The sequence below is a fragment of the Bradyrhizobium valentinum genome (assembly GCF_001440405.1).
In the GTDB taxonomy this organism is placed as follows: domain Bacteria; phylum Pseudomonadota; class Alphaproteobacteria; order Rhizobiales; family Xanthobacteraceae; genus Bradyrhizobium; species Bradyrhizobium valentinum.
The window spans coordinates 1-55774 of sequence record NZ_LLXX01000170.1; the positions used below are offsets into that span (position 1 = coordinate 1).

Here is a 55774-nt window from a genome sequence, read left to right on the forward strand (position 1 = left end):
GGGTGTTCGCAAACTCAGCTTACCCCTGACCACCTGCCACCCCATAGGATCTACGAATTCTCCCTCACGCGCACCAGCAGCGCGAGGCCTGCAACGAAGAACACCACCAGCATCGCCATGCCGGCCTTCTGGCTCGCGGTAACAGCGGTGACCGCGCCGATCAGCAGCGGGCCGATGAACGAGGTAACCTTTCCCGTCAGCGCGAACAATCCAAAATACTGGGCGATGCGATCTTTCGGCGCGAGACGGATCAGCAGCGTGCGCGACGCCGCCTGCAGCGGACCGCCGGCCGCGCCGATCAGGCACCCGAGCACGAGATAAGCGCGCTCGGCCGCGCCGGAGAACAGCGCGCCGCCCGGCACCGGCGGGTCGACCTTTACGAACAGGATCGAATCCTTGTCGACCAGCAAAATGGCACCGAGCGCAAACAGCAGGATCAGCAAGCTGCCGGCGATGACGCGCTTGGGCCCGAGTTTGTCGTCGAGCTTGCCGCCGAGCCACGCGCCGAATGTGCCGGCGATGGCCAGCAGAATTCCAAACGTGCCGATCTGGATCGTATGCCAGCCGAAAGTGCCGGCGGCGTAGATGCCGCCGAAGGCAAACAGCGACACCAGCCCGTCGGTGTAGATCATGTTGGCGAGCAGGAATGTCGCCACCGATTTCTGCTTCGGCAGTTCGCCGAGCGTGCGCTTGAGTCCGCTCAATCCTTCGTGCAGCGCCTCGCGGATCCGGCGCTTCGCCGGATAATCCGGCGTGAACAGGAACATCGGTGTCACGAAAATGATGAACCAGATGCCGGTCAGCGGCCCGGTGATACGATCGCCCTGATGGCTGACCGGGTCGAGGCCAAACAGCGGCGCCAGGCCGAACAGTGTGCGGCCGGTTTCGGGACTGGCGGCGAGGAAGCCGAGCACGAGGATGAGGCTCAGAATGCCGCCGATATAACCAGTGGCCCATCCGGTGCCGGACAATCGTCCGATCTTGTCCGGCGGCACCAGCGTCGGCATCATCGCATTGTTGAAGACGGTGGCGAATTCGACACCCACGCTTGCGATTGCATAGGCGAGCAACAGCGGCGGGATGACGCTCGGATCACCCGGCTTTCCGAACCACATCAGGCAGGCGCCGATCACCAGCAGCGTGCCGAAGCCGGCGATCCACGGTTTGCGGCGGCCGCTGGCGTCAGCGATCGCGCCCAGCACCGGCGACAGCAGCGCGATCATCAGACCAGCAGCCGCGGTGGCGAATCCCCACAGCGCCTGCCCGCTTGCCGGATCGGGCGCGACGAAGCCCGCGAAATAGGGCGCGAACACAAAAGTGGTGATCAGCGTGAAATAAGGCTGCGCCGCCCAATCGAAGAAGATCCAGCTCATGACAGCGGCGCGGCCCGGATATTGCTGCGGTATTTTGGCGTCAATTGCCTCGGAAGCGATCACCGCCATGCCGGATATTTCCTTCAAAAGTGTCGCGAGGCGTTTTGCCTGTCAGATCCGAACCCATATAGCATGCGTCACCGACGCTCGGGGGATGTTGCCGAGCGTCACACGCACTCCAACTGCGGCGGATTTTCGATGGCGGTCTTTTCAATCCGGTGGCGCCGAGTAGCTGCCACACTCGTACTTGCATTTGTCTGTGGGACGACGGCCTTTGCGCAGGAACGCCGCTTTTACTCGCCCCCCGATCTCTCCACCGTTCGAGCCATTGCCGCCGAGCATGGCATGGTGGTGGCGCAGGAAAGGCTCGCCGCGCAAGTCGGCGCCGATGTCCTGAGGCAGGGCGGCAACGCGGTCGACGCCGCGGTCGCGACCGGCTTTGCCCTTGCCGTCACCTACCCGCGTGCCGGAAACATCGGCGGCGGCGGCTTCATGGTGATTCATTCGGCCGGACGCAATGAAGCCGTCGCCATCGATTATCGCGAGACCGCGCCATCAGCGATCACGCGCGATATCTTTCTGGGACCGGACGGCAAACCCGATAGTGACAAGTCGCGCAGTTCCGCGCTTGGCATCGGCGTGCCCGGCACGGTGGCCGGATTGGCGCTGGCGCTGGAGAAATACGGCTCGGGCCGTTTCACGCTCGCGCAAATCCTCAAACCTTCAATCGAACTGGCGCGCGACGGCTTCGTGGTCGCCGACGACATGGCCGACACTCTGTCGGATATGTACCGGAGGATGGGACGCTGGCCGAATTCGGCGAAGGCGTTCACCCGCGGCGATGGCACGCCATTGAAAGAAGGCGACCGGCTGATCCAGGCCGATCTCGCGGCAACCTTGTCGGCAATTGCCGATCAGGGAGCGCGCGGATTTTATGAGGGGCCGGTCGCCGAACGGCTGGCAAAGGCCGTCCGCGATGCCGGCGGCCTCATGACGGCGGACGATCTCAGATCCTATCAGGCGATGATCCGCAGCCCGGTGCGCGGCACTTATCGCGGCTACGACATTGTGTCGATGCCGCTGCCCTCCTCCGGCGGCACGGTACTGCTGCAGTCGCTGAACATTCTCGAGGGGTTTCCGATGCCTGATATGAAGCAGGGCTCCGCGCCTTCGCTGCATGTCATGATCGAAGCCATGAAGCGCGCTTATGCAGATCGCGCGCGCTACCTCGGCGATCCCGCCTTCGTCAATGCGCCGGTCAATATCCTGACCACCAAGGATTACGCGGCGAAGCAACGCGCCAGCATCGACCTTGCACGCGCAACCCCGGCGGCCGATGTGTTGGCGGTGAATCCGCGCGAGGGCAGCAACACCACGCATTATTCGATCGTCGACGCCAGCGGCAATGCGGTGAGCAACACCTACACGCTGAATTTTCCCTATGGTGTCGGCCTGGTCGCCGAGGGGACGGGCGTGCTGCTCAACAACGAGCTCGACGACTTTACCGCCGCGCCCGGCGCATCGAACGCGTTTGGCCTCGTCGGTTTCGAAGCCAATCTGCCCGGCCCCGGTAAGCGGCCATTGTCGTCGATGTCGCCGACCATAGTGCTGAAAGACGGCAAGCCGGTGCTGGTCACGGGTTCGCCGGGCGGCAGCCGGATTATATCGGCGGTGCTGCAGATCGTGGTCAACGTGCTTGACTACAACATGGATGTCGCCGCCGCCGTGGCGGCCCCGCGGGTCCATCATCAATGGATGCCCGATGAAGTGCGCGTCGAACGTGGCTTTTCCGACGAGGTGTTGGCCGAGCTCAAGGCGAAAGGTCACAAGGTCATCGAGCCGCTCGGCCAGACCTCCGCAAATTCGATCTCCGTCACGCCGAACGGCCTGCGTGGCGCGCCCGATCCGCGCACAAGAGGCGCGGCTGCGGTGGGGCAATGAGGACAGGTACTCGTGAGGGACGCACCGGCGGATAGGTTCCCTCCCCCCTTGCGGGGGAGGGCTAGGGAGAGGGGTAGCCGCTTGCTCGACTGTCTGACGAACAGCATGGACAATGCTCTCAACCTCGTCGATCGTCTCGGAGGGTCGTTGATGCAGGATCGCGTTTTGGCTGCCGTTAGCGCTCGTGGCTTACCCCTCTCCCCAACCCTCCCCCGCAAGGGGGGAGGGAGCCCAATCAGTGTGCCTGCATAACTGGAGGCTCTCATCATGACATCTCTCAAAGACAAGACGCTGTTCATCTCGGGCGCCAGCCGCGGTATCGGTCTGGCGATTGCGCTACGTGCCGCGCGTGACGGCGCCAATGTCGCGATTGCGGCGAAGACCGCTGAGCCGCATCCGAAACTCAAGGGCACCATCTACACCGCGGCGGAAGAGATCCGCGCCGCCGGCGGCAAGGCGCTGCCGGTGCTGTGCGACATCCGCGACGAGGCGCAGGTGATCGCGGCGATCGAGCAGACCGTCGCCGAGTTCGGCGGCATCGATATCTGCGTCAACAATGCCAGCGCCATCAGCCTGACCAATTCGCAAGGAACCGACATGAAACGGTTCGACCTGATGATTGATATCAACACCCGCGGCACCTTCATGGTGTCGAAATATTGCATCCCGCATCTGAAGAAGGCGGCCAACCCGCACATATTGATGCTGTCGCCGCCGCTCGACATGAAGACAAAATGGTTCGAGCATTCCACCGCCTACACGATGGCGAAGTTCGGCATGAGCATGTGCGTGCTGGGCCTGTCGGGTGAACTGAAATCCGCTGGCGTCGCCGTCAACGCGCTGTGGCCGCGCACCACCATCGCGACCGCCGCGGTCGGTAACCTGCTCGGCGGCGAGGCCATGATCCGCGCCAGCCGCACGCCCGAGATCATGGGCGACGCTGCGCACGCGATCCTGACCAGGCCGGCGCGGGAATTCACCGGGCAGTTCTGCATCGACGACAAGGTGCTGTACGCCTCTGGCGTCAGGGACTTTGAGCACTACCGCGTTGATCGCTCGGTGCCATTGATGTCGGACTTCTTCGTCCCCGACGACGATGTGCCGCCGCCCGGCGTCACCGTGCAGGCGCTGCCCTCGGTTGGGGCGGCGCAGACGCCGCGATAGGCGCCTTGGGAGGAGCAGCCGTGAAGCGGTCAGCGCCCGACCACGTACGGCCCGCCCTTTTCCAGCGCGCGTGCATAGGCCGGGCGGGCATGAATGCGTTCGAGGAACGCCATCGCTTTGGGATGGCCTTGCTCCAGTCCGCCGCGCGCGGCGGCGGCTTCCAGCGGAAAGCTCATCTGGATGTCGGCGCCGGTGAATTCATTGCCAGCGAACCACTCGCTCTTGGCGAGTTCGCTCTCCCAGTAATCCATGTGCTGCCGGAGCTGCGGATTAACCAAGGTGGTCAAAGCCGTGTTGGAGACCTTGCGCACCAGCGGGCGCAGCAGGGCCGGCGCGCGCTTCGGCATCAGCGTGAACAACAGCTTCAGGAGCAGCGGCGACATCGCGGAACCTTCCGCATAGTGCAGCCAATAGGTGTAGCGCAGCCGCTCCGGCGTGTTCGGCGGCGGAATCAGGCGGCCGTTGCCATAGGTGCCGATGATGTATTCGCAGATCGCGCCGGACTCGGCGATGGTGTTGCCGTTGTCGATAATGACGGGCGATTTGCCGAGCGGGTGGATGGCGCGCAGCTCCTTAGGCGCCCGCATGTCCGGCTGGCGCTGGTAGCGGACGATCTCGTAGGGGACGCCGAGCTCTTCGAGCAGCCACAGCACACGCTGCGAGCGGGAATTGTTGAGATGATGCACCGTCAGCATGGCCGTCCCCTTCAATTGGCGCGCCGTTGGTGCCAGCCGGGCGGCGGAAAGTCGAGATGGCCTTAGCCGTCGCTATATATTTACCCGGGTGATATTGACGTCCCGTTTTATCCGGGTAAATATAGGCTGACGAAAAATCCAGAGTTTGCTCCAATGGTTGAACCTACCCGCCCCCAATTCACGGCCTTCATCGGCCCGCAACGCCTTGCCAGCGGCCCGCTCGCCGAGGTCGCAATTGCGGTCATGAATGCCTCGCGAAGACCCGCGGCGCCGCCGATCATCATATTTGCTGACGCCACCGGCCAGCCGATCGATCTCGATCTTCGCGGCACCGAGCGCGACGTCATTGCCCGTTTGCCGCAACCGGCCCCGCATCCGGAAGGCGCGATTGAACAGACCGCGGCGGCGGAGTCGCGCGGGCGCGGGCGTCCCAAGCTCGGCGTCGTCGCGCGCGAAGTGACACTGTTGCCGCGCCATTGGGAATGGCTTGGGACGCAGCCTGGCGGCGCATCGGTCGCGTTGCGAAAGCTGGTGGAAGAAGCGCGCCGGGCCAATGGCGATGCGGATCGCACCCGCGCGGCAAGGGATGCCGCCTATCGCTTCATGTCCGTGATGGCCGGCAATCTCTCCGGCTTCGAGGAAGCGTCGCGGGCGTTGTTCGCCGATGACCGGCGGCGATTCGTCGGGCTCGTCGCCGCCTGGCCCGACGATATCCGCGATCACGTTGTCAAGCTCGCCTTCAGCGATCGCGCCGAGCCATAGGCGCGGCGTTGCCGACCGATTCGGCGGCTGATATGACGCGGGGCTATATTCCACAATATTACGATCGTCATAATACCGTGGACGCGCCGCCTGCCTTGCGCCACAATGCGCCAAAACATCAGGGAGACTGCTGTGAGCACAAATCCGCAATTCCTGTTCGATTTCGGCAGCCCCAACGCGTTCCTCAGCCACGAAGCGATTCCGGCGATCGAAAAGCGCACCGGCGTGAAGTTCGAATATGTGCCGATCCTGCTCGGCGGCATCTTCAAGGCCACCAACAACAGGTCGCCCGCGGAAACGCTCGCCGGCATCAAGAACAAGCGCGAATTCTACGCACTGGAGACCGAGCGCTTCCTGAAACGCTTTGGGGTCAAGCCCTATGTCTGGAACCCGTTCTTCCCGGTAAACACGCTGAACCTGATGCGTGCGGCGGTGGCGGCCCAGCACGAAGGCGTGTTCGAGAAATATGTCGAGGCCGCGTTCCATCACATGTGGGTCGAGCCGAAGAAAATGGATGACCCCGAAGTCGCGGCAAGGGCGCTGGCCGCGTCCGGCCTCGACGCCGCCAGGCTGCTGGCGCGCTCGCAGGACGCCGACGTAAAGGCCAGGCTGATCGAGAACACCCAATCCGCCGTCGAGCGCGGCGCGTTCGGCTCGCCGACCTTCTTCGTCGGCAAGGAAATGTTTTTCGGCAAGGAGCAACTGCGCGAGGTCGAGGAAATGATCGCCGGGAAATAGCCGCCCGGGTTCGACTGTTTGGCGAGAAGTGGTAAAGAAGCGAATGGTGAATAGCGAGTGGTAGAATTGATATGTGAAGTCCCTATTCGCCATTCCCTGCTCGCCACTCGCCCATGCCAAGACCAACAACAAAGGAAGCTATCGCATGCGTATTCTCGTGGTTGGCGCCGGCGCCATCGGCGGCTATTTCGGCGGCAGGCTGCTTCAGGCTGGAAACGATGTGACGTTCCTGGTCCGGCCGAAGCGCGCTTCCGAACTCGCAAGCGCTGGTCTCGTCATCAAGAGTCCCGCCGGCGACGTGACGCTGAAGAGCCCGCCGACAGTGCAGGCCGACAAGCTTGCCGAGAAATTCGACGTCGTGCTGTTGAGCTGCAAGGCGTTCGACCTGGAAGACGCGATCAGGTCTTTTGCCCCCGCGGTCGGCCCACAAACTGCGATCATCCCGCTGCTCAACGGCATGCTGCACCTCAACGTGCTGGACCAGAAGTTCGGACCCGACCGCGTGCTCGGCGGTCTCTGCGCGATCGCGGTGACGCTCAATGACGCCCGCGAGGTGGTCCAGCTCGCGCCGATGCAGTCGCTTAATTTCGGCGAGCGCGACGGCTCCCTATCGGAGCGGGTGCGTGCGATTGCGCAAGTGTTCGACAGCGGCAAGTTCGGCGCCGCGGCCAGCGAACACATCATGCGGGACATGTGGGAGAAGTGGGTTTTCCTCGCCTCGCTGGCGGCATCGACCTGCCTGATGCGCACTTCGGTCGGCAACATCCTGGCGGTGGCTGGCGGCAAGGATTTTCTGCTCGGCATGCTCGATGAATGCAGCGCGATTGCAAAGGCGTCGGGTTATGAGCCGACCGGCCCGTTCTTCCAGCGCACCAGCGGCTTGTTGACGACCGAGGGCTCGCCGATGACCGCCTCGATGTTCCGCGACATCAAAGCGGCCCTGCCGGTCGAGGCCGACCATGTGGTCGGCGATCTCGTCGCGCGCGCCGACGCCGCCAAGATCCCGGTGCCGAAACTGCGCATCGCCTACACGCACCTCAAGGCGTATGAAAAGCAGCGCTCCGCGTAGTCAGCTAAAGCACTCTCCGTCGTCCCTGCGAACGCGGGGATCCATAACCACGGGCCGTAGTTGCTGAACGAAATCGAACGACGGGCACTTCCTTAAATTGCGCTTTCGCGGCGTATGGGTCCCTGCGCGTTCGCAGGGACGACGAAGGACGTCAGAGATACGCGAGAAAATGCGCGAGCGCTTCGATCTCTTCCTCGCTGAGGGGATAGGCGACATCCGCCATCGCGGCCATGGCGCCGCCGGATCGCATACCCGATTTGTACTCGCGTAGCGCCTTGACGAGATATTCCTCGCGCTGGCCAGCGATGCGGGCAACCCCCTTGGTGCCGGCGTAGCTATCGGTGTGGCATGAAGCACAGCGTCGCCCGGCGGCAGCTTGCGCGCCCTTTTTCGAAAGCTCGGGATTGTCATCGGGTTTGGGCGCTTTCGGCGGTTCAAGCGAAGCGAAATAGGCGCCGAGGTTGCGGATGTCCTCGTTATTGAGCTGCTCGACGATCGGCTGCATCTGCTCGTTCTTGCGGGTCCCGGCGCGAAAAAACACGAGCTGCCACTGAATGAACTGGTCGGGCTGCGCCGCCAGCGAGGGAATGTTCTCGATCTGCGAAATGCCGCCTTCGCCGTGGCACCCGACACACAGTTCGGCCTTGACCTTGCCGGCGGCAACATCGGCGGCGTGCGCGAATGGTCCGCAGATCGTGAAAGCCAGCAGCGCGCCAACCATTGCACTTCGCATTTCAATTACTCTCCGCCGCGGCCCAAACAGCAAAGGCCGCGGTCGCTCGGTCCCGAGCAGCCGCAGCCTCTGCCAATTCACGCTCTACTTCTTGCTGTAGCTGATGCGATAGATCGCTCCTGCCCAGTCGTCGGCCACGAGGATCGAACCGTCCTTGTCCAGGATGATATCGTTCGGACGGCCGAGATAGCCCTGGTCGCCTTCGAGCCAGCCGGAGGCGAAGATTTCCTGCTTGGCGTTCTTGCCGTCGGCATCGACGATGACGCGCTTGATCCGGGCGCCCTGGTATTTATGCCGATTCCAGGAGCCGTGCTCAGCGATCAGGATGTTGTTCTTGTACTCAGGCGGGAATTGATTGCCGGTATAGAACTTCATACCCAGCGGCGCCACGTGCGCGCCCAGATTAACGACGGGCGGCGTGAATTCAGAGCATTTGTGACCCATGGCGAATTTCGGGTCCGGCATATCGCCCTGATGGCAATAGGGATAGCCGAAATGTTCGCCGATCCTGGAGATCATGTTGAGCTTGTCGCTCGGCATGTCGTCGCTGATCCAGTCGCGGGCGTTTTCCGTGAACCAGTATCGCCCCGAGCGCGGATCGATGTCGCCGCCGACGCTGTTACGGACGCCGAGCGCCCAGATCTCGGCATTGCCGGTCTTGGGATCGACGCGGCGGACCTGCGAGACGCTGGTCGGGGGGATGCCGATGTTGAAGGGAGGTCCGAACGGCAGGTAGAACCAGTCATCCTTGTCGACCGTGATGTATTTCCAGCCGTGCGCGATGTAAGACGGCATGTCGTCATACACGACCTTGCCGGCGCCAAGATTATCGAGATTGGCTTCGGCGTTTTCGTATTTGATCAGCTTGTCGACCGCGATGACGTAGAGCGCGCCATCGAGAAAGGCGAGGCCGGTCGGCATCTTGAGGCCCTTGAGGATGGTCTTGACCTCCTTCTTGCCGCCATTGTCCTTGATCGCATAGACATTGCCGAGGTCGAACGAGCCGACAAACAGCGTGCCCTTGTCGCCCCAGGCCATCTGCCGCGCGGACAGTACGTTGGATGCATAGACTTCGATCTTGAAGCCGTCCGGCAGCTTGATCTTTTTCATCAGTGCCGCCAGTTCCGCTTCCGAGGCGCCGGTCGGCGGCCCGGATGGCGGAGCGAGGCCCTTTTGTTCTTCGGTCTCGTCGCCGAGGAACCAGTCCGGCGGCGGGTTGGTCCAGAAGTCCTTGGAGCCGGACTCGTATTTCTTCAAGGCCTTCTGCTGCGCGTCGGCCTGGCTGGCCCCCGCGACAACGAGGACGGCTGCGAGCGCAAGAATGGATCGATTGAAAGCCGATTTCATCGCGTCACTCCCTATGCAGCCTGGCGGCTGCGCCTGTTATTATTTTGAAACGTTCGAGAGACGAACTTGGTCTGGTGAAATGGAACAGACTAAAAATGGTAGCACATACTTTGGGGCAAAGAAGCGCAGGCTGCGCCGCTCCGCGACGTCAAAGCAAATTGTGAGACGGATTGATAACTGGCCGCGTTCGATGCGCGTTTGCTTGCGCCCGTTGCATCGCAATATTCCTCGAGAGCGGAGCTCGCCGAGGTGGGCGGGCTTCCACAGGAGGGACAGATCGTGCGCGTGTTCGTGCTCGGTGGGACAGGCTCGATCGGCTTCGCAGTGGTGCGGGAAGTGGTGGGCGGAGGCTTGATGTGTTTAGCCTGGTGCGATCCCGCACATCCGCTTTGAAGCTCAGCACGCTCGGAGCCTGGCCGGCCTATCGCCGCTTCACCGTCAGTTTCGCCGCGCCTTTATTGTTTCGATAAAAGAGATCATAGAGCCCGGGAATGCCGAGCACGGCGTCGTTGACGAAGATGAACAGTTCGCCTTCGCGGGTTGGCTTGATGGTGGCTTCGATCACGGAATCGGTAGGATCAGGATCGAGAGAAGTCTCTTCCCCGCCGACGTCGCCATAGCGCAGAACGATCCGGAACCAGTCCTTGGTCAATTCGCGGCGCAGCGGCACTCCGAGGCCGAGCAGGATTCGCTGATTCCAGCTCGGCTGGTCAGTGGGTGAGAAGCCGCCGAACGGGACTTTGATAGCGGCATCGTACCATGGCTCCGACGGCACCGGCTCGACCTTCACCATGTATCTGGCTCCGCCGCCATCGAGATGAATGCCGGTCGGCTTGCAGAGGTCCGACGTCTTGAACTCGACGGGCTGCGCAACCGTTTCGCCCTTGGCAAGACCTTTCGTTCCCGCGCTCGGTGTGCAGGTAAAACCGGCAACATCCTGGACGTTGTAGAGCAGGCGGTTGACCAGGGCCAACCCGAGATAGACGAACAGCAGGGCAAAGAATGCAGGCGCCCATCTGCGCTTTATCCCCTCATGCAGTGCAATGTAAAACTTGTTGCTGCGAAGCCGGTAGACGAAATTTTTGGGCAGGCCCGACGGCGCAGAAGCAGTTTTTCGCCAGATCGCCCCCATGCGGTCGTCGATGCGCGCTGCTATTCGCATTCCCCACAGGTTGAGGAACGCGACCAGGCCAGCAAGCAGCAGGAAGGAAAACGGCGCGCGGGCATAGCCGTCGACCCACGTAGACGCGAAGTCCGGCAGAAAAGCCCCGACGAAGCGAATGATGTCCGAGACCCATCGGATCGGGCTCGTGAATTCGTCGGAGCGCGTGGCGCCGCTGATCAACGGAAAGGCCAACAGCCAGGCGGTGGCGCCGGCGGTAGCGAAATAGACCACGCGTCGTTTCCAGATTTCGTTCCAGACATGCTCCTGTGCGTCCGCGCGCTTCTTGGCCGCATCGCTGGTCTCGAACTCATACTGATCCGGCGTGACGATCTCGCCGTCGGCCTTCACGACGTCGTAGACGGCAGGCAGGCCGATGGGCGCGTAGGCGTGCGCATGGCTCTTGATTCGCCTGAACACGCCCTCGTGGATCTTCGGACGTTCGACCGTGACTTCGTCGTCTTCCTTTTTCGCGTATCTGTAATTGCAAAGCTGAACGAGCTTTCGTGGACCGTAACGGTAATAGGCGCCGAGGCCCGCGCGCGGATTGTATATTCGTCCGTCCTTGTCCGCTCTCGAAATGGCATTCTTGAACGCATCGGGATCGGCGGGTGGATCGCCGGTGTCGGACTTGAATTTCAGACCGCAGCGCTGCGCTTCGTTGAGCATCCAGATCAACGGAATGTAGGCCAGCGCATCATCCGGATACCCGCCGCCTACATTGGAATGCACGCCTGCGAACCAGACCTGGCTAATTTGCTCATCAGCGATGTGGCGCTTCCGGTTTGGATCGAATTCCGATGGCGGAATGATTTTTTCGTCCCACAACTCCGGATGAAACGTGGTTCGTGCTTCGTCAAGCGAAAGCGCCTGGCATGCGCGCAGGACGCATTTACGATTCAGCGCGTGATTGGGAAGTTCGAGCGGAACGATCCACCGGCTGACACCTCGCGTCATCTCGGCCATCGGCAGGCCATAGGCGGCGACCGTATCCCACACACCCACGAAGCGGATGTATTTGACCGTGCGATTGTCGCGCTTGTCGTACTTGATCGGGAAGAGGAAGTTGCGAATGGCCCGGTACCAGTCCTCGGGATGCCAGGGCCACACAGTATGGTAGCGCTCGCTGCGGTATTTCCGGTAGGCCGCGATGGCTTTCTTGTCGAGTTCGCTTTCGTTGTCGGCGGACACAAGGCCTTGATTGAGAATCAGCCCGATGACGACGCGGATCGTGAATGCGCCGCGGCTGAAGCCGAAGCCATAGAGGTTGTCGGTTTCGTCCTTGTAGTTGCGGCACGCGAATTTGTAGATGTCGACGACGTTCCGTTTCAGGCCAAAGCCGAATGCGCCCCCAAGGATCGCCAACGGCTTGAATGTCGAAGTGCCGACGCCATCGTCGTAGAAGGCGACCTGATCGTTTCCAGAAAGATCCAGCGCCTCAAAGGTGCGCCAGACGTTCGTGCGCCAGACCTTGGCCGCGGAATTGCCGGTGCCGTCGGACAGCAAAACAATGTTTCGGCCCATGAAATTGCCCCGCCGGGTGATGAAACGACCCTACAATCTCTGGTCTCAGAGCATTGCACGCCCCCCTCGAACGAAAAGAGAGCTGGATCACATCGGGGGACCAAAAAACGACAAGGCCGCCAAAGTGGCGGCCTGTCATTGGATCTAGTGTTTTGCCATAGAAGAAAATCTGGAGCGGGCGAAGGGGCTCGAACCCTCGACCCCGACCTTGGCAAGGTCGTGCTCTACCACTGAGCTACACCCGCATCCGAGATGGCGGCGATCGCTCGCCGTCAACGGCAGACCTATGCCAAATGCGGACCGTGAATGCAACAGTCCGCGCACGGTCTGAACCATTTCCGGTTAGTCCGATTTCTTTGGCAAATGGGCTCGAATCCGTCCGAAACAACGCCAAAGCGGCATTTATCGGCTTTCGGGGCGACGACCGGGGAACCGGGGCCCCCCGGAAGGCGCGCAATAATTCGATTCGCGGCGGCGGCCCCCACGGTCAGCAAGCTAGCAGCGCCTCGAAGCCCAGACCGATTGATTTTTGCGTCCAAGCCGCCATCTAGCGAACGAGAACTTGGTTCCGGACCGTGCTAGAAACGGCCGGACCCGCAGTCGATATTCTGCGTTTCTTCTCGAAACATCAGGCGAGGACACCGTGACGATAGTTGAGCAGGGCGGCGGCCCGGCACCGCAGGCAGCACCCGATCTGATCAAGGAAACGACCACTCAGACCTTCGTGAAGGATGTCATCGAGGAATCGAAGCGCCAGCCGGTGCTGATCGACTTCTGGGCGGAGTGGTGCGGCCCCTGCCGGCAGCTCACGCCGGTGCTCGAAAAGGCGGTCCGCGCGGCCAAGGGCAAGGTCAAACTGGTCAAGATGAACATCGACCACCATCCGGCTATTCCCGGCCAGATGGGCATTCAGTCGATCCCGGCCGTGATCGCCTTCGTCAATGGCCAACCCGCCGACGGATTCATGGGCGCGGTGCCGGAGAGCCAGGTCAACGCGTTTATCGAAAAGCTCACCAAGGGCATGACGGCGCCGGGCGAGCCTAATATCGCGGAAATCCTGCAGGAGGCCGAGGCCGTGCTGGCGGAAGGCGATCCCGCCGCGGCAGCCCAGATCTATGCCGAAATATTGGGTTTCGATGCCACCAATATCGCGGCCCTGGCGGGGCTGGCGAAATGCTATGTGACGACCGGTGCCGTCGAACAGGCCAAGCAGACGTTAGCGATGGTGCCGGAATCGAAGCGCAACGATGCCGCCGTCAAGGCGGTGCAGGCCTCGATCGACCTCGCCGAGCAGGCCCAGGCGGTCGGTCCGGTTGCCGAGCTGGAACAAAAGGTCGCTGCAAACCCGCTCGACCATCAGGCGCGGTTCGACCTGGCGACCGCGCTCAACGCGCTGGGCAAGCGCTCGGAGGCAACCAACCAGTTGCTCGAGATCGTCAAGCGCGATCGCAAATGGAACGACGACGGCGCGCGCAAGCAACTGGTGCAGTTCTTCGAGGCATGGGGCGGCGCCGACGAAGCGACCGTCGAGGGACGAAAGCGGCTGTCGACGATTCTTTTCTCGTAGGGCGTATTCCACACCAGTGGGACATGGTTTTGTGAAGAGAACCCGCACCAAACCGACGAACTGACCGGGACTGCAAATGCCGATCAATGCCGAATACCGCGGACCCGGCGAGCTTCCCGAAATTATTCCGGTGTTTCCGTTGCCGGGCGCTCTCCTGCTGCCACGTGGCCAGATGCCGCTCAATATTTTCGAGCCGCGCTATCTGGCGATGGTGGACGACGCGCTGCGCGACGGCCATCGGCTGATCGGGATGATCCAGCCGGATATTTCCCACAGCAGGGACGAGGCAAGGCCCGAGCTGTTCCGGGTCGGCTGCGTCGGCCGCATCACGCAGCTCGCCGAATCCGGGGACGGTCGCTACATCCTCGAACTGACCGGCGTCGCCCGCTTCAAGGTGGTCGAGGAAATCACTACGCTGACTGCGTATCGGCAATGCAAGGTGGATTTCTTTCCCTACGCCGACGATTTCGTTGCGCGCAAGGGCGAAGAGGATGTGGACCGCGCGGCCTTGCTCGACGTTCTGACCGACTTTCTCAACGCCAACAATCTGAAGGTGGATTGGGAGGGCATCGAGAGCGCGCCGAACGAGGCGCTGGTCAACGCGCTGGCGATGATGTCGCCCTATGGTCCGGCGGAGAAGCAAGCGATGCTGGAAGCGCCTGACCTGAAAACCCGCGCGGAAATCCTGATCGCAGTGACCGAAATGGATCTCGCCAAGAAGGGCACCAGCGGCGACACCGGGCTGCAGTAGCGCTTCAATACCCAGCCATCGCTAGCACGACAACTGCGCCGAGCGCTTTCCAGCCGAAGCCGCGGCCGCGCGACCACCAAGCATTGGCGGCCGCCGCAAAGGCGTAGACCGCGACGATCGTCACAACGATCCAGTGCCGCGCGCTCTCCGATCCAAACGAAGGCGCGGCAATCAGCAGCACGCCGCCGCCGATCCAGGCCACCGTGCCCGCCTGCCACACCAAGCGGATCAGGGTCCGCAGGCTTTCCGGTTGGATGGTCGCTTTGGCAAACACCTTGGTTTCCCCCAGCACGCCGTGAATCAGGGCCACCGCTATTCCGGCGACGCCAGCGCATTGCAGAACGAGATCGCGCATCGAAACGCCTCCATACAGTGCTGTATGGTTATGCGCCGCATCCTGGCGCCTGTCAATACAGTAGTGTATGGTGGGACATTGCGGAACCGGGCATGAACGATCAATTATCGGCGAAGGACTGGCTCGATCAGGGCCTGAAGACACTGGCGAGCCGCGGCTTCACCGCGCTGAAGGCCGAGCCTTTGGCCAAGGCGATGGGGGTGTCACGCGGCAGCTTCTACTGGCATTTCGCCGATATCGGTGCGTTCCATGCCGCGATTCTCGCGCGCTGGCACGAAGTGGCCGCCGAGCAGATCATCGCCAATGTCGAGGCGGCTTCGAAAGACGAAAACCCGCTTGCGGTGCTGTTGCGCCGGGTGTTCAGCGAGCGGCTGGCGCTGGAGCAGGCGGTCCGTACCTGGGCGAGCGTCGATCCCCGTGCCCGCGCCGCCGTCCAAACCATCGACCGCCGCCGGTTGACCTATGTGGAGGGCCTGCTGGCGCAGGCGGGATTGCCGCCGGAACTGGCCCGCGCCCGCGCTCAAATTCTTTATTGGACATTTCTCGGCTTCGCACTCTCGGACCAGCCCTTGCCGAAGGCGCGCCAGCAGGCTGTGCTCGACGAGCTGGTGCGGATGGCCACGTCATGACAGCGTCCAGTCGACTGTGCTAATGGGACCGCGATAAGTCGGAGACCAGCCATGAATACCCCCCCTGAACGCCTCGATAGCACCGTCGATCCGAAGCTGCTCGAGATCCTGGTCTGTCCGGTGACCAAGGGCCCGCTCGAATTCGATTCGACCCGGCAGGAACTGATCTCCCGCTCCGCCAAGCTCGCCTATCCGATCCGCGACGGCATCCCGATCATGCTGCCGGAAGAGGCACGGAAGATCGAATAAGGGCGAATGGGGAGTGGCGAATAGCGAATGGCGAAAACTTCCATTCGCCATTCCCCATTCGCCTCCTACAACGCCTCGCCCTTCAACAGCCGCGGCACTTCGCCTGACAATCCCGCGGCTTGGCGGATGAACAGGCTCTTCAGCGGCGGCGCGCGATCGACGAGGCCAAGCCCGATGTCACGCACGGTACGCAGCAGCGTCGATTCATTCGAGAACAGGAAGTTCAGCGAATTGGTGGCCAAGCCCATCGCCATGGTGTCGAAGCGCCGCCAGCGCTGATAGCGGTCGAGCACATCGGCCTGCCCGGGATCGATGCCGAGCCGGGCCGCGTCGACCACGACTTCGGCCAGCGCTGCGACATCCCTCAGGCCCATGTTGAGGCCCTGTCCCGCGATCGGATGAATGACATGCGCGGCGTCGCCAACCAGCGCCAGCCGCTCGGCGATAAATGAGCGCGCGACGAAATAGCCGAGCGGAAACGCGCGCGGTTTGTCGAGCGCCTTGATCTCGCCGAGGTGCAGCCCGAAGCGCTTCTCGAGCTCATCGTGGAATTCGGCTTCGCCCAGCGCAGTGATGCGTGCGGCCTCGGTGCGGCTTTCGGTCCAAACGAGCGACGAGCGTTTGCCGGTCAGCGGCAGGATCGCGAACGGGCCTGCGGGGAGAAAATGCTCTTCGGCGCGGCCATGATGATCGCGTTCATGGCCGACGGTGACGACGATGCCGGATTGATCGTAATCCCAGCCGTGGGTGGCAATGCCGGCGCGCTCGCGCAGTTTTGAGCGCGCGCCGTCTGCGGCAATCAGCAGGCTTGCTTCGATGATCTGGCCATCGGCGAGCGTCACCGTGACGCCATCGGCACGCGAGTCGTAGGTCGAGACTGCCGTTGCCCGGAGATCGACGCCTTCGGCCTCGGCACGCGCAACCAGCGCATCGATCAGGCGGCGGTTTTCGACCATGTGGGCGAAGGGCTCGCCGGGCTCGACTTCCCCCGCAAAGGTCAGGAACACCGGACGGGTGGCATCCTCTAGCCTGGAATCGGTGACGACCATGTCGAGGATCGGCTGGGAGTCCGATACCTGATCCCAGACGCCGAGCGCCTCGAATAGCCGCCGGCAGGCCGCGACAATCGCGGTCGCCCGCGGATCGCGGCTCGGCCGCACCGCCATGGCCGGATCGGCCACGACCACGGGAATATCCGCGCCCAGCCCCTGGCGGAATGCCAGCGCCAGCGCCAGCCCGGCAAATGCGCCGCCGCAGATGACAATGCTTCGCTGTGTCGCCATGCGATCCTTACCCGGTTACGCCGTCACATTAGACCAGACTTGCTACCTGATATTAGCTGGGCGAAACAGGGCCGAGAAACAAGGTCGCTTCTAGATCGTCATTCCGGGGCGCGCGGCAGCGCGAACCCGGAATCCAGAGGTTTGGCACGAGATTCCTGGTTTGATGCTCCGCATCGCCCCGGAATGACGCAAGAATTCAACTGAAAGTACTTCGCATGTCCAAAGGCCTGATTGACCTGATTTCCATCCTCGATCTCGAACAGCTCGAGGTGAACCTGTTCCGAGGCAACAGCCCGAAGACGAGCTGGCAGCGGGTGTTCGGCGGCCAGGTGATTGGGCAGGCGATGGTCGCGGCATGCCGCACCGTCGAGGGCCGCCTGCCGCATTCGATCCATTGCTATTTCATCCTGCCCGGCGATCCGCAGATCCCGATCATCTACCAGGTCGAGCGCCTGCGCGACGGCAAGAGCTATTCGACCCGTCGCGTCACCGCGATCCAGCATGGCAATGCGATCTTCTCGATCATGGTGTCATTCCATGCTGAAGAGGAAGGCGCCTTCAACCACCAGGACAAGATGCCGGATGTGCCGCCGCCGGAAAAACTCACAGCGGAAGAAGTGTCGAAGCAGCCGATGTTCAAGGAGATGCCGGAATTCATCCGCCGCTATTACGAATCCGACCGGCCGATCGAACTGCGCCCGGTCGAGCTTGGCCGCTATTTCGGCCAGAAGATCGACGACGGGCGGATCCATGTCTGGATTCGTACCGCAGCCAAGCTGCCCGACGATCCCGCGCTGCACCTGTGCGCGCTGGCCTACGCGTCGGATTTCTCGCTGCTCGACGCCGTGATGGCGCGCTACGGCCGCACCCTGTTCGACAAGCGGATGATGCCGGCCAGCCTTGACCACGCGATGTGGTTTCACCGGCCGTTCCGCGCCGACGAATGGCTGCTTTACGCGCAGGACTCGCCGAGCGCGCAGGACGGCCGCGGGCTGACCCGCGGCCTGATCTTCAAGCCTGACGGCACGCTGGTGGCGTCGGTGGCCCAGGAAGGCTCGGTGCGCCAGCGCAAGTAAGGTGCCTCCCTCTCCCCTTATACAGGGAGAAGGAGCGCGTCGACGTCCAGGCCTTAAGCGTTTGCCAACGTGCCGCGCTCGGCCAGCGCGAACTGCGACGCGTACCATTGCGCGTACCAGCGCAGCATCCAGGGAATGGGAATGATGAAGATGCAGGCGATCACGAACACGAGGGTTCGCCATAACACTTCCAGTCCGGACGCAGTGAAGATGACTTCGCGATGCGTGCCGTCGATATTGCGGCAGATCCAGCGCATCCAGGCCGTGACCACCCAGGCCCAGCCGACAATGGTGATGAAGGACAGATACAGCAGCACTTGCCAGCCGACATAGCCCAACGCGCTGCCATTGAAGGCGATCGGAAGCGGCTGGCCGTTGGAGCTCAGATTCGCAGCGACCCAGCGAATGACCATCCAGGACAGCACGGCCTGAATCGGAATCGAGAGATATTGAAGGTAATAGAGGTCGGCCGAGCCCACATAGGTCAAAATGCCGATCGCAATGAAGACGTACCAGATGTCGAGGGGCTGGCCGTTGAAGGCGAGGTTCGGCCGGCCTGGCACGTAAATCCGGGAGACGATCCAGCGATAGAAATAGGTTGCAACCCAAGGAGCCGGGATCACCAGCAGCATGCCGATGATGAATAGAAGGGCCCACCCAAGCAGGGGCCAAAGGCCGACATCGATCGATAGCGCACCGCCGCCGTAACCTCCGGCTGCAACCGGGGGCGGACCGCCGGGCTGCGCGAAAGAGGGCGGGCCTGATCCGCCGGGGACCAGGCCAGGAATGTCACCGGCGCGCTGCCATCCGGACATTCCTTCGGTCCAGACCAGCGTATCCGCCCCGACCATGCCACGGGTGATGAGGTCGCGAAGCTGGGTCTCCGGATGAGGGCCCTGTTGCTGGCCGTTGGATGCATAAAACCACGATCGGTTCGACATTTTATTCTCTTTGAGCCGTGGAGGGGAGCCGGGGGGCGGCTGGAGGGTGAAACCGCATTTTGGCGGACGATACCGGCGCCTGTACAGTGATCGATGTCACCAAGCGGAAATGTTTTCCCCTTCTACCTGCAACTTTTTTATGCCATTTGCCCAGAAAGATGCCAGATTTGCATCGGCAGCGAGCCGCTGGGCGGCCCGGCTGCCGCGTGCTCAAAAAATACCCAGGGAAATGAAGGCTGATCATGAAACTCGTCGTCGCGATCATCAAACCTTTCAAGCTTGACGAGGTACGCCAGGCGCTGACGGCCATCGGCGTCCACGGCATGACGGTGACCGAGGTCAAGGGCTACGGCCGCCAGAAGGGCCACACCGAAATCTATCGCGGCGCCGAGTATGTCGTGAACTTCCTGCCCAAGCTCCGAATCGAAATCGCGGTCGCCTCCGACGTTGCCGACAAGGCGATCGAGGTCATTACCGCGAACGCGCGTACCGGGCAGATCGGTGACGGCAAGATCTTCGTCACGCCGATCGATCACGCCTTACGAATCCGCACCGGCGAGACCGATAGCGACGCGCTCTGAGACATCGCTTAATTCAAGGCGCGGCGGCAACGACGCTGAACGCGCGAAGCCAAGAAACGACAACAGGCCGGGGGATTCCATGGGGGCACCATCGTATCGTGCAGCGAGGAAAGCTGCGCTCATCACTCTTGCTGCGAGCTCGCTCACGACTCCGGCCGTGGCCGCCGAGACGTCCGCTATCAATGCCGCCGACACCGCGTGGATGATCGTCGCCACCGCGCTGGTCCTGATGATGACGATACCGGGCCTGGCGCTGTTCTACTCCGGCATGGTGCGCAAGAAGAACGTGCTGGCGACAATGGCGCAGAGCCTCGCCGCCGTGGCGATGATCTCGATTCTCTGGGTGGCATTCGGCTATTCGCTGGCATTCGTCGGCGACGGTCCCTGGATCGGCACGCTCGATCGCTGGTTTCTGATCGGAATGACGATGGAGAGCGTCAACCCGGCGGCAAAGACGATTCCGGAAGCGCTTTTCATGCTGTACCAGATGACGTTTGCGATCATCACGGTGGCGCTGGTGGCGGGTGCGGTGGCGGACCGGATGCGGTTCTCAGCCTACCTGCTGTTCTCCGTCGGCTGGTTCATGTTCGTCTATGTGCCGCTCGCGCACTGGGTATGGGGCGGCGGATTCCTTGCCACCATGGGCGTGCTGGATTTCGCCGGCGGCCTTGTCGTGCATCTTTCCGCCGGCGTCGGCGGACTGGTTGCCGCAATGGTGATCGGCCGGCGTCAAGGCTATGGCAGCGAGAACCTCGCGCCATTCGACCTGTCGCTTGCCGTGATCGGCACCGGATTGTTATGGGTCGGCTGGTTCGGCTTCAATGGCGGGTCGGCGCTGGCCGCGAACTCGCGCGCGGTCATGGCGATCACCGCGACGCATCTGGCCGCCTGCGCCGGCGCACTGACCTGGGCCGCGATCGAATGGGCGACGCGGCGCAAACCATCGGTGCTCGGCATGATATCAGGCGCGATCGCGGGTCTCGGCACCATCACGCCAGCCTCCGGATTCGTTGCGCCGTGGCACGGCGTCATCATCGGCGTCGTCGCGGGAACCCTCTGCTTCTGGGCGTGCACCTGGCTCAAGCAGCGTTTGAAGTATGACGACTCGCTCGACGTGTTCGGCGTCCACGGCATCGGTGGATTGACCGGCACACTGCTCGCCGGCGTGTTTGCGGTGAACGCGATCGGCGGCACCGCGGGGCTGATCGAGGGCAATGCGCAACAGGTCGTGATCCAGCTCTATGGGGTCGTCGCCACCCTGGTGTGGTCCGGCGGCGTTACCTTTGTGCTGCTCAAGCTGGTGGGCGTGTTCGCGCCGCTGCGGGTGTCAGTGCAGCAGGAGCTGGAAGGCCTCGATATCTCGCAGCACGGTGAAGCGCTGCAGTAGCAGCCGAACTTACACGGCCAGGATGAAGACGCCGGCAACCATGAGAGGCGGGACGACCGGCGCGTCACGGCGTGTGACAAAGCCAATGAGTGCGGTGATGAGCAAGCCCGCTGTGACCACGACAAGATAGCTTCCCATGGCAAACCAGGGCAGCAACGCTATCAGCGTCTTGGCGACGCCGGATGGAACACCGATCATCCGGTGGACCACTAAGAGGACGGCACCTCCGGCGATGATCCAGCCGCCGGATGCCAGGAGGGATCGGTCGCTCCATCCCACGGCTCGATCAAGGACGAGCATCGCGAGGCCGCCGAGCAGCAGTATGAGGTTGTTGCCGTTGGTTGCTCTGCCGGTACGCAGATTGTCGATCATCAGCGGCAGGATGGCCAGCAGGAACCCCGCTAGTTTGACGATGAGCGGAAGCATGTCGAAGTGCATGGACGCCACTTTCCGCCCAGCGATCTGATCTGCGGCGAGGGGCACTCGCGCCACTGGGCGCGTCGATGCTACCGGCGAACTCGTAAAGCAACCCTTGACTGGCTCGGCAGCTTCGCGGCGGCGGTACCGCTGGAATGCTCGAAGGCAACGCGTAGCAGGTCCTGATCCAACTTTATGGGGTCGCCGCCACGCTGGTGTGGTCAGCCGGCGTCACCTTTGTGCTGCTGAAACTGGTGGGCGTGTTCGCGCCGCTGCGGGTGTCGCTGCAGCAGGAACTGGAAGGCCTCGATATTTCGCAGCACGGCGAGGCGCTGCAATAGGCCACCCACTCCGTTACCGTTTCTTTGCCCTGCCGCTAAGCAGGATTGTGTCGCTAGGCAGCACCTGCTCACGATTTGAGCAGGCCTGACTACACTTTGGGCGCGACGGAATGGCGCGGGAAAGTGCAATCCCCGCAAAGGGCGAAAAGGGCCGCATTCATAATCTGTTAGGGAATGGCTTCGATCTGGCACGGCATTTGATTCTAAGGGTCCTGGCTGTGCCCGCGTAGCGAACACCTCCGCGTGGTGAACCTCAGTCGAGAACGCCCGGCCGCTCTGAACCGGGCCCAAGCGGGGACCAAGACCCATGAAAATTGTTATGGCGATCATCAAGCCATTCAAGCTCGAAGAAGTCCGCGACGCCCTGACCGCCATTGGCGTTCATGGTCTCACGGTGACGGAAGTCAAAGGTTATGGGCGTCAGAAAGGCCACACGGAAATCTATCGCGGTGCTGAGTATGCCGTGAGCTTCCTGCCCAAGATCAAGATCGAGGTCGCTGTCGCCTCCGACCAGGTCGACAAGACCATCGACGCCATCACATCCGCTGCCAAGACCGGACAGATCGGCGACGGCAAGATCTTCGTCATCAACCTCGACCATGCGGTTCGCATCCGCACCGGCGAGGCGGATGCCGCGGCCCTCTGATTTCGCGCTCAAACCTTACCACTCAGGAGTAGATTCAAATGACGTTCAAACGTCCCTATGGCGCGGGACTGGCGGCCCTCGCAGTCGGCCTGTTCGCCGCGACCGCTGCTTACGCCGAGCCAACCGTCAACAAGGGTGACAACGCCTGGATGCTGACGTCGACAGTGCTGGTGCTGTTGATGACGATCCCCGGCCTCGCTCTGTTCTACGGCGGTCTCGTCCGGTCCAAGAACATGCTCTCGGTGCTGATGCAGGTCTTCTACACCGTCTGCATCGTCGTCCTGCTCTGGGCGCTCTATGGCTACAGCCTCGCCTTCACCGGCGGTTCCGACTTCATTGGCGGCTTCTCCAAGGCCTTCCTGATGGGCGTGACCCTCGAGTCGAAAGCGGCGACCTTCAGTGTCGACGCCAACATCACGGAGCTCATCTACATCTGCTTCCAGATGACGTTCGCGGCGATCACCCCCGCCCTCATCGTCGGCGCCTTCGCCGAACGCATGAAGTTCGCGGCGGTGGCCTTGTTCGTCCCGCTCTGGGTCACGCTGATCTACCTCCCGATCGCGCATATGGTTTGGTACTGGCCCGGACCGGACCTGATCACGGACGCGGCCAAGGCGCTCGCTGCGGCGGCTGACGGTGCGGCGAAGACCGCGGCTCAGGCCAAGCTCGACGAGATCAATGCCGACGCCGGCTGGATCTTCAAGAAGGGCGCGATCGACTTCGCCGGCGGCACCGTGGTGCACATCAACGCCGGTATTGCCGGTCTCGTCGGTGCGCTCCTGATCGGCAAGCGCGTCGGTTACGGCAAGGAGCTGATGGCTCCCCACTCGCTGACCATGACCATGATCGGCGCTTCGCTGCTCTGGGTCGGCTGGTTCGGCTTCAACGCCGGATCGAACCTCGAAGCCTCCGGCGGCGCCGCGCTCGCCATGACCAACTCCTTCGTTGCAACTGCAGCGGCGGCGATGGCCTGGATGTTCGCGGAATGGATCGTCAAGGGCCATCCCTCGGTGCTCGGCGCATTGTCGGGCGCGGTGGCTGGCCTCGTGGCGGTGACCCCCGCGGCCGGCTATTCCGGTCCGATGGGGGCGATCGTGCTCGGTCTCGTGGTCGGCGTCGTCTGCCTGTTCTTCTGCACCGTGGTAAAGAACTCGCTCGGCTATGACGACTCGCTCGACGTGTTCGGCGTCCACTGCGTCGGCGGCATCGTCGGCGCGCTCGGCACCGGCATCCTGGTGAATCCGGCCCTCGGCGGTACCGGCGTCATGGATTACGCCGCAGGCAAGATCGCGGACTACGACTTCGTCGCCCAGATGACCTCTCAGTTCTGGGGCGTCTGCACCACGCTGGTGTGGTCGGGCATCGGTTCGGCGATCCTCTTCAAGGTCGTCGACGTCATCGTCGGCCTGCGCGTCAACGTCGAGACCGAGCGTGAAGGCCTCGACGTCACCGAGCACACGGAGCGCGCTTACAACATGTAGGTTCTCCCGGGGTGCGATCCCTCGAGGATCGCATCCATAACTCCGGTTCGGGGCACATACCCGGCAATGCCCTGACCGTTGAGGGGCTCCAGCGCAAGCTGGAGCCCCTTTCTTTTTCTGAAACGGATTTGCCGAACCCGGGCCGGGCCGGAACTAGGTACGTGCGTCGCTTTCCGGCGTGATCGAGCGTCACGGACTAATCCCCGCGCGTGATCGCCATGATTTCATCCGTGGAGGGACCGGGTCCCGATATGCCGACCAGCTTGGCAAGGCGACTGGGTTCCCTCGTCGCTTCGACTTTCTCGATCACGATGCTGCCGTCGGTGGCACGCCGGAACTCGACCTGGCTTCCCGGAGCGATCCCGAGGTGCTCGCGCACGGGCTTTGGAATCGTCACTTGGCCCTTACTTGTGACTGTCGTTGCCATGGCAGCCCTCTGCAGCGGTAATACCGACCTTAGATATGGTAATACCGCGCAAATTGTACCGGTCGGCCGATGGTTAATCGCGTCTTAACCTCGCCGTATCTATGGTGGTTTGATGTGTTTCCGGTCATCGGGTAAGTCCCCCGACCGCTATTGAAAGTGCTGGCGTTTCAGACATGGCAATGACTGCCTCTTCCGGCGTGGCGCAGGGCGCCGGCAGCGTATCTGCCGGTCAGGCCGAGCGCTCCCCTTTTGCCAGGACGGCCGAATTGCTGGCGCCGTACCAGCCGGCCAAGCCATTGATTACGCTGTCATTAGGCGAGCCGCAGCACCCGGTCCCCGGCTTTGTCGGGCCGGTCCTGGCGAAACACATTGGTGAGTTCGGCCGCTATCCCCTCGCCAGAGGGATCGAGCCGTTCCGGCGCGCCGCTGCAAGCTGGCTGACCACCCGGTTCGACCTGCCCCGGCCGGTCGATCCCGAAAGTGAAATCCTGGTGCTGAACGGCAGCCGCGAAGGGCTGTTCTTTGCCGCGATCACGGCCGCCCGTTATGTCGGCCCGCGCAAGGGCAAGCCCGCGATCCTGATGCCCAACCCGTTTTATCCGGCCTACGGCGCGGGCGCCCGCGCTGCCGGTTGCGAACTGATCTACCTGCCGACCACGCTCACCAACGGATTCTTGCCGGATCTCGATGCGCTCGACGAAGCGACGCTGGCCAGAACCGTGGCGATGTTCATTGCCTCGCCCGCCAATCCGCAAGGCGCCGTCGCCTCGCGCGGCTACTTCACGCGGCTGAAGAAACTCGCCGACCGCTATGGCTTCATGATCCTGAGCGACGAGTGCTATTCGGAAATCTACACCAGGCAGGCGCCGGGCAGCGCGCTCGAATGCGCCGGGCCCGACTTCACCAACGTCGTTGCTTTCCAGTCGCTGTCGAAGCGCTCGAACCTGCCCGGCATGCGCGTCGGCTTTGCTGCCGGCGACCGAAAGTTTCTCGCGGCCTTTCACGAATTGCGCAATGTCGCAGCACCCCAGGTGCCGGTGCCGCTGCAGCACGTCGCGGTCGCTGCCTATAGCGACGAGGCGCATGTCGAAGAAAACCGCAGGCTTTACCGCATCAAGTTCGATCTCGCCGACCAGATTCTCGGCAGCCGCTACGGCTATGTGCGGCCCGCCGGCGGCTTCTGCGTCTGGCTCGACGTATCCGAGCGCGGCGGCGACGAGGCGGCGGCGGTTAAACTCTATCGGGACGCGGGCGTCCGCGTGATCCCCGGAAGTTATCTGTCGCGGCCGCAGAACGACGGTTTCAATCCCGGCGCAGGCTACATCCGTCTCGCGCTGGTTTCAGACAGCGAATCAACAGCCGAGGCATTGCACCGGCTGGTCGAAATTCTGGATTAATCGCAGGGCCCCATGAGCATGCCAGCGATCGAACGTGTTATTCCCCTGGTCGGCCATCTGCCGGTCTCGATCCGAGACGCGCTGGCGCGACGCCTGCGCGAGCTTGCCGGCTTGAGCTTAATCGCGCTGTCCGGCGTCGCGGCGGCAGCGTTGATGACGTGGTCGGTGCAGGACCCGAGCCTGAGCCACGCGACGTCACGTCCGATCCGCAACGTTCTCGGCTACCCCGGCGCGATCGGCGCCGATCTCTTGATGCAGATTCTCGGCCTCGGCGCGATCATGCTGATCCTCCCCGTCGCGGTGTGGGGCTGGCGCATGCTGACCCATCGCACCTTCGACCGCGAGGCGCTGCGCCTTGGATGTTGGATTCTCTGCACGGTGATCGCGGCAGGTTTTGCAAGCTGCTGGCCGCATGGCGGAGGGTGGGCGCTGCCGACCGGCCTTGGCGGCGTCGTCGGTGACGCGCTGGTGCGCGCGCCCGCCGTGGTATTCGGTCCGGCCGGCTTCACCTATCGTCTGGTGCTCGGCATCATTTTGTTCGCGGCGATGTTCGCGGCCTTTCTGTTTGCCAGCGGCTGGGGCTCGCGCGCGCGGGATGAAGAGCTGACGCCGATCGAGGACGATGACGCGCCCTTCGTGGAAGAAGGGGATCGCAGTTCGGTGTCGCTCGGATGGGTGTACCATGCTCTGATGAGCGCAAAGGCGCGGCTCGGATGGCTGTTGAGCGCGGCCTACCGCTCGCTTGTGTCGAGTTCGCCGCCGCCTCGCACGGCATCGTTCGAACGCCAGGAACCGAGCCTCAGCGGCCGCGCCGCACCGGCACTGGCCCCGCAGGAAGAAGAATTCGAGGACGAGGAAGAAGAGGAAGACGAGGAAGTCCCGGCCGCTCGCGCTCCGCGCAAGAAGGCCGCGCCGCGTGCGCCGGCGCGCAAGTCCGAGAAATTCGAACTTCCTTCGGTCTCGATGCTGACGGCGCCCAAGGCGTCTGACCGGCAGCCGCTCAGCAAGGCGGAACTGGAGGCAAATTCGCGCGCGCTGGAAGGCGTGCTCGGTGATTTCGGCGTCCGCGGCGAGATCGTCAAGGCCAATCCCGGCCCGGTCGTGACGCTGTACGAACTCGAACCGGCGCCCGGCATCAAATCCTCACGCGTCATCGGCCTTGCCGACGATATCGCCCGCTCGATGAGCGCGCTTTCCGCCCGCGTCGCCGTGGTCGCCGGCCGCAACGCCATCGGCATCGAACTGCCGAATGCGCATCGCGAGAAGGTTTATCTGCGCGAATTGCTGACCACGAAGGACGAGTCGCACGCGAAACTGCCGCTCTGCCTCGGCAAGAACATCGGCGGCGAATCCATCATCATCGATCTGGCGCGCACCCCGCACATGCTGATCGCCGGCACCACCGGCTCCGGCAAATCGGTCGCCATCAACACCATGATCCTCAGCCTGGTCTATCGCCTGCGGCCGGATCAGTGCCGCCTGATCATGGTCGATCCCAAGATGCTCGAACTCTCCGTCTATGACGGCATTCCGCATCTGTTGACGCCGGTCGTGACCGATCCGAAGAAGGCGGTGGTCGCGCTGAAATGGGCCGTGCGCGAGATGGAGGAACGCTACAAGAAGATGTCCAAGCTCGGTGTGCGCAACATCGACGGCTACAACCAGCGCCTCGTCGAAGCCAAGGGCAAGGGCGAGGAACTGACGCGCACGGTACATACCGGCTTCGACAAGGAAACCGGCAAGGCGATCTACGAGGAAGAAAAGCTCGACCTCGAACCGCTGCCCTATATCGTCATCATCGTCGACGAAATGGCCGACCTGATGATGGTGGCCGGCAAGGACATCGAAGGCGCGGTGCAGCGCCTGGCACAGATGGCGCGCGCCGCGGGTCTCCACGTGATCCTCGCCACGCAGCGTCCGTCGGTCGACGTGATCACCGGCACCATCAAGGCAAACTTCCCGACCCGCATCGCATTCCAGGTCACTTCGAAAATCGACAGCCGCACCATTCTCGGCGAGATGGGCGCCGAGCAACTGCTCGGCCAGGGCGACATGCTCTATATGGCCGGCGGTGGCCGCATCAGCCGCGTGCACGGTCCCTTCGCCTCCGACGAGGAAGTCGAGAAGGTCGTGCGTCATCTCAAGACGCAGGGCCAGCCGGAATATCTGGAAGCGGTCACCGCGGAAGAGCCGAGCGAAGAGGACGGCGCGGTGTTCGATTCCACCGGCATGGGGGGCGATGGTGGCGGCGACCTGTTCGCGCAGGCGGTTGCGATCGTCAAGCGCGACCGCAAGGCCTCGACATCCTACATTCAACGCCGGCTGCAAATCGGCTATAACCGCGCCGCGTCGTTGATGGAGCGGATGGAACTCGAAGGCATCGTTGGACAGGCGAATCACGCCGGCAAACGCGAAATTCTGGTCGAGGAAGAAGAGGGCGGATTCTAGGGTGCCAGCGCCGAACGGGATTCGGCGCAACTATTTTCACGGAAAAACGATATCTCCTAGGCTCGAAAGCACGATAAAATGGCTGGCAGCGGGATACCTCGTCGAATAGAGATCTGAAATATCTGATGACACAACAACACACCCATCGCGGGCTGCGCTCCGGACTGGCTCTTTTGATCGCCACATCCATCGCGGGCTTCGCGACGCCGGCTCTCTCGCAGACGGTGCCGGTTCCGAAGCCCGCGCCCAAGACCCGCGACGGCAACGTGCAGATGAGCGCGCAGGAAAAAAAGGGGCCGATGACCACCGGCGCCACCCAGGCGCCGCCGAACCCGGTGATTCCCGACCCGCGCCGCAACGTCCCGGCCAATGTTTTTGCAACCTTCGATGCCAACCAGAAGGCGCAGGCTGCTCGGGTGAGTTCCTATCTGTCCTCGCTGCAAACGCTGGTCGGAAATTTCGTCCAGGTCGGGCCCGACGGCAGCAAGACCAAGGGCGATTTCTACATCCAGAAGCCGGGCAAGGTGCGTTTCGAATATGAGGATCCGAGCCCGATCGCCATTATCGCCGATGGCTCGTCGCTAGCCGTGCGCGATACGAAGCTTGCGACCCAGGACATCTATCCGCTGTCGCAGACGCCGCTGCGCTTCCTGCTGTCAGACCGGATTGATCTGCTGAAGGACACCAATGTCGTCAACGTCACGGCCGATGACGTCTACATCAGCGTCACCATCGAGGAGAAGCAGGCCCTGATCGGCACCAGCCGGTTGATGCTGATGGTCGGCACCAAGGACGGCCAGCTCAAGCAATGGACGGTGACCGACCCGCAGGGCTACGACACCACGGTTGCGGTCTACAATCTGGACTCGTCCAAGAAGGTCGACCCCGGCCTGTTCAAGATCGACTTCACCAACTACTTTACTCCAGCGAACTGAACGGCGCGCTTTCTTCCATTCTTTCTGTGGAGAGAACAGAATCCGCGCCCGGAACCGTGGTAATACACGGCCTTCATGCGTTTTTCCCTGACAACGTGGAATATCAATTCGGTGCGCCTGCGCATCGACATCGTCGCCAAATTCCTCAAATCGGCGCGGCCGGACGTGCTGTGCCTGCAGGAAACCAAATGCATCGACGACGCTTTCCCGCTGAAGCGCTTCAAGCGTCTCGGCTATGAGCATATCGCGCTGAACGGGCAGAAGGGCTACCACGGCGTCGCCATCGTCTCGAAACTTCCGTTCGACGCTACCGATATCAGGACCTTCTGCGACAAGATCGATTCGCGTCACATCTCGGTGGCGTTCGGCGAGAAGGCGCAGCTAGCGAAGCCGGTAGTGCTGCACAATTTTTATGTTCCGGCCGGCGGCGACATTCCCGATCCGGTGCTCAATCCGAAATTCGATCACAAGCTGAAATTTCTCGACGAGATGAAGGCGTGCGAGCCACTGCATCCGCGCGGCGACGACCGGCATATCCTGGTCGGCGACCTCAACGTCGCACCACATGAGAACGACGTGTGGTCGCACAAACAGCTTTTGAAGGTCGTTTCGCATACGCCGATCGAATGCGAGAAGCTGCTCGCAGCACAAGCCCATGGCGAATGGTTCGACGTCGCGCGCGAGCGGATCCCGCTTTCGGAAAAGGTATATACGTGGTGGAGCTACCGCGCCGCCGACTGGACGGTGGGCGACCGAGGCCGGCGGCTCGATCACATCTGGGTCTCGCGCGCGCTCAAAGACGGCGTCACCGATTTCAGCATCACCCGCGATGCCCGCGGCTGGCAGCGCCCGTCCGACCACGTACCGGTGACGGTAACGCTGGAAGTGTAGCGGTCAGATATTCAGCTTGGCGCCGGCCATCAAAATATCGCTGGTGAGCTGGCTGGTGCGGGTCGCGAGTTCGTCGCGCAGACGGCGCGCCGCGGCAGGATCGCTTTCGAGCACGCGTTGAAACAAGCTGCGCGCCACCCGGATCACCGAGGAATGATCAAGCGCGACCGCGCTGGACGGCCGTTTCATCGCGACGATCAGCGCCAATTCGCCGATCAGGGCGCCGGGACCGGCAACGACTTCGGCGCCGCCGTCCTCGACGCGGATCGAACCGCGCTGAACGATATAGCCCGCATCCGCCTCGTCGCCGGCATTGAACAGATAGTCGCCGGGTGAGAAATCGCGCTGCTCCGAACCGATCGCCAGCATGCGTAGAGCCGTCGTTCCCAACAGGCGTAGTGTGGGGACCCGCTCGAGCAGGGCTACATCATCTTCGATCGACATGGACCGTTGACCGGGATGCGCGAAAATTACGAATCGTGGCTGCGAATCGTATCACGGCACCAGCTTGTAGCCACCGGCTTCCGTCACCAGGATTTCCGGGTTGGCCGCATCTTTCTCGATCTTCTGCCTGAGACGGTAGATATGGGTTTCGAGCGTGTGCGTAGTGACGCCCGAATTGTAGCCCCAGACTTCCTGCAGCAGCGTCTCGCGTGACACCGGCAACTGGCCGGCGCGATACAGGAAGCGCAGGATCGCGGTTTCCTTCTCGGTCAACCGCACCTTCCTGGCATTGGCGGCGGTCAACATCTTGGAGCCGGGCCGGAAGCTGTAGGGACCGACGGAAAACACCGCGTCCTCGCTGGCCTCGTGCTGGCGGAGCTGCGCCCTGATCCGGGCGAGCAGGACGGCGAACCGGAACGGCTTTGCGACGTAATCATTTGCGCCCGATTCGAGCCCCAAGATCGTGTCGGAATCGGTGTCGTGGCCGGTCAGCATGATGATCGGCGCCTTGAAGCCGCCCTTTCGGAGGCTGCGCACGACTTCCCTTCCGTCGGTATCCGGCAAGCCGACATCCATCAGCACCAGATCTGGGGAATTGGCCTTGGCGGCGCTGGCGCCCTTGGCGCCGGTATCGACCGCGGAAGCTTCGAACTCCTCGTGCAGCGATAGTTGCTCGACCAGCGTGTCGCGCAGATCGTTGTCGTCTTCCACGATCAGGATCTTGCGGGCATTGGGCATAGGATACGATCCTCTTGGGGCAGGCGGCGGACACAAGTGGAAGCGTCTCAAGCCGGGTCTTGGTCGATGGACAACCTGATTCGCGGGCAAACTTTGCAAGCAAGCCGGGTCTTCAGGCACTGATTCGCATTGAGGTAAGAGATTGTTACAGTTTCACAAGCCGAACCGCAGTCTATCCCAAATTTGAGGCGCGTTTGGATGAATGTCCTGTAATGGCGCCAAATGGGGCAATTGTGGGCCGGGCAGGCAACCCCTGAATTCAGGCATTGGCATGGAAAATAACGCTATTTCAATCACTTATCCGACAACAGCGCGTGATCGGCCACTTTCCGCAATTCGAGTACAAAGGGCTGCCGGCGATCCGCGCCGAGGCTGGCTGACGGCGGACGGCTGGACCGTGCCGGTGGCACTTGGTCGCGGCGGGATCCTTGCCAACAAACGGGAGGGCGACGGCGGCACCCCGCGGGGTACATACCGTCCGCTGCAACTGTGGTGGCGCGCCGACCGCCATCCCAGGCCGCGGACCTATCTGCCAGTCCGGCCGATCCGGCCCGAAGACGCCTGGTGCGAAGATCCGCGGGACCGCCGTTACAATCAGCCAATCCGCCTGGTCCGGGATCAGGCCGGTGACCGGCTGACGCGAGAGGACCACCTCTACGATTTCATTGTCGAAATCGATCACAACAGCGCGCCGCGAATCGCCGGCCGCGGCAGCGCCGTGTTTCTGCATCTGGCGCGCCCCAATTTCTCGCCGACGGCAGGGTGCGTTTCGATGACGAAATCCGCCATGCTGCGGCTGTTGCGGCGAATGGGCCCGCGGACGAAGATCATGATCGGCTGATGGGGAATCAAAACATGCTCGACAAGAACGCGATAACAGCCGCGTCAAAGACGCTGCACGATCACTGGCGCGCCGGCACCAAATTCTCCGGCCTCGACGAATCGCTGCGGCCGCGCGACCGCATTGAGGCCTATGCGATCCAGGCGGAAATCGAAAAATATTCGTCCGAAAGTTTGTTCGGCTGGAAGATCGCGGCCACCAGCGAAGCCGGACAAAAGCACATCAACGTCGACGGCCCGATGGCCGGGCGCATCCTGGCCGAGACCGTAATCCCTGACGGTGGAACGGCTTCAATGGCAGGCAATGAAATGCGCGTCGCCGAACCCGAGTTCGCCTTTCGCATGCGCGTGGATCTGCCGGCGCGCTCTACGCCCTACACGACGCAGCAGGTCCTCGACGCGGTCGACACGCTGCATCCGGCCATCGAGATTCCGGATTCGCGGTTCGACGATTTCGTTAGCGCCGGCGCCGCGCAGATCATTGCCGACAACGCTTGCGCGCATCTGTTCGTCCTCGGCCCGGCGGCAAACGCAGACTGGCGCACGCGCGATCTCGTCGAGGAGCGGCCTGTTATCACGATGCGCGGCCAGCAATTCACCGGTCACGGCAAGAACGTGCTGGGCGATCCCCGGATCGCACTGACCTGGCTCGCCAATGAACTGCGCCAGCTTGGCGTGACGCTGAAGGCCGGCCGCGTCGTTACGACCGGCACCTGCCACGCACCGCTTCCGATTCAGTCGGGCGATTTTTGCGCGGCTGATTTCGGCGCGCTTGGCAAAGTGTCGGTGGGATTTGAGTAAGCCTCATTCGCACTCGACGTCGTCCCTGCGAACGCAGGGACCCATAACCACCGTCGCTCGTTGGCACTGATGCTAACTACCCCATCGCCTTACCGATAAGCCGCGGCGTATGGGTCCCTGCGTTCGCAGGGACGACGGCACAGACTTTTACCGCGCGCCGAAAATCGCCGAGCCGACACGCACATGCGTGGCGCCGAGCAGGATCGCAACCGCAAAGTCGGCGCTCATGCCCATCGACAGATTTTTCAGCCCGTTGCGTGCGGCGATCTTGGCGGTCAATGCAAAATGCGGCGCCGGCGCCTCGTTGACCGGCGGGATGCACATCAAGCCAGAAATAACCAGACGGTATTTGTCGCGGCAACTCGCGATGAAGGCGTCGGCCTCGCCGGGCGCGATACCGGCCTTCTGCGGCTCCTCGCCGGTGTTCACTTGAATGAACAATTCCGGCCGTTTGTTCTGCGAATTGATTTCCTTGGCCAGCGCTTCGCATATGCTGGGACGATCGACCGAATGGATGGCGTCGAATAGCGCGACCGCTTCCTTCGCCTTGTTGGATTGCAGCGGCCCGATCAGGTGCAGCGCGATCCCGGGATGGGCCGAGACCAATGCCGGCCATTTCGCCTTGGCCTCCTGCACGCGATTTTCGCCGAACACGCGCTGTCCGGCATCGATGACGGGCGAAATGGCTGTGGCGTCGAACGTCTTCGACACAGCGATCAGCGTCACTGATGCGCGCTCGCGGTGCGCCTCCTTGCACGCGCGCGCGATGTCCTGCTCCACTTGAGCCAGACCGTTTGGTAAAGACTTGGTTAGCGGCGTCGCCATCTCTCTCGCTTCATGTCGTATTTGGGCCCGCAGATTTTACGGCATTTCCTCGAATTTTACCAAGTTCGGGAAAGGCTTTTTGAAACCTTCGCTCTAGCTTGCGGCGTGGGGGGCAGGGATGTCTGGCGTTATTTTCAGCCGCAACCGCATCAAACTCAAGAAGCTTCTGGGAATCCGCGCTCGGCTTGCGATGCTCGCCGTGATGCTGGTGGCCCCCTTGATGCTCGAGCGCGTCCGCTCGCTCGAAGACGCGCGCGCCAAGCAGATCACGATCGCTTCGGAAGAATACGCCAACATTACCCATCACAGCGCCGAGCACCAGCGCGAGGTGATCTCCTCCGTCGAGACGATGCTGAAATCGGCTGCCTACATCCGTGCCTCCAGCGGCATCGGACGGAGCTGCGAAATCCTGCGCGCCAGCCTGCCCGCCAACCTGCCCTGGATCCGCAGCATCATGCTCGTGAGCAAGGAAGGCGTGGTGCAGTGTTCCACTCTGAACGTTCAGGTCGGCCTCAATATTGGCGATCGCGAATATTTCAGGAAGGCGCAGGAAACCCGCGATTTCATTTTCAGCGACTATCTGTTCGGCAGGGTCAGTAATCGGCCGATCATGATGGCGGCCTATCCGGTCTCGGCGATCAATCCCGAGGAAGATTCCGTGGCGGTCGCCGGCATCAATCTCGATTGGCTGTCGAAGATCATGGCCAACCTCGGCGGACGGCCGGGCATTTCAGCGCTGTTGATTGACAGCACCGGCGTCGTGCTGGCCGCACCGCCGGACCAGGCCAGCATGATCGGCCGGCCGCTCGACAACGTCCCGCTGCTGTCGGCCATCACCTACAAAGCGCTAAGTTCCAACTCCGATACGGGCTCGATTTCCTTCACCACCACCGACAGCTCCAAGCGCACCGTCAGTTTCGCACGTATTCCCGGGACGCAATCGCGCCTGATCGTCAGCATCGACGAGGACAGGGTGACGGCCGCGATCAATCGCGACATCCGCACCGCCTATCTGCAACTCGGACTCGTCTGCCTGTTCGTGCTGCTCGGGGCACTGATCGGGGCCGAGAAGCTCATCATCAATCCGATCGAGGTCATGACAGGCATGGCCAAGCGGTTCGGCGAAGGCGACTGGTCGGCGCGCGTCTCGCACAGCCGGCTGCCGTCGGAATTCATGCCGCTTGCCCGCGCCTTCAACGCGATGGCCGCCCAGCTCAGCCAGCGCGAGCGCGAGCTGGTCGCGACCAATGACCGGCTCACCGTGATGGCCTCGATCGACATGCTCTCTGGCCTCGCCAATCGCCGCGGCTTCCAAAGCCGGCTCGATTTCGAGTGGATGAAAGCGCAGCAATATCGTTGCGAGCTGTCGCTGTTGATGATCGATGTCGATCACTTCAAGCTTTACAACGACACCTATGGCCACCCCGAGGGCGACGCCTGCCTCACCCGGATCGGCGAAACGCTGGCCGGCATCGCTGCCGACACAATGGGCTTTGCCGGCCGCTATGGCGGCGAGGAATTCTGCCTCTTGCTGCCGAACACCAGCGCGCAGAAGGCACTCGAGATCGGCGAAACCGTGCGCGCGACCATTCAGGGCCTCCGCCTGCCGCACATCACCTCCAGCTACTGCACCGTCACCGTTAGCGTCGGCGTGGCCGCGACACTTCCGAGCGACACACAAACCCCCGGCGAGCTGATCGAGGCGGCCGATGCCGCCCTCTACGCCGCCAAACACCGCGGCCGCAACACCGTCGTCGAGCACGGTTTTGCCAAGCTGGTGGACGAGGTCGGGATGGCCATGGCGGGGTGATCGCTACCACCCTCGCCCACCTGCCAAATGGCCGTTCCGCATCTCCAAGCCGTTGACCCCGCCGCCGCTTTTGTGGCCTAGTCCGCCGTCCTCTGGACCGGACCCGAATCCACAAAAAGCCCTTAAGATTCCATGACCTCCGAACGTTACAACGCCCGTGATTCCGAGCCGCGCTGGCAACGCCAGTGGGACGAAAAGGCGATCTTCGCCTCCAAAAACGACGATCCGCGGCCGAAATATTACGTGCTCGAGATGTTCCCCTACCCGTCCGGGCGCATCCATATCGGGCATGTCCGCAATTATACGCTTGGCGATGTGCTGGCGCGGTTCATGCGCGCCAAGGGGTTCAACGTCCTGCACCCGATGGGCTGGGACGCTTTCGGGCTGCCGGCCGAGAACGCCGCGATCGAGCGCAAGGTCGCGCCCAAGGCCTGGACCTACGACAACATCGCCGCGATGAAGAAGCAGTTGCGGTCGATCGGGCTGTCGCTCGACTGGAACAGGGAATTCGCGACCTGCGATCCCAGCTACTACAAGCATCAGCAGAAGATGTTCCTGGACTTCCTGCGCGCGGGCCTGGCTGAGCGCGAGAAGCGCAAGATCAACTGGGATCCGGTCGACATGACCGTGCTCGCCAACGAGCAGGTGATCGACGGCCGCGGCTGGCGCTCCGGCGCCGTCGTCGAGCAGCGCGAGATGAACCAGTGGGTCTTCAAGATCACGAAGTACTCGCAGGAGCTGCTGGACGCGCTTGATAGCCTGGACCGCTGGCCCGACAAGGTCCGGCTGATGCAGCGCAATTGGATCGGCCGCTCCGAAGGCTTGCTGATCCGCTTTGCGCTGGACCCGGCCACGACGCCGGCGGGCGAATCTGAATTGAAGATTTTCACCACGCGGCCCGACACGCTGTTCGGCGCCAAGTTCATGGCGATCTCGGCGGATCATCCGTTGGCTCAGGCCGCGGCTGCGAAGAATCCAAAACTCGCCGAGTTCATCGCGGACGTGAAAAAGATCGGCACCGCACAGGAGATCATCGACACCGCCGAGAAGCAGGGCTTTGATACCGGCATCAAGGCCGTTCACCCGTTCGATCCGAACTGGAAGTTGCCGGTGTACGTCGCGAACTTCGTGCTGATGGAATACGGCACCGGCGCCATCTTCGGCTGCCCGGCGCACGACCAGCGCGACCTCGACTTCGTCAACAAGTACAATCTCGGCAATACGCCGGTGGTCTGCCCCGAGGGCCAGGACCCGAAGGCGTTTGTCATCACGGACACCGCCTATGATGGCGACGGCCGCATGATCAATTCCCGCTTCCTGGATGGCTTGACCATCGAGCAGGCCAAGGAGGAGATTGCGAAGCGCCTGGAAAAGGAAATGCGTGGCAACGCGCCGGTCGGCGAGCGCCAAGTAAACTTCCGCCTGCGCGATTGGGGCATTTCGCGTCAGCGCTATTGGGGCTGCCCGATCCCGGTGATCCACTGCCCGAAATGCGACGTGGTGCCGGTGCCCGACTCCGATCTGCCGGTGACGCTGCCGGAGGATGCCACCTTCGACAAGCCCGGCAACGCGCTCGACCATCACCCGACCTGGAAGCACGTCACCTGCCCAAAATGCGGGGCTAAGGCCCAGCGCGAAACCGACACCATGGACACTTTCGTGGATTCGTCCTGGTACTTTGCGCGCTTCACCGATCCCTGGAACGAGAAAGCGCCGACCACGCCTGATGTGGCCAACCGCATGATGCCGGTCGATCAGTATATCGGCGGCGTCGAGCACGCGATCCTGCATTTGCTCTATAGCCGCTTCTTCACCCGCGCGATGAAGGCCACCGGTCATATCGGCATGGACGAGCCGTTCGCCGGCATGTTCACGCAAGGCATGGTGGTGCACGAGACCTATCAGAGGGCCGACGGCACCTATGTCACGCCGGCCGAGGTGAAGGTCGAAGCGATCGGCGGAGAACGCCGCGCCACCATGATCTATGGCGGCGAAGAAGTCTCGATCGGGCCGATCGAGAAGATGTCGAAGTCGAAGAAGAACACCGTCGACCCTGACGACATTATCGCGACCTATGGCGCCGACGTCGCGCGCTGGTTCATGCTGTCGGATTCGCCGCCCGACCGCGACGTGATCTGGAGCGACGAGCGCGTGCAGGGCGCCTCGCGCTTCGTGCAGCGGCTGTGGCGGCTGGTAAACGAATCCGCGGAGATCGCGAAATCGGCGCCCCCGGCCCGGCCGGCCTCGTTCGGCGCGGATGCGCTTGCCTTGCGAAAAGCGGCCCATGGCGCGCTGGACAAGGTGTCGTCCGGGATCGAGCGGCTGCATTTCAACGTCTGCCTCGCCCATATCAGAGAATTCACCAACGCACTGGCCGAGGTGCTGGGCCGCGGGGGCAAGCCGGCGCCGGACGTTGCCTGGGCGGTCCGGGAGGCCTCGGTCATCCTGGTTCAGTTATTCGCTCCGATGATGCCGCACCTGGCCGAGGAGTGCTGGCAGGTTCTGGGGCAGTCCGGGCTGATTTCGGAGGCCAACTGGCCCCAAATCGAACGCGATTTGCTGGTTGAAGACACCGTCACGCTGGTGGTCCAGGTCAACGGCAAGAAGCGGGGTGATGTTACCGTGCCACGGGTCGCCCAAAATCCGGAAATTGAGGCTGCCGTTTTGGCGCTCGATGCGGTAAAGGTCGCTCTCGGCGGCAAGGCCGTCCGCAAGGTAATCGTTGTTCCCATGAGGATCGTGAATGTCGTTGGCTAGGACCCGGATCGCTGTCCGGCTCATCGCCGTCGCCGCTCTGGCGGCGCTCACGGCCGGCTGTTTCCAGCCAATGTACGCCGAACGTAACGACGGCAAGCCTGGCCTGCGCGAAAAGCTGATGGGCGTTGAAATTCCGCCGGTCGATAAGCCAAATGCTTCCCGCGAAGCAAGGATCCAGGTGGAGATCCGCAACGCGCTGGCGTTCAAGCTTTACGGCAATGCCACCGGCATGCCGCCGACCCATCGGCTGGTGCTGCGCTTCAACACCACCCGCAGCTCGCTGATGATCGATCCCACCACCGCGCTGCCCTCCAGCGAGAACTACGGCATCGACGCGCAGTACAATCTGATCGATCTCGCCACCAACAAGTCGGTCATGACGGGCACGACTTTCTCCCGCGTGTCCTATGACATCCCCGGCCAGTTGCAGCGCTTCGCTCGCGCCCGGGCCTTCCGCGACGCCGAAGATCGCGCCGCGCAGGAGATTGCGGAAAACATCCAGACCCGGCTGGCTTCCTACTTCTACGCCGGCACCTGATCCCGTTGGTCGCGCTCCGCGGAAAAGACATCGACGCTTTTCTTGCCCGGCCCGACCCCGGCCGCCCGATCATCCTGCTTTACGGTCCGGATGCCGGCCTGGTCCGCGAGCGTGCCGATGCGCTAATGGCGTCCGCCGTCGACGATCCCAACGATCCCTTCTCGCTGGTGCGATTGGACGGCGACGAGCTGTCGGCCGAACCGTCGCGGCTGGTCGATGAGGCCATGACGATACCGATGTTCGGCGGCCGCCGCGCCATTCGCGTGCGCGCCGGCTCGCGCAATTTCGCTGGCGGTATCGATACGCTGGCCGATACGCCGGTGAAGGATTGCCGCATTGTGATCGAGGCCGGCGAGTTGCGGCCGGAATCGCCGCTGCGCAAGGCCTGCGAGCGCGCCAAGACCGCGGTCGCCATCGCCTGCTATCCCGACACCGAGCGTGACCTCGCCAGATTGATCGACGAGGAATTGCGGACTTCCAATTTGCGCATCGCCTCGGATGCCCGCGCGGTGCTGATGTCGTTGCTCGGCGGCGACCGCCAGGCTTCGCGCAACGAGCTTCGCAAGCTGGCACTCTACGCCCACGGCAAGGGCGAGATCGCGCTCGATGATGTCATGACCGTCGTGTCTGACGCGTCCGAACTGAAGCTCGACCCGATCGTGGACGGTGCCTTTGCGGGCAAGCCGGATCTGGTCGAAAGCGAATTTGCGAAGGCCATGGTCGCCGGTACCTATCCAGGCGTGATCATCTCCGCCGCGCAGCGCCAGGCGGCATGGCTGCACAAATCGGCGCTTGCGGTGGCTGAAGGCACGCCGGTCTCGACCCTGCTCGAAAGCGGCTATCCGCGCCTGCATTTCTCGCGCAAGGGCGCCGTCGAAATCGCGCTGCGCAATTTCAACACGGCACGACTGGCCGCCATCATCGACCAGCTCGGAACGGCCGCCCTCGACATGCGCAAACAGGCCTCGCTGGCGTCCGCCATCGGACTACGCACACTGCTCTCGATCGCGGTAAACGCGAAGCGGCGGGGGTAGCTCTTCTCCCTCGCTCCGCTCTTGCGGCGCGCGCCGGCAACAAAATCGCGAAAACAACCCCATGCAAAGCAGGATGGGGCCGGCTTAGCCCCCCTTCGTCAACCGCCGCATCACCTCGTCGAGCTGTTCGAGGTTGCGATAGCTGATCTGGACGGAGCCGCCGGGGTCGCGGTGGTTGACGGTCACGGTAAGACCGAGTGCATCGCTGACGCGCTTTTCCAGCGCGATCGTGTCGGGATCCTTAACCTTCCCGCCGCCACCGCCCCTCGCCTTTTGCGGCTTGCGTTCCGGGACACCCTCCTCATGCGCCAGCGCCTCGGTCTGGCGTACGTTCAACCCCTCCTCGACAATGCGTTTCGCCGCGGCCAGCGGATCGGGCACGCCGATCAGGGCGCGGGCGTGTCCCGCCGACAATTGGCCATTGGAGATAAAGGCCTGCACCTCCGCCGGCAGCTTCGTCAGCCGCATCATGTTGGCGACATGGCTGCGGCTCTTGCCGACTTCCCTGGCGATGTCTTCCTGGCTGCGTTTGAATTCGTCGGCCAGCGCGTGATAGCCCTGCGCCTCTTCCATCGCATTGAGGTCTTCGCGCTGCACGTTCTCGATGATCATGATCTCGAGCGCGTCGCTGTCGCTGACGTCGATCGGAACGATCGGGACTTCGTGCAGGCTGGCGAGTTGCGCGGCGCGCCAGCGCCGTTCGCCGGCGATGATCTCGTAGCGATCCTGCGCGCCCTTCACCGGACGCACCACGATCGGCTGGATCACGCCGTGCTGCTTGACCGAGGAGGCGAGCTCGCCGAGTTCGGTATCGGAAAAGGTCCGGCGCGGATTTCGTGGATTGGGCTTGAGGAATTCGATCGGCACCTTGCGCTGGTTGCGCGGCCGTTCGACATGCGCGGCCTCGCCGCCGACATCCCCGATCAGACTTGCGAGACCACGACCCAGTCGCGAACGCGTTTCGTCGGCCATCGCCGCCAACTCCCTAGGATTCACTTCAGTACTCCGGAATTGAAACTTTTGTCTTTGCCGTAGGATGGGTAGAGCGAAGCGAAACCCATCATCTTCGTCGCGCATCGTGATGGGTATCGCTGCGCTCAACCCATCCTACATTTCGTTCAATGCGTTCTCAGCTCGCGCTCGCGCTGGATCACTTCCGTCGCCAGCTTCAGATACGCTTCGCTGCCGACGCATTTGAGATCGTAGACCAGCACCGGCTTGCCGTAGGACGGCGCCTCGGAGATGCGCACGTTGCGGGGGATCATGGTGTCGTAGACCTTGCCGCCCATGAACTGCCGTACGTCGGCGACGACCTGGTTCGACAGGTTGTTGCGCGAGTCGAACATCGTCAGCACGATGCCGTGGATCGACAGGTTCGGATTGAGCGTCGAGCGCACCTGCTCCACCGTCTGCAGCAATTGCGACAGACCTTCGAGCGCGAAGAACTCGCATTGCAGCGGCACCAGGATCGCGTCGGATGCCGCCATCGCGTTGACCGTGAGAAGATTCAGCGACGGCGGGCAATCGATCAGCACATAGGTGTAATCGGTGTCCGGCGCAGCGTTCTTGTTCAGCGCGGCGATCGCATCGCGCAGGCGGAATGCGCGGCCGGGCGTCGTGCCGAGTTCGAGCTCGAGGCCCGACAGATCCATGGTCGAGGAGGCGATGTGCAGCCGCGGCACCGCGGTGGCAACCACTGCGTCACGCAACGGCGCTTCGCCGATCAGCACGTCGTAGGTCGAGCAGTTGCGGTTACGGCGATCGATGCCGAGACCCGTAGAGGCATTGCCCTGCGGATCGAGATCGACGATCAGGACTCGCTCGCCAATCGCGGCGAGTGCGGTGCCCAGATTGATCGCTGTGGTGGTCTTGCCGACGCCGCCCTTCTGGTTCGCGAGCGACAGGATGCGTGGATGCGGCGGTGGAGTAGGATCCCTATCTTCTTGATATAATTGATCTAATTCGCTCATGCCCGATCGCCATGTGTGATCGCGGAGGGGTTGCGCCGCTCGATCCGATCGAGTTCGACGATCCAGCCGTGCCCGCCCGTGCGGCTGGAATGGAGTCGCGGTTCAATATTCCAATATTTAGTGGCTTCAGTCAATTCAGCCTCTACATCTTGGCCCTTAAGAAACAGCGCCTTAGCACCACTCCTTACAAACGGTTCCGCGAAACCGACAAGCTGATGTAACGGAGCCAGCGCCCGCGCAGTGATGCAATCGACGCGGCTGCCGATTCTATCCACAATATCCCCTATCCCCGCCAAATGCACGGTCGCGGTCGCAGAAGTTATGCGGACTGCCTCGCGCAGGAAGGCTGCTTTCTTGGCATTGCGCTCGACCAAATGGACGTTGGCGCCCGGCGTCTCGGCCAACGCACAGGCGAGCACCACGCCCGGGAAGCCTCCGCCGCTGCCAAGATCAACCCAAATCTTCGCGGAGGAGGCAAGATCTAGGAGCTGAAGCGAATCGGCAACGTGTCGGGTCCAGAGATGCGAAAGCGTCGATGGCGCGACGAGATTGGTTTTGGCCTGCCACTCCACGAGGAGACTAACGTAGCGATCGAGCCGCGCCTCTGTTTCACGTGAAACGGGGGTGAGAGCCAACGCCGCTGCTTTGTCGTTTGCAGAGGGAAGAGCTACGGATTGGACTTTGCCCATATCTGGAATGCTGCCTGCCATCAGCCGTCATTGCGAGCCACCCGGTCGGCGCGAAGCGCCGCCGGATGACAGGCTCCGCGAAGCAATCCCCTCGCGGCAAAAAGGGGGAGGATGTATTGCTTCGTCGCTTGCGCTCCTCGCAATGACGATCGCCTTGATTCGCCCTGCCCCGTTTCACGTGAAACAGATTGTTTACGCCGTCGCCTGCGAATTTTTGCGCCGCGCCTCTCGACGCAGATACGCCGCCAAGATACCCAGCGCCGCCGGCGTCAAACCATCGAGCCGGCCCGCCTGCCCAACCGTCCGCGGCCGCGCCGCCTCAAGCTTGGAGCGCGCCTCGTTAGAGAGCCCGGGCACATCGGCGTAATCGATATCGGTCAGGATCAAACCCTCGTCTCGCCTGAAGGCATCGACGTCGGCAATCTGGCGCTTGAGATAGACATCGTATTTTGCGTCGATCTCAAGGTGCACAGCAATCCTCGGGTCAATGGCCGAGAGCTCCGGCCAGATGCCGCGCAGCGCGACCCATTCAATCTCCGGGTAGGCCAGCAGCTCAAACGCCGATCGGCGATGGCCATCCCTGTTGAGCGCAAGCCCGTGCTTGGCGGCTTCATTGGGAGTGATCGTCAGCGACCTGGCCAATGACTTGGCCGCAGCCAAGGCGGCCATCCTGTCGCGATGCCGCTGCGAGCGCGTCTGTCCGATACAGCCCAGAGCGATGCCCTTGTCGGTCAGGCGCTGGTCGGCATTGTCGGCCCGCAAGGTCAGACGATACTCAGCCCGTGAGGTGAACATCCGATACGGCTCGGTGATCCCCCGGGTCACGAGGTCATCGATCATCACACCGAGATAGCCATCCGCCCGATCGAACACGATAGGATCGGCGCCGCCCGCCGCCAGGGCCGCGTTGAGGCCTGCGACAATTCCCTGAGCCGCAGCCTCTTCATATCCCGTCGTGCCGTTGATCTGTCCGGCCAGGAAAAGACCCGGCAGGCGCTTGGTCTGCAGCGTCGGCTCAAGTTCACGGGGATCGACATGGTCGTATTCAATGGCGTAGCCCGGCCGGACCATCTTCACCCGCTCAAGTCCGGGAATGCTCGCCAGGATCGCGAGCTGAACTTCTTCCGGGAGCGAGGTCGAGATGCCGTTGGGATAGACCGTGGAGTCGTCGAGCCCTTCCGGCTCCAGGAAGATCTGATGGCCGTCGCGATCGCCGAACCGGACGATCTTATCCTCGATCGAGGGACAATAGCGCGGGCCGCTACTTCTGATCTGGCCGGAATACATTGGGGAGCGGTGCACGTTGGCCCGGATCACCTCATGGGTCGCAGGCGTTGTCCGGGTGATCCCGCACTGGATTTGAGGCGTCGTGATCCGGTCGGTCATTACCGAGAACGGCTCCGGCGGGTCATCGCCGGGCTGCATCTCGACGGCAGACCAGTCGATGGTCGAACCATCCAACCGCGGCGGCGTGCCGGTCTTCAGTCGTCCAAGCGTAAAGCCAGCCCTCTCGAACGAGACCGAAAGCCCCATCGCCGGCGCTTCCCCGACTCGTCCGGCTGGCCAGTTCTTCTCGCCGAGATGGATTAGACCACGCAGGAAGGTCCCGGTGGTGATGACCACCGCCCCGGCGGAGAGTTCACGCCCCTCGCCTAGCCGAATGCCGGTCACCCGGCCGTTCGAGACTATCAGCTCATCCGCCTCGCCTTCGATCACGCTGAGATTGGAAGTCTCCCGGATCGCGCCCTGCATGGCCGCGGCATAAAGCTTGCGATCCGCCTGGGCCCGCGGCCCCCGGACTGCCGGACCCTTGCGACGGTTCAGCATCCGAAACTGGATCCCTCCGGCATCGGTCACTCGGCCCATAAGGCCATCCAGGGCGTCGACCTCGCGGACCAGATGGCCCTTGCCGAGACCACCGATGGCGGGATTGCAGGACATCGCTCCCACGGTCGCAAAAGAGTGGGTCACCAACGCCGTCTTGGCGCCCATGCGCGCAGCCGCGCTCGCGGCCTCACAGCCGGCATGGCCGCCACCAATGACGATGACATCAAAAGAGTCCGCCAAGGAAATCATGGCGCGACTTTTATCCTGGAGTTGGAAAACGCGGAAGGAGAAATTGCCGAGGTTGTTTCACGTGAAACAAGGACTCCCGGAACCGGCCAATGTTTCACGTGAAACAGGCCGCATAGTTAAGGAAGTCCTACTTACCTACACAGAACTCGCGGAAGATGGCGTCGAGAATGTCCTCGACGTCCACACGCCCGAGCAGCCTCCCCAGGGAGTGTGCCGCCAATCGAAGTTCTTCAGCCGCCAGCTCCTCGCCCTGCCCAACCACTGCGACACTGCGTCGAAGCGAGGTCGCCGTCTCTTGCAAGAGTTTCCTTTGCCGGGTTCGGCTGATCAGTCCGCCGTCGGTGCCACCAAAGTAGCCCTGGGCGAAACCGACCAATGCAGCGATTAGCTCCGGCACGCCGTCGCCGCGGCTCGCCGAAATCTCGAAGCTTCCCGGCCCCGGCGGCTCGGCCTCGGCCAATGGCCGACCCGCCTCCTGGAGATCGATCTTGTTTCGCACCTTCCAGATTGGTGCGACTCCATCGTGATCGATCGCTTCCCGCGGCGAGTCGGAAAGCCACAGCACGAGGTCCGCATCCGCCGCCCGGGCGCGGGCGCGGCGAACACCCTCCTGCTCGACCGGGTCGTCAGTCGCCCGAATACCCGCGGTGTCGATCACCGTCACCGGATAGCCGTCGAGGTCGAGCTGCACCTCGATGACGTCGCGCGTGGTGCCGGCATGCGGCGACACGATTGCGACCTCACGACGTGCGAGCTGATTCATCAGCGTCGACTTGCCGACATTCGGTGGGCCGGCGATCGCGACAACGAGCCCATCGCGCAGGCGCTCGCTCCGCCCCTGCCCTGCAAGGACCTCCTCGATCTCAGCCAGCAGCGCTCTGACCTTCGCCAACGCCGGTGCGATCAGCTCCGCCGGCACGTCGCCCTCATCAGAAAAATCGATCCCGGCTTCGATCAAGGCAGACGCTTCGATGATCCGCGCGCGCCAGTCGCGCGCTCTGTCGCCCAGCAGCCCCTTCAATTGGCGCAGCGCCTGGCGCCGCTGCCGATCAGTGTCGGCGTGGATGAGATCGTCGAGTCCTTCGGCTTCGGTCAGATCGAGCTTGCCATTCTCGAAAGCGCGCCGGGTAAATTCGCCGGGCTCGGCCGGACGAACGTCTTCGAATCCAGACAGCGCCGCGAACAACGCGGCCAGCACCGCACGCCCGCCATGGACGTGAAATTCCGCAACGTCTTCCCCGGTCGCGCTGGCCGGGCCCGGGAACCACAACACCACGGCATCATCGATCGGCCGCTGGCCGATATCCCTAAGCAGCGCGCGGGTGGCCATTCGCGGCGATGGCAATTTGCCCGCAAGCCCGGCCATGACCCTGCCGGCCCGCGAACCCGAGACGCGCACCAAGGCAATCGCGCTCGGTGGCCGGCCCGACGACAGTGCAAAAATGGTCTGGTCCCGCGGATGCATGGCCTATTTGTGCGGGAGGTTTTGAAAAGGCAACGCCATTCGATTCGGGACCTGAATTTGCAAGCCATGCTGCTGGTCTACCGCGGACGGGCACGGCAAAAATGCTGCAAAACCCGGAAAGGAGCTCTCCCCTGACCTGCAGATCCAAATAAGTCATATAAAATTCAATAGCTTAAATGGTTAAGCGATCGCTAAGCCCGATTTTCCGATGCTGCATTCGCATCGCAGCGACGACCGCATGAAAAAGGCGCCTCGTGGTACGAGACGCCCTCCCCAAAGCCACGGCCTGACGGCTTAGGTATTCATGGAATCGAAGAACTCCGAGTTGTTCTTGGTATTGCGGAGCTTGTCGAGCAGGAAGTCGATCGCGTCCATCGTGCCCATCGGATTGAGAATCCGGCGCAGCACATACATCTTCTTCAGGAGCTGCGGATCGGTGATCAGCTCTTCCTTGCGGGTGCCGGAGCGCGAGATGTCGATCGCCGGGAAGGTCCGCTTGTCCGAGACCTTGCGATCGAGGATCAGTTCGGAGTTACCGGTGCCCTTGAACTCCTCGAAGATCACTTCGTCCATTCGGCTGCCGGTATCGACCAGCGCAGTCGCGATGATCGTGAGCGAACCGCCCTCCTCGATATTTCGCGCAGCGCCAAAGAATCGCTTCGGCCGCTGCAGCGCGTTGGCGTCGACACCGCCGGTCAACACCTTGCCGGATGACGGCACCACGGTGTTGTAGGCGCGGCCGAGGCGCGTGATCGAGTCGAGCAGGATTACGACATCGCGGCCGTGTTCAACGAGGCGCTTGGCTTTTTCGATCACCATCTCGGCGACCTGGACGTGACGCACCGCCGGTTCATCGAAGGTCGACGACACCACCTCGCCCTTCACCGAGCGCTGCATGTCCGTGACTTCTTCCGGACGTTCGTCGATCAGAAGCACGATCAAATAGCATTCGGGATGATTGGCGGTGATGGAGTGCGCGATGTTCTGCATCAGCACCGTCTTGCCGGTGCGCGGCGGCGCCACGATCAGGGCGCGCTGGCCTTTGCCGATTGGCGCTACAATGTCGATCACCCTTGCAGAAAGGTCTTTTCGCGTGGGGTCTTCGAGCTCGAGCCTGAAGCGTTGGTCCGGAAACAGCGGAGTCAAATTGTCGAAATTGACTTTGTGCTTGGACTTTTCCGGATCTTCGAAATTGAGCGTGTTGACCTTGAGCAGCGCGAAATAGCGTTCGCCTTCCTTCGGGCTGCGGATGTGGCCTTCGATGGTGTCGCCGGTGCGCAGGCCGAAGCGACGGATCTGCGACGGCGAGACGTAGATGTCGTCGGGGCCAGGCAGGTAGTTGGCATCGGGCGAGCGCAGAAAGCCGAAGCCGTCGGAGAGAACCTCGACGACGCCTTCACCGATAATGTCGATTTCCTGGATCGCGAGTTGCTTGAGAATAGCGAACATCAGCTCCTGCTTGCGCATGGTGCTGGCATTTTCGACCCCGCTCTCTTCGGCGAACGAGACAAGCTCGGCCGGCGTTTTCGATTTGAGGTCTTGGAGTTTCATTTCCCGCATTGGGGTGGTCCTGTGGAGTGTCTTTGAAGGGATGCGAGGTGGCTTTAGAAAAAAGCGGACACGAAAAATGGAAGGTCCGCAGGTCTAAGCAAGGAAAGCGCCGGTGAGGCTTCAAACCTGATGCGGCGGCCGGTCTCCAATGAAGAAACCGGAACGCAGCCACATCCGCCTGCGTGGGGTGGGATTTCGCTAATATAGAAAATCAGTTGCCGCTTCGCAAGCAGGTGAGAAACCGCCGGATCGACGAAAGCTGCGGCTAGAACGGCTTGACGATCACCAGGATGACGATGAATATCATCAGGACGGTCGGTACCTCGTTGATAACACGATAGAATTTTTGGCTTTTGGTATTCCGGTCGGCCGCAAAATCCTTGACCCAGCGGGAAAAAAAGCCGTGGACACCCGACAGGACCAGCACCAGCGTCAGCTTGGCGTGAAACCAGCCGGACGTGTACCAATGCCCGCTCCAGGCCAGATAAAGCCCAGCCAGCCAGGTAATAATCATCGCAGGGTTGATGATCATCTTCAGCAATCGCCATTCCATCACCTTGAAGGTCTCGGACTGCTTCGATCCGACCTCGGTCTCGCAGTGATAGACGAACAGCCGCGGCAGATAGAGCATGCCGGCCATCCACGAGATGACGGCAATCACATGCAGCGCCTTGATCCACTCATACATTGCAGTCGCCTCGACCTTGCCAGTCCTGGAACGTTCGGATCATTCCGACGTTGCGAAGAAAGCTCCGCCAGTGGCGGGAGCGAGACATATCCTCAAAGCTCCGCTTCTCTAAACTAATAATTTTAGAATCTTAGGTTTGAGTCTAAGTGACCGTGATTATGACTCACACAAAACGGTCCCGCCTTTTTGAAAGGCTTGTTCACATCCATCACCAGTTTCGGCCGAATCCTGGACCATCAGGATAACGCCACTTGCATCAATTGCTTGCGCCGGTTTGTGGCCAGCTTATCAAGAGACAAATCCACATCTTCTCACTATCATTGTCGCGAGCGCGTGGAGTTGTCCTCTCGTGAGGCCCTGTGAAGAAAGACAAGGGTTATCCCTGAGGCGGCGATCCAGCACCGGATATCTCGGTTAAGCTCCACAGGGATTCACAGGATACACAGGGGTTTTGGTGCCCACGATAGGCAATTATTTTCATCTTCATCTGGTCTCGGATTCGACCGGCGAGACCTTGATCACGGTGGCGCGCGCGGTGGCTGCGCAATACGCCAACGTGACGGCGGTCGAGCATGTCTATCCACTGGTGCGCAGCCAGAAGCAGCTCGACCGCGTGCTCGACGAGATCGAGGAGGCGCCGGGCATCGTGCTCTTTACGCTCCTGGAAAAGGATCTGGTCGGCCGGCTGGAAGCCAAGTGCAAGGACATCAATATCCCGAGCCTCTCCATTATCGGGCCGGTGATGCAATTGTTCGAAGCCTATCTTGGCGCGGCAACGACGGGCAGGGTGGGCGCCCAGCACGTTCTGAACGCAGAATATTTCAAGCGCATCGATGCTCTGAACTACACCATGATGCACGACGACGGGCAGCACGTCGAAGGCCTGGAAGAAGCGGACGTCGTTTTGGTCGGCGTATCCCGCACCTCGAAGACGCCGACTTCGATCTATCTTGCCAACCGCGGCATCCGTACCGCGAACGTGCCGCTGGTGCCGGGCATTCCGCTGCCGCACCAGCTCGAGACGTTGAAGAAGCCGTTGGTCGTCAGCCTCCATGCGACGCCGGAGCGGTTGATCCAGGTCCGGCAAAATCGGCTGTTGAGCATGGGGGCCGACTCCGGCAATGACGATTACATCGATCGCCAGGCGGTCGCCGACGAGGTTGCCCATGCGCGCAAATTGAGCGCCAAATTCAGTTGGGCGCAGCTCGACGTGACGCGTCGCTCGATCGAGGAAACGGCGGCAGCCGTCATGAAACTGTTCAGCGACCGCCAGCGGCAGCGGCTTCCCGAATGATGTTTTCGCCATGACCATCTGGCGTGGAAAAGAGCCGCTGATATTGGCCTCACAGAGCCGCGCACGGCAGATGCTGCTCGCCAACGCCGGCATTGCCTTCAATACGGTTCCCGCGGATATCGACGAACGATCCGTGCAAGAGAACTCCGGCCTTTCCGCGCCCGGCGAAATCGCAGGCCTCCTCGCGCGCGAGAAGGCGTTGTTCGTGTCGTCGAAAAATCCTGGCCGTTACGTCGTCGGCGCCGACCAGACGCTGGCTTTGGGAAACCGGCTGTTCAGCAAGCCGGCGGGCCGCGCTCAGGCCGCAGAGCAGCTACGGCTGCTTGCCGGCCATACGCACGAGCTGCATTCGGCCGTTGCGGCGGCCCGCGACGGCAAGATAGTGTTTTCCGATGTCAGCGTTGCCGGAATGACGATGCGGCGTTTGGACGAAAGCGAGATCGAAGCCTATCTGGATCAGGCCGGGCAGGCGGTAACGACCAGCGTCGGCGCCTATCAGCTCGAAGGGCTCGGAGTACATTTGTTTGAGCGTATCGAGGGCGACCATTTCACCATTCTCGGCCTGCCATTGTTGCCGTTGCTGGCGTTCCTGCGCGGCGAGGGCCAGCTCAATGTCTAGAATGGAAACGGCGATCTGATGCGGATTCTCGGACTGACCGGCTCGATCGGGATGGGAAAATCCACCACCGCCAAATTGTTCAGCGAGGCGGGCGTTCCGGTCTACGACGCCGATGCGGCAGTTCATAAAATCTATGAAGACGAGGCGGCGCCCGCGATCGAAGCGGCGTTTCCCGGCACGACGGTCGGTGGCAAGGTCGATCGCGCAAAGCTGTCCGCCAAGGTGGTGCACGACCCCGCCGCCATCAAGCGGCTCGAGCAGATCGTTCACCCGATGCTCGGCGCCTCCCGCCAGAAATTCCTCGATGATGCCGAGAGATCCGGGGCGCCGGTCGTGGTGATGGATATCCCGTTGTTGTTCGAAACCGGCGGCGAGAAACGCGTCGATGCCGTCGTCGTGGTCAGCACCGATCCGGCGACCCAGCGCGAGCGCATTCTCGCGCGCGGCACTATGACCAATGAGGCGCTCGACGCCATTCTGGCGCGGCAACTGCCCGATGCCGAAAAGCGCAAGCGCGCGGATTTCGTGGTGGATACGTCGCATGGATTGGACCCGGTGCGCACAGCCATCCGAGACATTCTGGTCGAGGTCGTTAAGATGCCGCAGCGGCGGACTTGATTCGCCTTACGCTCCGGTTCCCAGAAATCCATGCGCGAAATCGTTCTCGATACCGAAACCACAGGCCTCGACCCGCTGCGCGGCGACCGGCTGGTCGAGATCGGCTGCATCGAAATCTTCAACCGCATGCCGACCGGGCAGACGTTTCACCGCTACATCAATCCCGAGCGTGACATGCCGGCGGAAGCCTTTGCCGTGCACGGCCTGTCCACGGAGTTCCTCGCCAGCAAGCCGCTGTTCACCGAAGTGGTTGAGGAGTTCCTGGAATTTATTGGCGACGCGCCGCTGGTGATCCACAACGCCTCGTTCGACATCAGCTTCATCAATGCCGAGCTGGACCGCGTTAAGCGGGTGGCTATTTCGCGCGAACGGCTGGTGGATACGTTGTTATTGGCGCGACGCAAGCATCCCGGCGTGTCGAATCGGCTGGACGATCTCTGCTCGCGCTATGCGATCGACAATTCCCGCCGCACCAAGCACGGCGCGCTACTCGACGCCGAACTGCTGGCCGAAGTCTATATCGACCTGATCGGGGCTCGGCAGTCACAACTGATCCTGGCGTCGGAAACCCGGGTCACGATTACCAGCGGGGTTGGTGACACGCCGCGCCGGCAGCGCGAGGTGCCGCTGGCGCCACGAATCACCGAGGTGGACCGCGAGGCCCATCGCGCCTTCATCGCCACTTTGGGCGACAAGCCGATCTGGAACGATTTTCTGCCGGCAGCGGTCTAGCGGCTTTTGGCCGCTGGGCTGCTTGAATTCGGCTTTAGCTTGGCTTGGCGCCTGAAGCAGCCTGTGCCGCAGCCTGCCGCTCCATGTTCTGGCGGTAGAGACCGACGAAATCGACTGGATCGAGCATCAGGGGCGGGAAGCCGCCGTCGCGCACTGCCGTCGCAATGATCTCGCGCGCGAACGGGAACAACAGCCGCGGGCACTCAATCATCACCAACGGGTGCAGGTTTTCCTTCGGCACGTTGACGATGCGGAACACGCCGGCATAGGCGAGTTCGAAGCTGAACATCACCTTGCCGGCATTTTCAGCCTTGCCCTCGATCGAGAGCGTCACTTCGAACTCGTTTTCCGACAGATTATTGGCGGAAACGTTGATCTGGATGTTGATCGCCGGCTGCTGCTGTTGTGGCGCCAGGGAGGAGGGGGCGTTCGGATTCTCGAACGACAGATCCTTGGTGTACTGGGCCAGCACGTTGAGCTGGGGAGGGGCCTGTTCGGGAGGCGCGCCGTTGCCGTTGGTCATGAAACTCTCTCCTGAAGCGCTCGCGAGCGCAGCCCGGGTTCGTCTGAATTCATTCGATAGGCGGAAAAGCCTTTTCCGGGCGAGTGGCTATCATAGCCCCGCCTCGTTCCACAAGGACGATGGGCCGAAGGCCGACCCGCTCGACGGCGAATTGTGGCGGATATGCCTAATATCGTCCGGGCGGGCGCCTAATATGTATCCTAAATAATTGAATATGCGTGATTTCCGGACACGATCGGGTTTCCCCTTACGGTCAAAACGCGCTACAATTGGCCCGCGCCAAAACGCGCCATTGGCCGGGCGCAGTTTCATGCCTACATGCTGCAGTCTCAACGATGATGTAATCTCTGCCGTTCTCAGGGAAAACGAGTAAGAGAGCCTATCATCAGGGAACGCTCGCCCGCCGGGCCCGTTGCCGGCGCTAGAACGAGAAAGCGAATACGACGTGGATATTTACACCATCATCTTCCTGGCGCTGGCGGTCTTTATCTTCCTGCGCCTGCGCAGCGTCCTCGGACAGCGCACCGGAAGCGAACGGCCCTATGATCGGGCTGCGCCCACCGTCGCGCAACGGACGCAGGACAACAAGAACGTCGTTCCGATGCCGGGCACCGTGATCGATCAGGCTCCGCTGGCGCCGAACGCCGATGTAGCGCCGGCCGATCGCTGGAAGGGCATTGCCGAGCCGGGCACGCCGCTCGCCGGAGGCCTTGATGCCATTGCCACCCAGGACTCCTCGTTCGATCCGCGACACTTCCTCTCCGGCGCCCGCGGCGCCTACGAGATGATCGTGCTGGCGTTTGCCAATGGCGACCGCCGCGCGCTGAAGGATCTCTTGTCGAGCGAGGTCTATGAGAGCTTCGAGGCCGTGATCAAGGATCGCGAGAAACACGAGCAAAAAACCGAAACGCGGTTTGTTTCGATCGACAAGGCCGAGCTGGTGGGCGCGGAAGCCCGCGACCGCTCGGCGCAACTGACAGTTCGTTTCGTGTCGCAGATGATCTCGGTCACCCGCGACAAGACCGGCGCCATCGTCGATGGCAACCCCGATAAGGTCGCCGATATCACCGATGTCTGGACATTTGCCCGCGACACGAGCTCTCGCGATCCGAACTGGAAGCTGGTTGGCACCGGAAGCGCGGCCTGACGCGCGACGCCTTGCCGGGCTCGCGTTTGGCGTGTTCGCTTTGGCGTGTTCGCTAGCTCCGGTGGATGCCCTTGCGGGGCGTCACGTGCGTTCGCAAAAGCCTTTGCATCCGCCGTCCGTCCGTCACCTGCCATACCCACAGCTTGAATTTCCGTTTCAGATTAACGGCGGCCAGTATGCACCGGCCGCCTGGTCCGAGATCGCGGGCTGGAGCGAGGACGATCATCTCGCCGCCTACAAGGCATTTCGCGTAAGCTGCAGGCCGATATCGGCGCAGCAAAAGCCGCCTGCCGATCCGAAGGCACTCGGCACCTCGCTGCGCGATCCCTGCCGTATCGCCAGGGGGCTCGAGCTAGCCGACGGTGCGAAGGCCAGGGCTTTCTTCGAGGAGCATTTCCTCCCCTTGCGCATTTCGCGGCTTGGCGAAGGCGAGGGTTTTGTCACCGGCTATTACGAGCCGATCGTCGACGGCTCGCGCACGGAGAACGAGGTCTACAAGGTGCCGGTCTATCGCCGGCCGTCCAATCTGTTCGTCCGCGGCACCACACAGAGCTCGGCCGGCTTGCCCAACAAGGGCCAGGTATTCCGCAAGATCGGCCGCCGTAAGCTGGTGCCCTATTACGATCGCGCCGAGATCGAGGACGGTGCGATTGCCGACCGCGGGCTCGAAATCTGCTGGCTGAAGGACCAGACCGACCTGCTGTTTTCGCAGATCCAGGGTTCGGCGCGGGTCAGCCTCGACGACGGCTCGACCGTTCGCATCAATTACGACGCCCATAATGGCTATCCCTATACGCCGGTCGGCCGCATCTTGATCGAGCGCAACATCATCCCCAAGGATCAGATGTCGATGCAGAAGATCCGGGAATGGATGGAGCAGAATCCTAATGAGGCCGATGAACTGCGGCGGCAGAACAAGTCCTATATCTTTTTCCGCGAAGTGCAGCTTTCCGACAAGGACGAAGCGGTTGGTGCCCAGGGCGTGCCGCTGACGCCGGGCCGGTCGATCGCGGTCGACAAATCGCTGCACGTCTATGGCACGCCGTTCTTCATCGAAGGCGAACTGCCGATCGAATCTGAGCGATCGAAGACGCCGTTCCGGCGGCTGATGATCGCGCAGGACACCGGCTCCGCCATCGTCGGACCCGCGCGCGCCGATCTCTATTTCGGCGCCGGCCTTGAAGCCGGCAAGGTGTCCGGCCGCCTCCGCCACAATGCCCGCTTTGTCATCCTGGTGCCGAAGAGCCTCGATCCGGCGGCGCGCGGCCGCAAGATGCCGGTGCCTGACGAGCGGCCGTCGGAGAAGATCGCAAAACTGTTCCCGCAAACTGCTCCGTCGAAGGATCCGTCCAGGGAGCAGAAGGGCATCGAAAAGCCGTCCGACGTTACTGCGGGGACGAATATCAAACCGGCGACGACGCCCGCGGCCGGGCCTTCGCAAGCCGCGGCCATCCAGGCAGCCGTGGCCAAGCCGGTGCCGCTTCCCGAGCCGCGGCCGAAGGTTGAAGCGGTTTCCGTAAAGCCGCATCAGCGTCATTTGCGCCGTTATCGCCATCGTCGATGAAACGCCGGCCGTCGAGCTTGATTCCCGAACTGCCGGAGCCGCCGCGACGCAAGCGTGGCCTGAGCGAGGAGGAGCGCGCGCTGTGGGAGAACGTCGCCAAGCAGATCAAGCCGTTGCGCAAACGGCACCGCATCGCAAAGCCATCGGCCGCCTCGACGGACGCTGATCCCAAAGTCGCGTCGAAACCGGCCGCTGCGCCGAGGCACGATGCGCCGGCGCGAATCGTTGCTCCCTCAAAACCGGAGCCGCCGCCGCTGGCGCCGATCGGCCGCCGCGAGCGGTCGCATCTGTCGCGTGGCCGCAAGGAGATCGACGCCCGGCTAGATTTGCACGGCATGACGCAGACGCGCGCGCATCGCGCGCTGTTCGGTTTCCTGCAGCGCGCCCATCATGATGGGCTGACCTTCGTGCTCATCATTACCGGCAAGGGCAAGGTGGGCGCTGAGTCCGAGCGCGGCGTGTTGCGCCGTCAGGTGCCGCAATGGCTCGGCCTGCCGGAATTCCGTTCGCTGGTGGTCGGCTTCGAGGAAGCCCATATCGGCCATGGCGGCGAAGGCGCACTGTACGTCCGGGTGCGGCGGGCGCGGTAGCCCGGGGCAGGCCGATCCGCCTGCGGCACCGCTCCCGGATTGCGCGGAGCCTGTCATCGGGCGCGCAATCGCGCGACCCGTTGGCTCCATCCGGACTTGTATGGGGATATGGTTGTCAAGGGGAATGATTGATCAGGGCATGTATTGCTCC

General features: G+C 62.4%; 52 protein-coding genes, 1 tRNA gene and 1 pseudogene. 32 read left to right on the forward strand and 22 right to left on the reverse strand.

The genetic code is table 11. From position 1 onward, the window contains the following. Positions 1-50 precede the first annotated feature (50 nt). A complete protein-coding gene (locus tag CP49_RS29925; protein WP_057853726.1) occupies positions 51-1442 on the reverse strand; it encodes an MFS transporter in 1392 nt (463 codons plus the stop codon). Between the two features lie 129 nt (positions 1443-1571). On the opposite strand from CP49_RS29925, the gene ggt reads away from it, so the two are divergent. Together ggt and CP49_RS29935 are read left to right on the forward strand one after the other, a co-directional pair. After that, positions 1572-3314 (forward strand): gamma-glutamyltransferase, encoded by a 1743-nt coding sequence (ggt, locus tag CP49_RS29930; protein ID WP_057853727.1) that lies wholly within the window; start codon positions 1572-1574, stop codon positions 3312-3314. A gap of 267 nt (positions 3315-3581) precedes the next feature. Continuing rightward, on the forward strand, positions 3582-4478 hold the full coding sequence (locus CP49_RS29935; protein ID WP_057853728.1) for an SDR family oxidoreductase: 897 nt from the start codon (positions 3582-3584) through the stop codon (positions 4476-4478). Positions 4479-4507: 29 nt separating this feature from the next. Here CP49_RS29935 and CP49_RS29940 read toward each other — a convergent pair whose 3' ends face one another. Further along, positions 4508-5173, reverse strand: a complete 666-nt coding sequence (locus tag CP49_RS29940) for a glutathione S-transferase family protein (protein WP_057853729.1) — start codon at positions 5171-5173, stop codon at positions 4508-4510. Between the two features lie 153 nt (positions 5174-5326). Between CP49_RS29940 and CP49_RS29945 the strand changes: the two genes are divergently transcribed. The 3 genes from CP49_RS29945 (at position 5327) to panE (ending at position 7742) form a co-directional block, all read left to right on the forward strand. Then, on the forward strand, positions 5327-5935 hold the full coding sequence (locus tag CP49_RS29945; protein ID WP_057853730.1) for a DUF2239 family protein: 609 nt from the start codon (positions 5327-5329) through the stop codon (positions 5933-5935). A gap of 105 nt (positions 5936-6040) precedes the next feature. Further along, entirely contained in the window at positions 6041-6673 is a 633-nt protein-coding gene (locus CP49_RS29950; RefSeq protein ID WP_057853731.1) for a 2-hydroxychromene-2-carboxylate isomerase, read from the forward strand. Between the two features lie 145 nt (positions 6674-6818). Continuing rightward, positions 6819-7742 (forward strand): 2-dehydropantoate 2-reductase, encoded by a 924-nt coding sequence (panE, locus tag CP49_RS29955; RefSeq protein WP_057853771.1) that lies wholly within the window; start codon positions 6819-6821, stop codon positions 7740-7742. 151 nt (positions 7743-7893) lie between these two features. Here panE and CP49_RS29960 read toward each other — a convergent pair whose 3' ends face one another. From CP49_RS29960 to CP49_RS29975, 4 genes are all read right to left on the reverse strand, one after another. After that, positions 7894-8475, reverse strand: coding sequence for a c-type cytochrome (locus CP49_RS29960; protein WP_057853732.1), 582 nt, complete (start codon positions 8473-8475; stop codon positions 7894-7896). 84 nt (positions 8476-8559) lie between these two features. Then, positions 8560-9822 (reverse strand): PQQ-dependent sugar dehydrogenase, encoded by a 1263-nt coding sequence (locus CP49_RS29965; RefSeq protein ID WP_057853733.1) that lies wholly within the window; start codon positions 9820-9822, stop codon positions 8560-8562. Positions 9823-10243: 421 nt separating this feature from the next. Next, a complete protein-coding gene (locus tag CP49_RS29970; protein WP_057853734.1) occupies positions 10244-12508 on the reverse strand; it encodes a DUF2235 domain-containing protein in 2265 nt (754 codons plus the stop codon). Between the two features lie 170 nt (positions 12509-12678). Further along, positions 12679-12753: transfer RNA gene (locus tag CP49_RS29975), tRNA-Gly, on the reverse strand. A 398-nt stretch (positions 12754-13151) separates the two neighbouring features. On the opposite strand from CP49_RS29975, the gene trxA reads away from it, so the two are divergent. Then, entirely contained in the window at positions 13152-14075 is a 924-nt protein-coding gene (gene trxA, locus CP49_RS29980) for a thioredoxin (protein WP_057853735.1), read from the forward strand. Between the two features lie 76 nt (positions 14076-14151). Then, the gene (locus CP49_RS29985) at positions 14152-14826 is read left to right on the forward strand and encodes an LON peptidase substrate-binding domain-containing protein (RefSeq protein WP_057853736.1); all 675 of its coding nucleotides are present in this window, start codon (positions 14152-14154) and stop codon (positions 14824-14826) included. 4 nt (positions 14827-14830) lie between these two features. Here CP49_RS29985 and CP49_RS29990 read toward each other — a convergent pair whose 3' ends face one another. Further along, entirely contained in the window at positions 14831-15181 is a 351-nt protein-coding gene (locus CP49_RS29990; RefSeq protein WP_057853737.1) for a hypothetical protein, read from the reverse strand. A gap of 92 nt (positions 15182-15273) precedes the next feature. Here CP49_RS29990 and CP49_RS29995 point away from each other — a divergent pair, with 92 nt between their 5' ends. Continuing rightward, a complete protein-coding gene (locus CP49_RS29995) occupies positions 15274-15810 on the forward strand; it encodes a TetR/AcrR family transcriptional regulator (protein ID WP_057853738.1) in 537 nt (178 codons plus the stop codon). 51 nt (positions 15811-15861) lie between these two features. Beyond that, positions 15862-16059 (forward strand): Trm112 family protein, encoded by a 198-nt coding sequence (locus tag CP49_RS30000; protein WP_057853739.1) that lies wholly within the window; start codon positions 15862-15864, stop codon positions 16057-16059. A gap of 65 nt (positions 16060-16124) precedes the next feature. On the opposite strand, the gene CP49_RS30005 is transcribed toward CP49_RS30000, so the two are convergent. Beyond that, the gene (locus CP49_RS30005) at positions 16125-17342 is read right to left on the reverse strand and encodes a ubiquinone biosynthesis hydroxylase (protein WP_057853740.1); all 1218 of its coding nucleotides are present in this window, start codon (positions 17340-17342) and stop codon (positions 16125-16127) included. 215 nt (positions 17343-17557) lie between these two features. On the opposite strand from CP49_RS30005, the gene tesB reads away from it, so the two are divergent. Beyond that, positions 17558-18418 (forward strand): acyl-CoA thioesterase II, encoded by an 861-nt coding sequence (gene tesB / locus CP49_RS30010; protein ID WP_057853741.1) that lies wholly within the window; start codon positions 17558-17560, stop codon positions 18416-18418. 53 nt (positions 18419-18471) lie between these two features. On the opposite strand, the gene CP49_RS30015 is transcribed toward tesB, so the two are convergent. Further along, on the reverse strand, positions 18472-19359 hold the full coding sequence (locus CP49_RS30015) for a DUF4339 domain-containing protein (RefSeq protein ID WP_057853742.1): 888 nt from the start codon (positions 19357-19359) through the stop codon (positions 18472-18474). Between the two features lie 242 nt (positions 19360-19601). Here CP49_RS30015 and CP49_RS30020 point away from each other — a divergent pair, with 242 nt between their 5' ends. Together CP49_RS30020 and CP49_RS30025 are read left to right on the forward strand one after the other, a co-directional pair. Then, positions 19602-19940, forward strand: a complete 339-nt coding sequence (locus CP49_RS30020; RefSeq protein ID WP_057853743.1) for a P-II family nitrogen regulator — start codon at positions 19602-19604, stop codon at positions 19938-19940. A 79-nt stretch (positions 19941-20019) separates the two neighbouring features. Beyond that, entirely contained in the window at positions 20020-21327 is a 1308-nt protein-coding gene (locus CP49_RS30025) for an ammonium transporter (RefSeq protein ID WP_057853744.1), read from the forward strand. Between the two features lie 9 nt (positions 21328-21336). On the opposite strand, the gene CP49_RS30030 is transcribed toward CP49_RS30025, so the two are convergent. Beyond that, positions 21337-21765 carry a hypothetical protein gene (locus CP49_RS30030; protein ID WP_057853745.1) on the reverse strand — a complete coding sequence of 143 codons (429 nt, stop codon included), beginning with the start codon at positions 21763-21765 and terminating at the stop codon, positions 21337-21339. 119 nt (positions 21766-21884) lie between these two features. Here CP49_RS30030 and CP49_RS43595 point away from each other — a divergent pair. From CP49_RS43595 to CP49_RS30040, 3 genes and pseudogenes are all read left to right on the forward strand, one after another. Then, positions 21885-22085, forward strand: a pseudogene (locus CP49_RS43595) (ammonia channel protein); the annotation flags it as partial. A gap of 307 nt (positions 22086-22392) precedes the next feature. Next, on the forward strand, positions 22393-22731 hold the full coding sequence (locus tag CP49_RS30035; RefSeq protein ID WP_008142813.1) for a P-II family nitrogen regulator: 339 nt from the start codon (positions 22393-22395) through the stop codon (positions 22729-22731). Between the two features lie 38 nt (positions 22732-22769). Further along, complete coding sequence (locus CP49_RS30040; RefSeq protein ID WP_057853746.1) at positions 22770-24212, forward strand: ammonium transporter; 1443 nt, start codon at positions 22770-22772, stop codon at positions 24210-24212. A 196-nt stretch (positions 24213-24408) separates the two neighbouring features. Here the strand turns inward: CP49_RS30040 and CP49_RS30045 are convergent, their stop codons facing one another. Beyond that, a complete protein-coding gene (locus tag CP49_RS30045) occupies positions 24409-24639 on the reverse strand; it encodes an AbrB/MazE/SpoVT family DNA-binding domain-containing protein (protein ID WP_057853747.1) in 231 nt (76 codons plus the stop codon). Between the two features lie 173 nt (positions 24640-24812). On the opposite strand from CP49_RS30045, the gene CP49_RS30050 reads away from it, so the two are divergent. The 4 genes from CP49_RS30050 to CP49_RS30065 all read left to right on the forward strand — a co-directional run bounded on the left by CP49_RS30050 (position 24813) and on the right by CP49_RS30065 (position 30310). Beyond that, on the forward strand, positions 24813-26036 hold the full coding sequence (locus CP49_RS30050; RefSeq protein WP_057853748.1) for an aminotransferase class I/II-fold pyridoxal phosphate-dependent enzyme: 1224 nt from the start codon (positions 24813-24815) through the stop codon (positions 26034-26036). 12 nt (positions 26037-26048) lie between these two features. Further along, complete coding sequence (locus CP49_RS30055; RefSeq protein WP_057853749.1) at positions 26049-28484, forward strand: DNA translocase FtsK; 2436 nt, start codon at positions 26049-26051, stop codon at positions 28482-28484. 125 nt (positions 28485-28609) lie between these two features. Continuing rightward, the gene (locus CP49_RS30060) at positions 28610-29419 is read left to right on the forward strand and encodes an outer membrane lipoprotein carrier protein LolA (protein WP_156438739.1); all 810 of its coding nucleotides are present in this window, start codon (positions 28610-28612) and stop codon (positions 29417-29419) included. Between the two features lie 75 nt (positions 29420-29494). Then, positions 29495-30310 carry an exodeoxyribonuclease III gene (locus tag CP49_RS30065; protein ID WP_057853750.1) on the forward strand — a complete coding sequence of 272 codons (816 nt, stop codon included), beginning with the start codon at positions 29495-29497 and terminating at the stop codon, positions 30308-30310. Positions 30311-30313: 3 nt separating this feature from the next. On the opposite strand, the gene CP49_RS30070 is transcribed toward CP49_RS30065, so the two are convergent. Together CP49_RS30070 and CP49_RS30075 are read right to left on the reverse strand one after the other, a co-directional pair. Continuing rightward, positions 30314-30754 (reverse strand): cyclic nucleotide-binding domain-containing protein, encoded by a 441-nt coding sequence (locus tag CP49_RS30070; protein ID WP_057853751.1) that lies wholly within the window; start codon positions 30752-30754, stop codon positions 30314-30316. Positions 30755-30805: 51 nt separating this feature from the next. Then, positions 30806-31492, reverse strand: coding sequence for a response regulator transcription factor (locus tag CP49_RS30075; protein ID WP_057853752.1), 687 nt, complete (start codon positions 31490-31492; stop codon positions 30806-30808). A 271-nt stretch (positions 31493-31763) separates the two neighbouring features. Here CP49_RS30075 and CP49_RS30080 point away from each other — a divergent pair, with 271 nt between their 5' ends. Beyond that, positions 31764-32333 (forward strand): L,D-transpeptidase family protein, encoded by a 570-nt coding sequence (locus tag CP49_RS30080; RefSeq protein WP_057853753.1) that lies wholly within the window; start codon positions 31764-31766, stop codon positions 32331-32333. Positions 32334-32347: 14 nt separating this feature from the next. Next, on the forward strand, positions 32348-33133 hold the full coding sequence (locus CP49_RS30085) for a 2-keto-4-pentenoate hydratase (RefSeq protein ID WP_057853773.1): 786 nt from the start codon (positions 32348-32350) through the stop codon (positions 33131-33133). 147 nt (positions 33134-33280) lie between these two features. Here the strand turns inward: CP49_RS30085 and CP49_RS30090 are convergent, their stop codons facing one another. Next, entirely contained in the window at positions 33281-33958 is a 678-nt protein-coding gene (locus CP49_RS30090; protein ID WP_057853754.1) for a YggS family pyridoxal phosphate-dependent enzyme, read from the reverse strand. 118 nt (positions 33959-34076) lie between these two features. Between CP49_RS30090 and CP49_RS30095 the strand changes: the two genes are divergently transcribed. The 4 genes from CP49_RS30095 (at position 34077) to holA (ending at position 40097) form a co-directional block, all read left to right on the forward strand. Next, on the forward strand, positions 34077-35768 hold the full coding sequence (locus tag CP49_RS30095; RefSeq protein ID WP_057853755.1) for a sensor domain-containing diguanylate cyclase: 1692 nt from the start codon (positions 34077-34079) through the stop codon (positions 35766-35768). Positions 35769-35900: 132 nt separating this feature from the next. Further along, the gene (leuS, locus tag CP49_RS30100; RefSeq protein WP_057853756.1) at positions 35901-38525 is read left to right on the forward strand and encodes a leucine--tRNA ligase; all 2625 of its coding nucleotides are present in this window, start codon (positions 35901-35903) and stop codon (positions 38523-38525) included. Continuing rightward, positions 38512-39063, forward strand: coding sequence for an LPS assembly lipoprotein LptE (lptE, locus tag CP49_RS30105; protein ID WP_057853757.1), 552 nt, complete (start codon positions 38512-38514; stop codon positions 39061-39063). Before leuS ends, lptE begins: the two co-directional genes overlap by 14 nt. 5 nt (positions 39064-39068) lie before the next feature. After that, positions 39069-40097: a DNA polymerase III subunit delta gene (gene holA, locus CP49_RS30110; protein WP_057853758.1), complete on the forward strand. Its 1029-nt coding sequence runs from the start codon at positions 39069-39071 to the stop codon at positions 40095-40097. Positions 40098-40181: 84 nt separating this feature from the next. Here the strand turns inward: holA and CP49_RS30115 are convergent, their stop codons facing one another. From CP49_RS30115 to hemJ, 7 genes are all read right to left on the reverse strand, one after another. Continuing rightward, on the reverse strand, positions 40182-41069 hold the full coding sequence (locus CP49_RS30115; RefSeq protein WP_057853774.1) for a ParB/RepB/Spo0J family partition protein: 888 nt from the start codon (positions 41067-41069) through the stop codon (positions 40182-40184). A 146-nt stretch (positions 41070-41215) separates the two neighbouring features. Continuing rightward, positions 41216-42067, reverse strand: coding sequence for a ParA family protein (locus CP49_RS30120; RefSeq protein ID WP_057853759.1), 852 nt, complete (start codon positions 42065-42067; stop codon positions 41216-41218). Continuing rightward, a complete protein-coding gene (gene rsmG / locus CP49_RS30125) occupies positions 42064-42756 on the reverse strand; it encodes a 16S rRNA (guanine(527)-N(7))-methyltransferase RsmG (protein WP_057853760.1) in 693 nt (230 codons plus the stop codon). Before rsmG ends, CP49_RS30120 begins: the two co-directional genes overlap by 4 nt. Positions 42757-42948: 192 nt before the next feature. Next, the gene (gene mnmG / locus CP49_RS30130; RefSeq protein WP_057853761.1) at positions 42949-44832 is read right to left on the reverse strand and encodes a tRNA uridine-5-carboxymethylaminomethyl(34) synthesis enzyme MnmG; all 1884 of its coding nucleotides are present in this window, start codon (positions 44830-44832) and stop codon (positions 42949-42951) included. A 127-nt stretch (positions 44833-44959) separates the two neighbouring features. After that, on the reverse strand, positions 44960-46297 hold the full coding sequence (gene mnmE, locus CP49_RS30135; protein ID WP_057853762.1) for a tRNA uridine-5-carboxymethylaminomethyl(34) synthesis GTPase MnmE: 1338 nt from the start codon (positions 46295-46297) through the stop codon (positions 44960-44962). A 294-nt stretch (positions 46298-46591) separates the two neighbouring features. Beyond that, positions 46592-47857: a transcription termination factor Rho gene (rho, locus tag CP49_RS30140; protein WP_057853763.1), complete on the reverse strand. Its 1266-nt coding sequence runs from the start codon at positions 47855-47857 to the stop codon at positions 46592-46594. Between the two features lie 256 nt (positions 47858-48113). Next, positions 48114-48536: a protoporphyrinogen oxidase HemJ gene (hemJ, locus tag CP49_RS30145; RefSeq protein ID WP_057853764.1), complete on the reverse strand. Its 423-nt coding sequence runs from the start codon at positions 48534-48536 to the stop codon at positions 48114-48116. 454 nt (positions 48537-48990) lie between these two features. On the opposite strand from hemJ, the gene CP49_RS30150 reads away from it, so the two are divergent. Genes CP49_RS30150 through dnaQ form a run of 4 tightly spaced genes read left to right on the forward strand, consistent with a single transcriptional unit; the run spans position 48991 to position 51799 of the window. Continuing rightward, a complete protein-coding gene (locus CP49_RS30150) occupies positions 48991-49830 on the forward strand; it encodes a pyruvate, water dikinase regulatory protein (RefSeq protein ID WP_057853775.1) in 840 nt (279 codons plus the stop codon). A gap of 10 nt (positions 49831-49840) precedes the next feature. Beyond that, on the forward strand, positions 49841-50449 hold the full coding sequence (locus tag CP49_RS30155; protein WP_057853765.1) for a Maf family protein: 609 nt from the start codon (positions 49841-49843) through the stop codon (positions 50447-50449). An 18-nt stretch (positions 50450-50467) separates the two neighbouring features. Then, complete coding sequence (gene coaE / locus CP49_RS30160) at positions 50468-51067, forward strand: dephospho-CoA kinase (RefSeq protein ID WP_057853766.1); 600 nt, start codon at positions 50468-50470, stop codon at positions 51065-51067. 30 nt (positions 51068-51097) lie between these two features. Next, on the forward strand, positions 51098-51799 hold the full coding sequence (gene dnaQ, locus CP49_RS30165; RefSeq protein WP_057853767.1) for a DNA polymerase III subunit epsilon: 702 nt from the start codon (positions 51098-51100) through the stop codon (positions 51797-51799). 34 nt (positions 51800-51833) lie between these two features. Here dnaQ and secB read toward each other — a convergent pair whose 3' ends face one another. Next, positions 51834-52322: a protein-export chaperone SecB gene (gene secB / locus CP49_RS30170; RefSeq protein WP_057853768.1), complete on the reverse strand. Its 489-nt coding sequence runs from the start codon at positions 52320-52322 to the stop codon at positions 51834-51836. A 445-nt stretch (positions 52323-52767) separates the two neighbouring features. Here secB and CP49_RS30175 point away from each other — a divergent pair, with 445 nt between their 5' ends. The 3 genes from CP49_RS30175 to CP49_RS30185 are packed head-to-tail and all read left to right on the forward strand — an operon-like array spanning position 52768 to position 55623. Further along, positions 52768-53469, forward strand: a complete 702-nt coding sequence (locus tag CP49_RS30175) for a Tim44/TimA family putative adaptor protein (protein ID WP_057853769.1) — start codon at positions 52768-52770, stop codon at positions 53467-53469. Further along, entirely contained in the window at positions 53393-55033 is a 1641-nt protein-coding gene (gene mltA, locus CP49_RS30180; protein ID WP_082646322.1) for a murein transglycosylase A, read from the forward strand. Before CP49_RS30175 ends, mltA begins: the two co-directional genes overlap by 77 nt. Beyond that, positions 55030-55623: a Smr/MutS family protein gene (locus tag CP49_RS30185; RefSeq protein WP_057853770.1), complete on the forward strand. Its 594-nt coding sequence runs from the start codon at positions 55030-55032 to the stop codon at positions 55621-55623. The genes mltA and CP49_RS30185 overlap by 4 nt, the downstream gene beginning before the upstream one ends. The last annotated feature ends 151 nt before the right edge of the window (positions 55624-55774 follow it).

What these genes read in the sequence shown, in the direction of transcription:
- CP49_RS29945 (WP_057853730.1), top strand. Translation starts at nt 5,327, where the DNA reads ATGGTTGAACCTACCCGCCCCCAATTCACGGCCTTCATCGGCCCGCAA.
- CP49_RS30075 (WP_057853752.1), bottom strand. Translation starts at nt 31,492, where the DNA reads ATGCCCAATGCCCGCAAGATCCTGATCGTGGAAGACGACAACGATCTG.
- CP49_RS30000 (WP_057853739.1), top strand. Translation starts at nt 15,862, where the DNA reads ATGAATACCCCCCCTGAACGCCTCGATAGCACCGTCGATCCGAAGCTG.
- ggt (WP_057853727.1), top strand. Translation starts at nt 1,572, where the DNA reads ATGGCGGTCTTTTCAATCCGGTGGCGCCGAGTAGCTGCCACACTCGTA.
- CP49_RS30120 (WP_057853759.1), bottom strand. Translation starts at nt 42,067, where the DNA reads ATGAGCGAATTAGATCAATTATATCAAGAAGATAGGGATCCTACTCCA.
- CP49_RS29995 (WP_057853738.1), top strand. Translation starts at nt 15,274, where the DNA reads ATGAACGATCAATTATCGGCGAAGGACTGGCTCGATCAGGGCCTGAAG.
- leuS (WP_057853756.1), top strand. Translation starts at nt 35,901, where the DNA reads ATGACCTCCGAACGTTACAACGCCCGTGATTCCGAGCCGCGCTGGCAA.
- CP49_RS29935 (WP_057853728.1), top strand. Translation starts at nt 3,582, where the DNA reads ATGACATCTCTCAAAGACAAGACGCTGTTCATCTCGGGCGCCAGCCGC.
- CP49_RS30155 (WP_057853765.1), top strand. Translation starts at nt 49,841, where the DNA reads ATGACCATCTGGCGTGGAAAAGAGCCGCTGATATTGGCCTCACAGAGC.
- CP49_RS30045 (WP_057853747.1), bottom strand. Translation starts at nt 24,639, where the DNA reads ATGGCAACGACAGTCACAAGTAAGGGCCAAGTGACGATTCCAAAGCCC.
- rsmG (WP_057853760.1), bottom strand. Translation starts at nt 42,756, where the DNA reads ATGGGCAAAGTCCAATCCGTAGCTCTTCCCTCTGCAAACGACAAAGCA.
- CP49_RS30085 (WP_057853773.1), top strand. Translation starts at nt 32,348, where the DNA reads ATGCTCGACAAGAACGCGATAACAGCCGCGTCAAAGACGCTGCACGAT.
- CP49_RS30060 (WP_156438739.1), top strand. Translation starts at nt 28,610, where the DNA reads ATGACACAACAACACACCCATCGCGGGCTGCGCTCCGGACTGGCTCTT.
- CP49_RS30065 (WP_057853750.1), top strand. Translation starts at nt 29,495, where the DNA reads ATGCGTTTTTCCCTGACAACGTGGAATATCAATTCGGTGCGCCTGCGC.
- mnmE (WP_057853762.1), bottom strand. Translation starts at nt 46,297, where the DNA reads ATGCATCCGCGGGACCAGACCATTTTTGCACTGTCGTCGGGCCGGCCA.
- mltA (WP_082646322.1), top strand. Translation starts at nt 53,393, where the DNA reads ATGTCTGGACATTTGCCCGCGACACGAGCTCTCGCGATCCGAACTGGA.
- CP49_RS30005 (WP_057853740.1), bottom strand. Translation starts at nt 17,342, where the DNA reads ATGGCGACACAGCGAAGCATTGTCATCTGCGGCGGCGCATTTGCCGGG.
- CP49_RS30080 (WP_057853753.1), top strand. Translation starts at nt 31,764, where the DNA reads ATGGAAAATAACGCTATTTCAATCACTTATCCGACAACAGCGCGTGAT.
- CP49_RS30115 (WP_057853774.1), bottom strand. Translation starts at nt 41,069, where the DNA reads ATGGCCGACGAAACGCGTTCGCGACTGGGTCGTGGTCTCGCAAGTCTG.
- CP49_RS29940 (WP_057853729.1), bottom strand. Translation starts at nt 5,173, where the DNA reads ATGCTGACGGTGCATCATCTCAACAATTCCCGCTCGCAGCGTGTGCTG.
- CP49_RS30015 (WP_057853742.1), bottom strand. Translation starts at nt 19,359, where the DNA reads ATGTCGAACCGATCGTGGTTTTATGCATCCAACGGCCAGCAACAGGGC.
- CP49_RS29970 (WP_057853734.1), bottom strand. Translation starts at nt 12,508, where the DNA reads ATGGGCCGAAACATTGTTTTGCTGTCCGACGGCACCGGCAATTCCGCG.
- tesB (WP_057853741.1), top strand. Translation starts at nt 17,558, where the DNA reads ATGTCCAAAGGCCTGATTGACCTGATTTCCATCCTCGATCTCGAACAG.
- CP49_RS30035 (WP_008142813.1), top strand. Translation starts at nt 22,393, where the DNA reads ATGAAAATTGTTATGGCGATCATCAAGCCATTCAAGCTCGAAGAAGTC.
- coaE (WP_057853766.1), top strand. Translation starts at nt 50,468, where the DNA reads ATGCGGATTCTCGGACTGACCGGCTCGATCGGGATGGGAAAATCCACC.
- CP49_RS30050 (WP_057853748.1), top strand. Translation starts at nt 24,813, where the DNA reads ATGGCAATGACTGCCTCTTCCGGCGTGGCGCAGGGCGCCGGCAGCGTA.
- CP49_RS30090 (WP_057853754.1), bottom strand. Translation starts at nt 33,958, where the DNA reads ATGGCGACGCCGCTAACCAAGTCTTTACCAAACGGTCTGGCTCAAGTG.
- secB (WP_057853768.1), bottom strand. Translation starts at nt 52,322, where the DNA reads ATGACCAACGGCAACGGCGCGCCTCCCGAACAGGCCCCTCCCCAGCTC.
- dnaQ (WP_057853767.1), top strand. Translation starts at nt 51,098, where the DNA reads ATGCGCGAAATCGTTCTCGATACCGAAACCACAGGCCTCGACCCGCTG.
- CP49_RS29960 (WP_057853732.1), bottom strand. Translation starts at nt 8,475, where the DNA reads ATGCGAAGTGCAATGGTTGGCGCGCTGCTGGCTTTCACGATCTGCGGA.
- CP49_RS30040 (WP_057853746.1), top strand. Translation starts at nt 22,770, where the DNA reads ATGACGTTCAAACGTCCCTATGGCGCGGGACTGGCGGCCCTCGCAGTC.
- CP49_RS30185 (WP_057853770.1), top strand. Translation starts at nt 55,030, where the DNA reads ATGAAACGCCGGCCGTCGAGCTTGATTCCCGAACTGCCGGAGCCGCCG.
- CP49_RS30095 (WP_057853755.1), top strand. Translation starts at nt 34,077, where the DNA reads ATGTCTGGCGTTATTTTCAGCCGCAACCGCATCAAACTCAAGAAGCTT.
- CP49_RS30025 (WP_057853744.1), top strand. Translation starts at nt 20,020, where the DNA reads ATGGGGGCACCATCGTATCGTGCAGCGAGGAAAGCTGCGCTCATCACT.
- CP49_RS30070 (WP_057853751.1), bottom strand. Translation starts at nt 30,754, where the DNA reads ATGTCGATCGAAGATGATGTAGCCCTGCTCGAGCGGGTCCCCACACTA.
- CP49_RS29950 (WP_057853731.1), top strand. Translation starts at nt 6,041, where the DNA reads ATGCGCCAAAACATCAGGGAGACTGCTGTGAGCACAAATCCGCAATTC.
- hemJ (WP_057853764.1), bottom strand. Translation starts at nt 48,536, where the DNA reads ATGTATGAGTGGATCAAGGCGCTGCATGTGATTGCCGTCATCTCGTGG.
- panE (WP_057853771.1), top strand. Translation starts at nt 6,819, where the DNA reads ATGCGTATTCTCGTGGTTGGCGCCGGCGCCATCGGCGGCTATTTCGGC.
- CP49_RS29990 (WP_057853737.1), bottom strand. Translation starts at nt 15,181, where the DNA reads ATGCGCGATCTCGTTCTGCAATGCGCTGGCGTCGCCGGAATAGCGGTG.
- rho (WP_057853763.1), bottom strand. Translation starts at nt 47,857, where the DNA reads ATGCGGGAAATGAAACTCCAAGACCTCAAATCGAAAACGCCGGCCGAG.
- CP49_RS30020 (WP_057853743.1), top strand. Translation starts at nt 19,602, where the DNA reads ATGAAACTCGTCGTCGCGATCATCAAACCTTTCAAGCTTGACGAGGTA.
- CP49_RS29985 (WP_057853736.1), top strand. Translation starts at nt 14,152, where the DNA reads ATGCCGATCAATGCCGAATACCGCGGACCCGGCGAGCTTCCCGAAATT.
- CP49_RS30030 (WP_057853745.1), bottom strand. Translation starts at nt 21,765, where the DNA reads ATGCACTTCGACATGCTTCCGCTCATCGTCAAACTAGCGGGGTTCCTG.
- CP49_RS29925 (WP_057853726.1), bottom strand. Translation starts at nt 1,442, where the DNA reads ATGGCGGTGATCGCTTCCGAGGCAATTGACGCCAAAATACCGCAGCAA.
- CP49_RS30055 (WP_057853749.1), top strand. Translation starts at nt 26,049, where the DNA reads ATGAGCATGCCAGCGATCGAACGTGTTATTCCCCTGGTCGGCCATCTG.
- CP49_RS29965 (WP_057853733.1), bottom strand. Translation starts at nt 9,822, where the DNA reads ATGAAATCGGCTTTCAATCGATCCATTCTTGCGCTCGCAGCCGTCCTC.
- mnmG (WP_057853761.1), bottom strand. Translation starts at nt 44,832, where the DNA reads ATGATTTCCTTGGCGGACTCTTTTGATGTCATCGTCATTGGTGGCGGC.
- lptE (WP_057853757.1), top strand. Translation starts at nt 38,512, where the DNA reads ATGTCGTTGGCTAGGACCCGGATCGCTGTCCGGCTCATCGCCGTCGCC.